Raw genomic sequence first — 40,701 nt, forward strand, 5'->3', positions numbered from 1 at the left:
TAATGCCGTGACTTTGAGCCGGTCAACCGTATCTGGTAAGACGTTATCGACGATGGTGGCCTTCATCGCGCCCTTCGTTCGGATATGTTTAGTGACCGCCCGCGTATCAATATCCATAATGCCAGGAATCGCATTCTGTTTTAGATAATCGTCCAACGACTGAGCATTACGCCAATTACTGGCTCGTCGGGCAACTTCGTGAACAACAACGCCCTTACAAGTTGGCTTGATTGACTCATGGTCATCCCGATTAATGCCGTAATTTCCAATCAAAGGATACGTAAACATCAAGATTTCGCCATTATAAGACTGGTCTGTGATCGACTCTTGATAACCACTCATGCCGGTATTAAAGACTAATTCACCAACCGTGGCCGTTGTCGCACCAAACCCCGTGCCGGGGTAAATCGTACCATCTTCAAGTACTAAGTATCGTTTCATGCTTGCGTTCCCTTTCCATATGCCAACTTACCGTCAACTAGTGTCATTAAGACGTTGCCATAAACGGGCCAACCGATAAACGGGGAATTGTGCCCCTTCGATAACATGGTGGCCGCTTCGATTTCATATTGATGATCTAAATCAATAATGGTTAGATCAGCCGGTGCCCCCACTACCAACCGGCCGGCTGTATTTAAGCCAAATAGTTCAGCCGGACGCGTGCTCATCAGTTCAATTAAACGACCGAGCGTCAGTAACCGGGTCTTGACCAGCGCCGTATATAGCGTGGCAAAGGCAGTCTCAATCCCAGTAATCCCGAAGGCTGCCGTCTTCATGCTGCCCTGTTTTTCGGCATCAGTATGCGGCGCATGGTCCGTCGCAATCATGTCGATCGTGCCATCCAACAATCCCGCAACTAACGCTGCGCGATCCTTGGCTGAACGCAACGGTGGATTCATCTTTAACATCGGGTTATCCATCGTAATATCTTCATCACAAAGGAGTAAATGATGGGGCGATACTTCACAAGTCACGTTGATGCCAGCTGCTTTCGCATTGCGAATCACGCGTAAACTTTCCGCCGTTGAGACGTGACAAACATGGTAGTGAACCCCACTCGCTTCCGCCAACATGACATCACGAGCCACTTGGGACGCTTCTGAAACATTATTGATACCAGGCAATCCTAGCCGATCAGCAACGGGCCCCGCGTTCATCACGCCATGATGATAAAGCGAATCATCCTCAACGTGTGCCGCTAATGGCAACCCAACTTTAGCAGCACCTTGCATGGCTGCAAACATGGTTCCGGCCGTTTGAACACCGGAACCATCGTTACTGACGGCAAAGGCCCCCGCAGCTTTGATGCCGGCAAAGTCAACGAGCTGTTCACTAGTCCGCCCAGTCGTAATGCTGGCATATTGTGCGACGTGAACATGTGCTTCCTGCTGATTACGCGCCACCATCGTCGCGACCCGCTTAGGTGTATCGGGTACCGGATCCACATTAGGCATTGCTCCGACCGTTGTGAAACCGCCATGCGCCGCGGCTAACGTTCCGGTCGCAATCGTTTCCTTCGCTGTTTGACCAGGATCGCGTAAATGGACGTGTACGTCGACAAATCCCGGACTAACAAAGTGCTGATCGGCACAAATGACGTGATCCGCCGGTCCAAACTGATCGTGCAGTTGATGCCCGATCGCCTTAATTCGGCCCTCGGCAATCAGGATATCCGTTGTTTGTAACTGCCCTGCTTGCCACACTTGAGCATTCTTAATTAATGTTGTCATGCGTTAAACCTCCACTTGAGTTGCTGAAATTAATCCTTGATGAGCGAGGACGCTCGCCACCATTGCCATCCGAATATAAACACCATTCGTCATCTGCTGAAAAATTCGTGATTGCGGCGCTTCAACTAAGTCACTCGCTAGCTCAACACCTCGATTAACGGGGGCCGGATGCATGATAATCGCATGCTTGGGCATTCGTGCGGCGCGCTCAGCTGTTAAACCATACTGTTGATGATAGGCAGACGCATCGAAGGTCTGATTGTTCACTTGCGATAATCGTTCGTGTTGGACACGTAATAACATCATGACGTCCATCGTTGCGACTAACTGGTCCATCGTCTGATATTCGCCGTATGCTTCAAAGTCACGGCCATACCATTCTTTGGGGCCGCCAAAGTAAACCTGGGCTCCTAGTTGCGTCAGTAACGCCATATTGGAACGGGCCACACGTGAATGGGCCAAGTCACCCACAATAGCTATCTTTAAACCATCAAAATGACCAAATTCTTCATAAATAGTTAGCATATCCAACAACGATTGTGACGGATGTTGCCCACTACCATCACCAGCATTGATCAAACTCATGTCAAACCCGGCGTCGAGAAGTGGTTGATAATAACGATCGCGTGGATGCCGAACCACTGCCAAGTTGACGCCAATGGCTTCAATCGTTTTCAAAGTATCCAGCAAGCTTTCGCCCTTAGTCACGGAACTAGTCTTTGGGTCAAACGAAATCACCTGTAATCCTAATCGTCGTTCGGCCATCTCAAAACTTGTATGTGTGCGGGTGCTATTCTCAAAAAATAAGTTCATCGCAAACGTTGGCTGTGACAGTTGTACCGTTTTCCCATTCTTGAAAGCTTGGGCCAACTTCAAGTAGGCCATCACGTCCTGATTACTAAATTGTTCAACACTAACTAGGTTTTGACTCGTTTTCATGGCTATTGCCGTCTCCTTTGTATATAAAAAAAGTCTAGCTTCCGCAAAAATGTTTGCAAAGAGGCTAGACTCCGATTAAGTGGTCACGCATGACCAAACCGTTTCGTTCCTCTCTGGAAACAATTAAATGGTTTTATTCAATTAAATCATTCTTCTAATTTTTCAATACTAATTCCATCATGTCCGTCGTGTTCTTCAAGGGCGACACTGACTTGTTCATCCAAGGCCGTTGGAATATTTTTACCAATAAAATCAGGCCGGATCGGTAATTCACGATGTCCACGATCGACTAAGACCGCTAACGAAATCTTTGCGGGACGTCCATGGTCCATCAAGGCATCTAGCGCAGCCCGAACTGTTCGGCCTGTAAATAAGACATCATCGACCAAGATAACGTGTTTGCCATTGATATCAACCGGAATATCAGCACCATTTAGCTTCGCTTGACCGGCAACATCAACCGCATGATGATCATCCCGATATAACGTGATATCTAACGAACCAACTGGCACGTCAACGCCTTCCAACTGTTTCAATCGTTGCGCTAACCGTTGGGCCAAAAAAATCCCACGAGTCTTGATACCGATAAATACCAGGTTACCAACACCCTTATTCTGCTCAATAATCTCATAAGTGATCCGCGTCAGCGCGCGGCGCATGGTCATTGCATCAACGACTTCTCGTGCCATTAGTTTGTCAGCTCCATTTCTGTAATTTCACCTTAATCCACGGGGTAAAAAAAGAGTCACCCTGTTTTCCTGCGAAAAGCGTGGGAGACCCTACATGACCGTTCCCCTTGTTAGCCTCACAGGACTAAGTTAAAGGTGCTTGTTTAATTGGACTAAGTGTAACGAACTCCACCACAACTGTCAAGGACTAATCAACTTAAGTCGCGTTAATTATCTGACGACTTTGGTCATTTGCCCTTTATGTTGACAAGCATCATTGAGGAACCTGGCGAGTTCAATAGATTTCCAATCGTGACACGTGATCGTCTTATTCCGGCCTCTAAGAATAAATGATGAGCGGTCGCCTAATATTAGTACCATTGGTCGTTGAATCCGTTGATATTAGAACTTCAATTAAAGCTGGGAGACCATCAATTCACTTTAATGACTGTTTCAATCTTAACGTGCTAATTTAGCAACAAATGGTCTATCAAAATATCATTATATGCGAAATCTACCCTTTATGAGCAACAACAAACTCAGCAAAAGTTAAGTCCACCCATCACTTGAACACCACCTCGACTGAAAGGCGTTGCTGACAATACTCAGCACTGGAAGCCGGTGAAGTTCAGACGGGTTGAAACTGAAGATTATCTCAACGGCAACGTTGAGGGGTGAACTTTCACTTAGCTAACTGGAAGTCTCAACCCGAGCGAACCCCGTTTCTGTATGTCGGCATCCAACGCCCTAACCAGGTGAATTTACACTAAACAAAACTTTCTTCAGCAGTCCTGCGCCGGCTACTCCTGCGCTTAAATGAGGATAAACCTTTCCAATACTTAAATTCCTTAACCCATAACACTGGTTCGACGCTTCATTTGTTTTTAATCTGTTTTTCATTTAATTATAGTCAAACTGCCAAATTATCGGTATACTACTTGTTAAAGATAACTAATTTTAGGGGGACTTACCATGCGTTTACAAACACTATTACAAACACCATCAATGCAACATATGCGGGTAATTGCGGGTGAACGCGGTCTCAAACGCGAAATTAGTAATATCGGAATGATCGAGTCACCTGACATTGCTGACTACCTTGCTAATGGTCAGTTTTTAATTACGAACGGCTATCCCTTCGTCAATACAACCACCGACCCACTAACTTTGATCAAGGCGATGCACAATGCCAACTGTGCTGGTCTCGGATTTAAGGATCATCGTTACGTTGACCATTTACCAAAAAAAGTGATTGAATTAGCGAACGAACTCGCTTTTCCAATCATTATTACGCCCGGTGATGAGTTGATTTCTGAAACCATGCGCAAAATGCTGAGCATCATCTTAAAGTCACAAACTAATGAGCTCAGTCGCATCGTCAAGGCAAACCAAACACTAGCGGATTTGTTGCTCAAAGACCCAACGAACACCACGGTCTTGAATAAATGTAGCGAGCTAATTCATCATCCTCTCTTCTTAATGGATAGTCATTTTCGGGTGGTCAGTGCTTCCCAAGATTTACCGATGACCCGCAATACCTTGACTGATTTTTTACGCAATCAAACCGATATCGACTATTTCAACCTCAATACCCGCGTCATTCTCCCTTACCAAGCAAATGACCTGACCATCATGCCACTATTTTCGGCTTATAAGGAAAATAAGGCCTTTGTAGGCGTCGTCGACTTGGACCCGGCCAACTCAACTGATCAGATGCTGACGCAAGTCGTCTTAAACACCTTGAGTTTCGTCAATGGTCGGGTGGACATGTTAAATGAATCCGCATTCCGCAACCAAAGTGGTTTCTACTTAAATGTAATGGATGGCGGTATTTCAAACGACCTCGTGAATAAGACTCTGAAAGCCCGCAATATTGATCCGAGTACGAAGTTCCACTGCGCCACCATTCTAGTCACGACTAATCACCAGGCCCTCTTAAGTAACCATCTCTTGGAACAGGTTCAGCAACTGACACTGTGGTTTATTAAAGAATACCAAGCATCCGTCATTGTTTTTTCATTAAAGCAGCAATTGGTCTTATTAATCAATGACCAACAAAATGCCCAGCACTTCCTGACCGCCCTCGTTCAATTTATTCAGCCAAAGTTGGACAGACAGGCGCGTTTGATTGCTGGCTACAGTTATTCGACTCTACCACTAACCGAACTCGCAACAACCTATAATGAAGCGGCAGAAGCCTTGGCACTCAGCAAAAACAGTCCCCACGCAGTCACGATCTATCGGCCCAAGTACGTCAAGGAACTAATTTCACTGATCCCACAAAATGAAGCGCGATCGTTTGTCGAACGGGTCTTAGGTGGACTCGTCAGTGGTGTCAGTGCGAATGAACAACTTAATCTACTCACAACCCTGTATGGCTATTTTTATTACCATCAAAACATTGCCGAAGTGGCCGGCCACCTAGATATTCACCGCAATACGGTGATTTACCGCCTTAAAAAGATCGAAAAAATGCTAACGTTGAACTTGGACGATCCTGAACAGACCCAAACACTAGAAATGGCAGTGCTACTTTGGCATAATCAACAATCACAAAAGTGAACGTTTTCATTTTCATCTTCCAAAAAAAATATCGTTTTCACGAACATTAATTTATTCGGCTACATTTGTATTCGGTTTTCATCTGTGCTAGAATAAGTCTCATTCAAATAAGTGGTAATTGCCTATATAATGTCATGATATGGTTGACGAGTTTCTACCCAACCCCGTAAAGGTTGGACTATAAGCAAACGAGGTCATCCCGTTTGCCGGGGTGACTTTTTTTATAGGCAAATCAGCTTAATCGAGAGAGGAAGATTGATTTGAAGGAAGTATCCGCAGCACCTAAAATTACCAATGTTAAGGCGGCCATTTTAGGGTTTCAACATCTGTTAGCTATGTATTCGGGTGATGTGCTCGTGCCATTATTGATTGGCGCGGCCTTGCATTTCAGCCAAGAACAATTAACTTACCTAGTCTCAATCGACATTTTCATGTGTGGGATCGCAACGTTCCTACAATTAAAACGTACACCACTAACAGGAATCGGGCTTCCCGTCGTGCTTGGCTGTGCCGTTCAAGCCGTCAATCCGTTGATTCAAATCGGTAAAACATATGGGCTGGGGACCATGTATGGCTCAATCATTGGTGCTGGTATTTTTATTTTTCTGATTGCCGGCTTATTTTCAAAGATCAAGAACCTCTTTCCACCAGTCGTTACGGGATCGCTAATCACAATTATTGGATTCACGCTGATTCCGGTCGCCTTCCAAAATCTTGGTGGCGGCGACACCAGTGCCAAGGATTTCGGTAACTTGCAAGCACTTGGCATTGGTTTTCTCACCATCGCAATTATTTTATTAATTAGCGTGTTTGCACGTGGCTTCATGAAATCCGTTTCGATTCTGATTGGTATTTTAGTTGGGACTTTGATTGCCGGGGCAATGGGGATGGTTTCTTTAAAACCCGTCGCTGAAGCTAGCTGGTTCCATTTACCGACCCTCTTTTACTTTGGGACCCCGCACTTTGAATGGTCATCCATTTTGACCATGATCCTCGTCTCCTTAACAACGATGGTTGAATCGACCGGGGTCTTCTTTGCCCTTGGCGACATTACCGGTCGTAAAATTGAAGGCGACGATTTAAAACGTGGTTACCGGGCAGAAGGAATTGCCGTCATCCTCGGTGGCTTGTTCAGTACCTTCCCCTATTCAACGTTTTCTGAAAATGTCGGCGTCGTTCAATTATCTGGTGTCAAGACGCGAAAGCCAATTTACTTTTCCGCTGCGTTCTTAGTTGTATTGGGCCTACTGCCTAAGATTGGTGCGCTAGCGACGATTATCCCCGACCCAGTACTTGGTGGCGCCATGGTCGTCATGTTCGGGATCGTTGGCATTCAAGGGATTCGAATGTTAGCTCAAGTCGATTTCCGCAATAACAATAATTTACTCGTGGCAGCCGTTTCGATTGGTCTTGGTTTGGGCGTCACGGTGCAAACCAATATCTTCCAATTCTTACCTGGTGCACTTCAAATCATGTTGAGCAACGGGGTGGTCGTTGGTAGTGTAGCCGCAGTTGGCCTTAACTTACTCTTCAACCGCCACGCAGCCGAAAACACGGTTGATGATGAATCAGTCGGTCTCAATGAAACAGAACAACCTTAATTATGACGCTTAAAAGCAGCGGTTCACAGTCCTAATCTGGCAGTGAACCGCTGTTTTTTTGTTCTGCTACTTAATAGCCGCTCTCATTCTATTGATTGCTTTATACTGCCATTTTTTGCTGAATGTCAACCGTCGTACCGGTGAAGACTTTTTTTAAAGTAACTTTCTTTCGACTTGGCATAAAACTTGCCCATGCTGCCGAAGAGTCATCTAAACCTGGTCCATTCCAAAAACAAGCCATCGTGAGGCAATAAACTGATTAATCCCCTGTTACCCTAAAAATCAGTATGTTATACTAGACAATTGTTGAATTGTTAGTTTTTTATTAATTTTAGGAGTGGGTCATTATTCTAGAACAATTATTTCATTTGCGTGAAAACCGCACTTCAGTCCGCCGCGAGTTGATTGGTGGTCTGACGACCTTTTTAGCCATGTCATATATTTTAGCCGTAAATCCCGAACTATTGGGAAGTACTGGTATGAGTAAGACCGCCGTCTTCACCGCAACGATTTTAGCGGCCATTGTTGGTTGTCTCTTGATGGGGCTAGTTGCCAACTTTCCCGTAGCATTAGCACCGGGGATGGGGCTGAATGCCTTCTTTACTTATACAGTTGTCCAGGAATGGCACATTCCCTGGCAAACCGCTTTGGCGGGAGTCTTTGTTGCCGGAATTCTTTTCATCCTACTAACGCTCTCCAAGTTACGCGATAAACTGATCAACTTGATTCCAAGTGCGCTAAAATACGCCGTATCTGCCGGAATTGGCTTGTTCATTGCTTTTTCAGGACTACAAACCTCTGGGATTATCGTTGCGAATAAGTCCAACGCGGTCGCCCTGGGTAACTTGCACAGTCCCACCGTTTTGTTGGCGATTTTCGGGATTATCGTCGGCATCATGCTAGTCACCGCTAATGTAACTGGTGGTATTTTCTGGGGCATGTTCATCACCGCCGCAGTCGGAATGATCTTCGGTATTATTCCCCTACCAACTGGGATTATCAGTGGGGTTCCGAGCGTTCAACCGATTTTTGGTCAAGCTGTGACACACCTTGGTAATATTAATTCGTTTCAAATGATCATTGTCATCCTGACGTTCTTCATCATTGGCCTTTTCGATACGTCGGGAACCTTGGTTGGGGTGGCAACCGAAGCCGGCATGGTGGACAAAGAATCCGGCGAAGTCAAAGGCGTTGGTAAAGCGCTCTTTAGTGGTGCACTCGCCACAACTTTAGGAGCAGTCTTTGGCACGTCACCGACGACGGCTTATGTTGAATCGACTTCCGGCGTTGCCGTGGGGGCCCGTACTGGGTTATCTTCCGTCTTCGTTGCCCTCTTGTTTGCCATCGCCGCCTTTTTCTCTCCAATTTTGACGGTGATTACGTCCGCGGTGACCGCTTCAGCCCTGATTATCGTTGGTATTTTAATGTTATCAAACGTTCAATATATTGATTGGACCAAGTTTGAAATCGCCGTCCCAGCCTTTTTCACCATGATTATGATGCTACTAACTTACAGTATCTCAGAAGGTTTGGCCGTTGGCTTTATCTTCTACCCAATCACCATGACGGTCAAAGGCCGTTGGCGTGAAGTAAACGCCCTCATGTGGACGATGATGGTCGTCTTCATTCTCTACTTTGCATTTGTCGCTTAGAACTGATGGTTCGCTAAGCAATGATGGCAGTCTAAAACACCCCTGAGTCGTTTAACTCAGGGGTGTTTTTTAGTAGGCACGGCTGCATCTAACGCCTACTAGTGTTTAAGAACTTGTTGATTATGGTAATCTTCAGCGTAGACTTGGGCAAAGTCAGCAAGTTTAACATCGCCTAATCGAGGTTGATGTACTCGATAATCCGCGTAAAAATCGTGGTCACGCTGGTAAGCGACCGTTTTAACATATTCCCGTGCAAATGCGACCGGGGTTCCGGCAGTCACTAAATGATCTTGCATGACCTCATCAGGCACTTGTGAAACGCGCAAATCCGGCATTTTAAGAGCCTGTGACAGTACGGAAGCAACTTCCAAATAAGTTTTCTCATCACTCGCAACATATGTCACCGTTTGCCCCGGTGTCGGTTCGGTCAGCGCCTTAATCAGTACAGTTGTAACGTCGACCGGCGCAACCCACACGTTCTTAACAGCCAAATTGGCATTTGTGTAGATTCGATGACTCTTTTTAACGGTTGGCACACTGCTCAGTAAATTATAGTACATTGCCGTTGGGCGGATAAACGTTAAGTCCACGTCTGGTAAAGCGGTTGTTAACGTTTGTTCGATAATATGATACATGTAAAGTGCACCGACTTCTGGTCCCAAGTCGGCCCCCACGCTACTCAGATTCACCACTCGTTTTACGCCGGCTGCCTTGATCGCAGCGGCATAGATGTCCGCTTGTCGTTTGGCAGCGGTATAAAGATCATCACTCGCCGCTATACCAGTTACCATGAGGTATACCACGTCAGCGCCCATGAACGTCTTGGTCAAAAACGCTTCGTCATCAAGTCGACCAATGGCAGGGGTTGCGCGAAAAACCTTTATCAAACTACTGCGAATTGCTTGATGACTGATGACCGTCACTTCATGACCAGCATGGGTCAGCTTAGGTACCAAGGTCTGGTTAATACGACCGATTGAACCCGTTAAAACAATTTTCATTTTATGATAACCCTCTTCTATACTTATTAAAATATCCGTCAAAGTCATTATCGATTATAAGCGACCACTAAAATCCCGTCAATCACTGGTGGTTTAGTTGGCTAAACAGTGTTGATGTGCGGTTGCGCGATTCGTTCATAAGACAGGACTGATTAACGCTAATCAAAAATTATTTCTATTTATCAAGAGATAATTTTTGTTGAAACTGTGCAAAATTAGGCCTATAATGTCAAAATGTTTGACACTGTCAACTACGACGGTTAGTCGCCTTTCCTGTTACCATAAGTTTTTCTTACGGAGATTATATTAGATGAGTCTAGCACAATTAGAAATAGGATTACTGTGGTTGACAGGCTCAATTGCGGTCATCTTCATCCTGACGATTGGTACTTACTATTGGTACTCCCGCAAACGTTCCAACAATTACCTTGAAAATGATGATTTTAATCTACGCTACTTTATTCAAAAACAAGTCGATTTTCGTGGCCGCACTACCGGCTATGAATGTCTCCTGCGTCAACAAAATACTGATGGTTCGTGGTCATTACCACCACAACTTGACTCACTTCCACTTCAGCGGGTGATCTTCCTGCTTGAAGATACCTTTAAGGCGCTACCTGATGAAGCGATTACGTTATCAATCAATTTAGAATACGAACAAATCATCAGTCCCGAATTCCGTTATTTTGTTCGCTGGGCAATTGCGAACATCGAACCGATGCACTTGGCAATTGAGTACACACCTCAATACCAACCACGTCGTATCAATAAACGCCTATTTCGGCGGCGAATTCGTGAAGCCCGCGGTTACGGCATGCAGTTTGGAATCGATAACGTCGGTGCAAGTCTAGCCAATCTTAAAAACATTCAGTGGCTTTTAAAAGATATCGACACGCTCAAATGCTCAATGCGCTCATTTCGCAAGGAAGACCCATCCGTCTGGCTGGACCTGAACCTCCAATTCTGGAATCAGCTCTCTAAGGAAAACAATATTGATCTAATTCTAATGGGAATCGAAAATGAGGCCGATGAACAGCTCGCCGAGCAACTGCAAATCAGCATTCGCCAAGGCTACTTATTCGGCCATCCAATCAATCCCCAGCAATCAACCACAAAGGAGAACCACGATGCCTAAACCAACCACTGATGATGTTAATCGGCAACAACTATACTCTGATGCGTACTTTGACACTGGCCATTGGGGACTCAAGATTCGCCAAACGATCGTTGGTATCGTGGGTTGGATCGCAGTGATTGTGCCCATCACCGTGACAGTCCTTTCCATTTGGTCAAGTTATAATCCACACATTCCGCGTTTCTGGCACTACCATGAAGGTCTTTTCGAATTTAAGTTCATCGGTATCTTACTGGCCTTTTGCTTTGCACTCGCATCCCTTTTTGCAGTGACCATGACCATTATACAGAATCGTAAGCGTGAACGTGTCGTTGAACAGTGGCCAACCTTTAATCCCATTAATCAGAAAAAACGGCAGCAACTGCTCGCTCAGTTCATGGCGGACCGTTTCGGCAATGCCGAATTTCGTGAACATACCCGCCACTACCGGGTCAAGCCAGAACAAAATCTCGATACTAATCAGATTCAGCAACTTTATCAACAAAATAATTTAGACGATATTAACGATTAACCAGGGGGCGCCATGACAAATATTTTTATTGACCACATATTCGCCGCAACCTTATTTAAATCGGTAATCAACATCGCACTCCTGATTTTATGCCTCTACCCCATCGTTGGCTCTTTTTTCTGGTTCGCCGGCGCGCTATCCTACCGCTTTATCAAGACCAATAAGCGTGATGATGACTGGCAGTACATTCCGGCTGAACAGCAACCAATGATTACCATCATGATCCCGGCGCACAACGAAGAAGTCATGATTGAAGAAACCATCGAAGAAGTCATGATTGAAGAAACCATCATATACTTATTTACCCAGCTCAATTATACGAACTACGAGGTCCTAGTCATGAACGATGGTTCGACTGACAAGACGGCCACCATTATTCAACGGTTGCAGTCCGTCTATCCACGGCTACGAACCGTTGAAATTGAGAAAAACAAGGGCAAGGCCCACGCCTTCAATATTGGCATGTACTTTGCCCAGGGTGAGTATATTCTCAGCAACGACGCTGATACGATTCCAGAAAAGGACGCCCTGATGAAGTATATGAATTTCTTCATCCATGACCGCGATATGAATACATCCGCCGTCACCGCCAATATGGATGTTCAAAATCGAACGTCGCTTTTAGGTAAATCTCAAACCGTTGAATTCTCTAGTATCGTCGGTGTTATCAAGCGGAGTCAAACTTCCATCAACGACTCTATGTACGCGTATAGCGGGGCAAATACCCTCTACCGCAAACAATTTCTAATTGACGTTGGTGGCTTTCGACAAAATCGCGCGACGGAAGATATCAGTATTGCCTGGGATCACCAAATGGTGGGCGCCGTCCCGCGGTTTGCCCCTAACATCGTCTTCCATATGAACGTCCCCACCACAATCCGAGACCTTTATCATCAACGCAAACGTTGGGCACAGGGTGGCACGGAAGTGTGGTTAACGAACATTAAGAAATTCATTTTCCACCCAATCGTTCATCGCTATCAACTATCAATGTTCGTCGATTCGACGTTGTCAATCATCTGGTCCTTTTTCTTCGTCATCACTTCCTTGATGTTTTTGATTCTGATGGGTTACTTCCTGATAACCGGCAATTTTGAACGAGTCTACCACGGCTTGATGTTGTCATTTGTCTTTGTTAGTTTTGAACTATTGGCCGGGTTCATGCAACTGTTAGCGGCACTCCTGTTGGACCATCATGGTGCGAAACTAAAGTACTGGTTCTTCGCCCCACTCTACATGTTATTTTACTGGATGATCAATCCTATCACCGTCGTTGCAACGTTTATTCCTGCACTCAAAACCATTCTGGGCTTTGGCTCCGGAACGTGGGTCAGCCCGAAGCGACAGTCATTGCAGGGTAAAAAGTAAAACGGTGTCGCTATTAACGCTTTCAATAATCGATAACGGGTCTACTGGTGCGAGAACTTGCAACCAGCCCAACCAAAAACGTGCACTTACCTGAGTGATAACTGACTCAGGTAAGTGCACGTTTTAATATTAATCCCTTTTGATCGTTTTCTTAGCTATGCAAACGGAGCTGCCCAGGCCACCCTGTGACTAGCTACGCTGAGTAACAGGTCCCATGTGTCACGTGCCACTGAACACAGAGATCGGCAGGTAAATCACGAACGGCCTCACGACTTACCTGTGTGCCAAGTTCAGTAATTGATCGCCCTTGCTGACTGCCGAGGCCCTGGCGATTCAGCTGAATCGTCCGCGCACCAACTCGATACAAGTCACTCATGATCTGGTGGTAGGCTGCGGCCAAGTCATGCACCATTTCCGTATCTGATTGATAGACTCGATTAAGTGCGCGCGCATTATCGGACCGTTTGAGTTCTGCCAAGCACAGCTCGGGAGCGGGCAAGATTTGTTTATCCACAGTTCCACCACTGATTTGATTGCGCATGAATTCAAAATGCGCAACGGCAGGATGGTTGAAGCCACTGATTTTACCGGTCAACGCGAGCGCCGGTACCGAACCTATCCCGGATTGGGTGATGCCTTGTAGCCCCCAGAAAAAGTTAAAGTGCCACCAATTTAGATTATGCGGCTTATCAACCGGTTTCCGAATATGATGCATAAAAGCAGCGTCCTCCATCCGTTTAAGTCCCGCCGCATTAATATTCAGCGTTGTTGTGCCCCGATGCAACCCTTTTTGAGACCGCATTACCATTTGCCAACCATGTACACGGTGCCTAACCATCATCATCAATGTGCCAAATTCCATGCCCGTTTAGCCTCCAAATTAATTGCATTCTGCCAATATAAAAATCGTCCCCTACTGCTTAAAAAGGACGATTTCAACGTTTGGGTCAGCCTTTAACTGCCAACACCAACCATTATTCTTTTATGACGAATTTAAGTAATGTTTCCAGCATAGAATGGTGCTCACCGAATGTCAAGCGCTAATCGTGGGACGCTGTCATCCCCTTAACGCCAATATCAGTTCGGTACACTAGATCACCGACTCTGAGTTGGTCGATTTGTTGATAAACAGCCCGCTGTGCTGCGACCAAGCTCGGGGCACTTGCGGTAACCATCATCACCCGGCCACCCGCACTGACTAATTGATCCGGGGTACCCGCAACGCTAGCATAATCCGCACCAGCAACCGTCGGAACCGGTACACCGGCTTCAGTTGGTCCCGGATAACCGGGAGCAGCTAGTACGACGCCAAGATAAGTTGCCGTCGTTTGCCACTGCGCGTGTGGTTGCCGATGTTGCAGTAAGTCGACGATGACTTGATAAAAATCACTCTGTAGTTGTGGTAATAAGATCTGCGTTTCAGGATCACCCAGTCGCAAATTATATTCAATAACTTGAACACCGGTCGCAGTCAGGATTCCCCCAACATAGATGACCCCTTCAAAGCTTAACCCATCGGTTTTGAGACCTGCAATCGTCGGTTCAATAATTGTCGCAATCGTTTGATCGATAACCGCGGGCGTGATTTGCGGTACTGGTGAATAGGCCCCCATACCACCCGTGTTCGGTCCCCGGTCATGGTCCTGTAACCGTTTATGATCTTGGGCGGTCGGTAATAACGCATAGTGCTCACCACCAACCAAAACCATTTGGGAAAACTCAAAGCCAGCAACGTAGTCCTCGATCAAGACCGTCGAACTAGTTTTAAAGGCCGTCTTAATCGCTGCCGCGGCTTGTTCATAACTCGTCGCAACCGTCACCCCTTTACCAGCTGCCAGCCCATCGACTTTGATAACTTGCGGCACCGCTTGTTCATGACTATAAGCTAGTGCCGAATCCAATTCATGAAATTGCCGGTAGTCGGCCGTCGGAATGTGATGGCGACTCATGAAGGCCTTCGCAAATACCTTAGAACTTTCCAACTGTGCCGCAGCTTGGTTGGGGCCAAAGATAGCCAGGCCGGCTGCTTGAAAGTAATCAACAATGCCCACGGCTAGCGGTACTTCGGGTCCGACGAAGGTCAGGGTAACCGTATTGGCCCGTGCAAAGTTGACCAACCCCGCAAAGTCCATTTCGTCAATCGCTAGTGTCCGAATACCATCCCGGATCATGCCTGGATTACCGGGTGCACAATAGACGGTACTGACTTGCGGACTTGCCATCATTGCCTTGGCAATGGCATGTTCGCGACCACCACCACCAACTACTAATACGTTTGCCATGCACGCACCCATCCTTTCATTAATGCCGGAAGTGTCGAACACCAGTGGTGACCATCGCAATACCATAACGGTCGGCCATGGCAATCGAATCCTTATCACGAATACTACCACCTGGTTGCACGATTGCACGAATGCCGTGCTGCGCAGCATATTCGACGCAATCATCCATTGGGAAGAACGCATCCGAAGCTAGGATAGCATTTTCGTAGCCAGCTTGTTGCATCGCCTTACCAATGGCAATCTTAGTTGAATCGATTCGATTCATCTGACCAGAACCGATTCCCAATGTCCGATCTGCGGTAGTTACAACGACCGCATTGCTCTTAACGTGCTTCACAACTTGTTGGCCGAAAGCGAGTGCTTTTAGCTGCGCAGGTGTCGGTTGGGTTACGGTAACTACGGTAAAATCAGCTGGCGTTTCGAAGGCCACGTCGACCTCCTGACGTAGTAAGCCCCCACCGACTGAAATCGTTTCAAACTTATCGGCCGTGTGCGTTTGCTCAAAGTCAACCGTCATCAAGCGCAGATTCTTCTTCTTGGCCAAAATAGCAAAGGCATCGTCATCAAAACTCGGGGCAATAATAATTTCCAAGAAGAGTGCGTGCATCTTCTCAGCCGTTGCGAGATCGACTGGTCGATTTAAGGCAATGATTCCCCCAAAGATTGAAATCGAATCGGCTTCATAGGCTTTGTCCCAAGCAGCCTCAATCGTCGTACCCAAGCCAACCCCACACGGATTCATATGCTTCATTGCAACTACGGCCGGCTGTTGATATTCACTGACCATCCGCAAGGCAGCATCCGCATCCTTGATGTTATTGTAAGAAAGCTCTTTCCCATGAATTTGCTTGGCACCCGTAATCGAGAAGTGCGTCGGTAAAGCATTTTCGTAAAAGGCAGCCTTTTGATGGCTATTTTCACCATAACGCAGGGCCTGCTTCTTATCATAAGTAAGGGTCAACTTTTCTGGAAATTCTTCAGTCGTTAAATATTGGGCAATCAAGGCATCATAGGCCGCAGTATGTTGAAAAACTTTGGCCGCTAACCGTTGACGGAGTGCCGGTGTGACCGCGTCCGTCTGCAAATCAGCCAGAATCTGCTCATAATCAGCAGGATCAACAATTGGCAGTACCGCGGCAAAGTTCTTAGCTGCGGAACGCAGCATCGACGGACCACCAATATCGATTTGTTCAATAGCTTCAGCTTGTGTGACGTCTGGTTGTTGAATGGTCGCTTTGAATGGGTACAGGTTAACCACGACCATGTCAATCGGTTGAATACCAGCTTCTTTTAGTTGCGCCATGTGCGCTGGCAGGTCACGTCGTGCTAATAGTCCGGCGTGAACCTTAGGATGGAGCGTTTTGACCCGACCGTCAAGCATTTCAGGAAAACCGGTCACTTCTTCGATTCCGATGACTGGAATATCAGCTGCTTCCAATGCCTTTTTGGTCCCACCCGTTGAAATCAATTCATAGTCAAGGGCAACGAGGCCCTTCGCAAAATCAGTTAATCCCTGCTTATCAGAAACACTTAACAACGCACGTTTTGTCATCTTAAATTGCTCCTTCATTAATGAGTGTCTGTAATACATCTGGATAAAATTGGTGTTCACAATCATGAATCCGGGTCGCCAGGCTGGCTAGCGTATCGTCTGGTGCAACCGGAACGACCCGCTGGGCAATAATTTGCCCGGTATCGATTCCGGCATCGATATAGTGAATGGTAACGCCCGTCTCAGTCACACCAGCGGCAAAAGCATCCTCGATGCCGTGACGACCAGGAAACTTTGGTAACAATGCTGGGTGAATATTGATGATTTTATGAGCATACGCATTCAAGAGGGTCGGACCAATAATGCGCATGTACCCGGCCAATAATACCAGTTCAATTTGCCGTGCTTGCAAGGCCGTCAAAATGATTGCTTCCGCGGCCGCTTTATTCGCATAATCATGAAAATCAACAATTAATATCGGTACGTTAGCTGCCCGGGCCTTGTCAATTACCGGCGCTGTCGGCTGATCACACACAAGTAACCCAATCACTACCGGTAATTGTCGTTCAATAATCGCTTGGTGGAGTGCAACAAAGTTGGTGCCGTTACCCGAAGCAAATACTGCAATTTTATTAGGCATGCTCAGCCTCCTCAAAAACAACGGGTGTCGTACCAGTTTGGACTGTTCCAACTCGATAATAGGACTGAGCGTTGGCCGTCAAATTAGCCGTCACAGCTGCCACTTGGTCGGAGTGAACGATCAGAACCATTCCCAAGCCCAAGTTAAAGGTCGACCGAAGATCCATAGCAGTCAGCCCACCGAGTTCGGCCAATAACGTCATAATCGGCGGTGCCGGCCATTGACCCAATTCAAGGTGCGCACTCAAGCCCGCCGGTAACGCTCTGGCGACGTTCTCAATCAAGCCACCCCCGGTAATGTGGGCGATACTCGTCACTAATTTCTGCTGTAATAATGGTTGAACTGCATCAACGTAAATGGTCGTTGGTCGTAAAAGTTCCGTTTGTAAATCATGACCAAGTTCGTCAAAAACCGTGGTCAATTGGTAGTCGTGTTGTTTGAATAAAATATCACGAACTAGACTAAACCCATTCGAGTGGAGGCCATTAGACGGCAACCCAATCAAGACGTCCCCAGCCCGAACATTTGCCGGTGATAACAGGTCCGCGCGGTTCGCAATTCCGACCGCAAAACCAGCGAGGTCGTAATGGTCCTGACCATACATATCGGGCATCTCCGCAGTCTCGCCACCAATCAACGCTGTATGGGCCTGCTGACAGCCCGCGACGACGCCAGTCAAAATGGCTTTGACCCGTTTCTGATCCGTATGTCCAAGACCTAAGTAATCTAAAAAGAACTGGGGGGTCGCGCCTTGTGCCAAAATATCATTCACACACATTGCGACCAAGTCAATTCCAATCGTGGTATGTTGATCAGCAGCGATTGCGACTAAGAGCTTAGTCCCCACACCATCCGTCCCCGCTACTAACACGGGATCGTTGGCAGTTGCATCCGGACTAAGTGGAAACGCCCCCCCAAACGCGCCTAATTGCTGATTGCCACTCATTTGTTTGACCGTCTTTAAGACGTCGTAACCAGCGTTGATATCAACGCCAGCCCGCTTATACGCATCGCTCACTTGATCACCCCTTCATGATTGGCTTGTAATTGCGCAATTTCCGCATCATACTCGGCTTGGTAATCATACAGGGCCGTTGGATAATCCCCATTAAAGTAGGCCATACATAGTCCACCATACGGTTCAGTGGTTGACAAGCCAACTGCATCAACGACGCCCTGTTCACTGAGAAAACCAAGTGAGTCCGCACCAAACGTCTGACACATCTCCGGAATCGTTTGCTGAGCCGCAATCAATTCATTAGTCGATTGAATATCGATACCGTAAAAACATGGATAGCGTAATGGTGGCGATGCAATTCGTAAATGAACTGACTTTGCACCCGCATCTTTCAATAATTTGACGATCCGCCGACTGGTGGTACCACGTACAATCGAATCATCGATTAAGACGACTCGTTTACCAGCGACAACACCTTTGACTGCTGAAAGCTTCATCCGAACCCCCTGTTCTCGCAATGCTTGGGTCGGCTGAATAAAGGTCCGTGACGAATATTGATTTTTAATTAATCCCATCTCGTAAGGCAGGCCACTCGCTTCCGCATAGCCGGTCGCCGCTGATAAAGATGAATTGGGTACCCCGACAACAATGTCGGCGTCCACGGGCTGTTCAACAGCGAGCTGAGCACCCATTCGTTTACGTGCAGAATGGACGTTGACGCCGTGAATATCAGAATCTGGACGTGCAAAGTAGATAAACTCCATTGAACAAATCGCCAACTGTGTATCAGTCGTATAATGGTCGATCGTCAAACCATGATCATCGATCGTTAACAATTCTCCCGGCTGAACATCTTGAACAAACGTCGCACCAATCGTATCAAGCGCGCAAGTTTCACTACAAACGACGTACCCGCCCGTGGGTAACTGACCGACGACTAATGGTCGTAACCCGTTAGGATCCAAAGCGGCAATCAAACAATCATTCGTTAGTAGTAAGTAAGCAAAGCCTCCGTGGACTTGACGTAAAGCATCCTTAACCTGTTCCGTTAACGTTGCTGCGGGGCTGCGTCGAATCAGATGCATTAAAATCTCACTATCAGAACTAGCATGAAAAATGGCACCATGCTGTTCCAACCGTCGCCGCAGTGTCACCGCATTCGTCAAATTGCCGTTATGTGCGAGTGCAAACTGTGAGTCGCTAAAATTAAAACTCAAGGGTTGAATGTTTTCCAATCCATGATTACCAGCCGTGGCATAACGTACATGGCCGACTGCAGCTTGACCCGTCAAACGTGCCAACCGCCGTGGGTCCCGAAAGACATCAGCCAACAACCCTAGTCCGCGTTCCGTCTGCAGTTTGCCGTGATCATTCGCCGTGATACCGGCTCCTTCTTGCCCCCGGTGTTGTAACGCATGGAGCCCAAAGTACGTTAATTGGGCGGCGTCCGGCGAGCCCCAAACCCCAAAGACGCCACATTCTTCATTCAGACTTCTTACTTCAGTAGGCATGGTAAGGCCCCTTCCCACAACTGTTTGGCGAAACTAACCTTAATATCAAACGCCTGATCAGCAGTTTGAACGTGTAGCCGATCCGTTGCAGTTGTTCGTCCTAAATAGGTCACATATGGTTCCATTAAACTTTCAAACGCGGCTTGCTGTGCTGGTGTCACCGAGATAACAAATCGTGACTGCGTTTCCGCAAAGAAGTTGGCAGCGGGCAAGTCACTGGCCAGTTCCACCCCGATATTTTGTGGAAAACATGATTCGGCAATCGTCGTAATCAAGCCACCTTCAGAAACATCGTGGGCACTAGCAACTAGTCCTTTTTGAATCGCAGTTAACAATAGACGCTGATTACGATTTTCAGTCACAAGGTCAAAATCAAACAGCTCGCCACTGATCGTTCCCGTCAACATCTTTTGCAGCTCACTACCATTGAAATCGGCTTCTGTGGTACCTAACACGTAGACTGCATCGCCAGCGTGTTTAAAATCGCTAGTCGTAATATCTTTCTGATGCTTAATTAACCCGACCATCCCAATCATTGGGGTGGGATAGATGGCTTCCCCGTTCGATTCATTGTTCAACGAGACATTGCCAGAAATCACGGGCGTATTGAATAATTGGCATGCACGAGCGATGCCCATCGCCGATTCGTCCAAATCGTAAAATTGTTCAGGTTTCTCTGGATTACCATAGTTCAAGCAATCAGTGATGCCTAAAGGTTGCCCACCGGAAGCGACAATGTTTCGAGCAGCTTCCGCAACGGCGATTTCCCCACCGACACGGGGGTTTAAGTATAAGTATCGCCCGTTAACATCGGTGGTGACCGCCAACGCCTTATCCGTATGTCGAATCCGTATGACCCCCGCATCGGAACCCGGCTTGACGACCGTATTCGTTTGGACCTGCGAGTCATACGTTCCATATAACGACGCTTTGGAAGCAATCGTTGGCTGTTGGAGCATCTTCTTCAATGTGCCAGTTGCATCAACTAGTCGTGGCATAAATTGATGATGGCTCTGATGGTTCAAGCGCGTTGGTCGTTTCTTTTCGCGTTCATAGACCGGCGCTTTGGTCGCAAGTGCATCGACGGGAACATCTGCAACTAACTTACCATGATGGAATAATTGATACTGGTGGCCGGCTGTCACTTTACCAATTGTGACAGCATCAAGACCGTACTTTTCAAAGACTTGATAAATTTCTGCTTCGGCACCAGCTTTGACACATAGTAACATCCGCTCCTGTGATTCAGAGAGCATCAGTTCAAACGGCGTCATGCCAGTTTCACGTTGTGGTACCAAGTCAAGATTCAGTGACAACCCACTGCCTGCTTTGGACGCCATTTCGGCTGAGGAGGAAACTAGGCCCGCCGCGCCCATATCTTGAATCCCGATTAAAACATCACGATGTTCATGAATAACCTCGAGACACGCCTCCATCAATAATTTTTCCATAAAGGGATCACCAACTTGAACCGCGGAACGCTGGGTTTCATTGGCGTCATTAAATTCAGCAGAGGCAAAGGACGCACCGTTAATGCCGTCACGCCCCGTTTTTGCGCCGACATAAATAACGGCGTTGCCAATTCCTGTTGCTTGGCCCTTCTGAATATCAGCTTGATCCAAGATTCCAACACACATGGCGTTCACCAACGGGTTCTTCTGATAACTCGCATCAAATACCGTATCACCACCGATTGTCGGAATTCCAATACAGTTGCCATAACCGCCAATGCCGGCGACTACTTGCGAAATCAAGTATTTCGTATGAGCATCAGTCGGTTCCCCAAAGCGAAGACTGTCCAGCAGCGCAATCGGCCGGGCCCCCATCGAAAAGATGTCCCGAATGATACCACCCACACCCGTTGCCGCACCCTCATAAGGTTCAACTGCAGACGGATGATTATGACTTTCAGCTTTAAAGACCACGGCCTGACCATCACCGATGTCGATAATACCGGCGCCTTCACCAGGCCCTTCAAGTACCTGTTCACCCTGCGTCCAAAATTTTTTCAAGACTGGTTTTGAATTCTTGTAGGAGCAATGTTCGCTCCACATGCCGGAAAACAACCCGGTTTCAGTCTCGTTAGGTAAGCGTTGAAGGACCTTATCCGTTAATAATTGATACTCAGCATCGGTTAAGCCCCAATCCCGATAGACCTTAGAATCGCGAACATCTGTAGGTGATAATGGTTGCTTTTTAAGCATGGGTGACCTCCTCTTGACTCGCAATGACCGATTGAAGAATTCCGAGACCGTCCGTGGAACCTAAGATCATCTCCACGGCCCGTTCCGGATGAGGCATCATCCCAAGCACATTTCCCGCTTCATTTGTAATGCCAGCAATATTAGCCGTGCTGCCATTTGGATTCTCGACGTATTCGAAGATGATTTGATGATTAGCACGTAATTGCGCCAAGGTGGCCTCATCACAATAATAATTGCCTTCGCCGTGGGCAATCGGTAAACTAATTTGATCTGTCGATCCGTATGCGGTGGTAAAAATCGTCTCATGATTGGCAATTCGTAATGGGCTGTCCTGACAAATAAACTTCGCTGAGCGATTGGCCTGCAATGCACCAGGTAATAATCCGGCTTCGGTCAAGACTTGAAAGCCATTGCAGATTCCGATGACTGGTTTACCAGCGTTAGCAAATGCAATAACGGCCGGCATGATGGGTGCAAAGCGGGCAATCGCACCACTCCGTAAATAATCACCGTACGAAAAGCCACCAGGTAACACCACCGCGTCATAACCTGCTAATGAGGTCGCTGTCGCCGGAATCAAATCAGCCGTAACGTGTAAAATATCGCGCAAGGCATTCACCATGTCATGATCACAATTAGAACCAGGAAAGACTGGTACGGCAAATTTCATCATTACAAAGCCTCCATCTCAGTAATTTCGTAACGATAAGTTTCCATATTAACGTTGGCTAACAAGCGATCACACATCTCGTCGATTTCAGCGGCAACTGGCCGATCATCCGCGTGAATTTTCACCTCAAAATACTTACCTAATTCAACGGCATCGACATTCGTATATCCAAGTCGGTGTAAGGCATCATGAATCGCCTCACCCTTGGGGTCTAGAATTGATTGCTTATAAGTCACATAGATTTTAACTAAGTACATGTTAGGCCTCCTCAACGGTTGCTAGCCGCGTCAATACTTCCTGATAAACACTAGTCAAGTCGCCTAGATCCTTGCGGAAGACATCCTTATCAAGCGATGCACCGGTCTTTAGGTCGACTAACCGACAACTATCTGGTGAGATTTCATCAGCCAGCAAGACTTTACCGGTGGTCGTCAACCCAAATTCGATTTTAAAATCAACGAGCTGTACCCCCATCGCCGCAAAAATTGCCGTCAAACGCTGGTTAACCTGTAAGGCCTGCCGTTTAATTTCCGCCACGATTGCCGGTGTTGCAACATTTAGCGCGTGGATTTGTGAATCATTGATAAATGGATCATCCAGCTGATCACTCTTATAGAAAAATTCCAGTACTGGTTCTGCAAATTTGGTTAAGTGTGGCACGGCAAATTTACGCTCAAAACTACCCGAAGCCGCATTCCGAACAACTGTCTCCAAGGGAATCATGGTCACGCGACGGACAAGTTGCACATAGTCTGAAGGTTGCTCAATAAAATGGTTGGCAATGCCGTGATTGGCTAAGTCTTTGAAAATCAAACTCGCGATGCGATTATTCAATCGGCCTTTCTGGTCAATGGGAACCTTCCGCTTACCATTTAGCGCTGTTGCTTGATCTAAGTATTCGACCCATAGAATTTCAGGATCATTAGTGGCATACATCGCTTTCGCTTTACCCGTGTAAAGCAAAGCTTGTTTCTCAATCGCTGCCGTCATTATTATTGTTCCCCTTTCAAATTTGCCACCGACGCTAATGCTGCGTCAATATCGTGATTTAATACGGTGACATGACCCATCTTGCGCTGGGGCTTAATGGCCGCCTTACCGTAGTCGTGAAAATGCCATTCTGGGTGTTCAACCAACTGTTGACGTGCCACTGTTAAGTCATCACCTAGCAGATTACGCATCACTGCCGGACTGGTCTGCGTAATGGCCGGAATCGGTAAGCCACAGATACTTCGAATATGGGCCTCAAACTGCGAGATGTTGCAGGCCTCAATCGTATAGTGACCAGAATTATGTGGGCGTGGTGCCAGTTCATTGACTAATAAAGTATCATCCGGTAAAACAAAGAATTCGATTCCTAGCACGCCGCGTAGTTCCAGAGATTCAGCAATCGAAACCGCAATTTTGCGGGCCGCACTATGAACACTGGGCTGAACATTAGCTGGGGCAATCGTTGTGTGTAAGATATGATGTTGATGCTGATTTTCAACTAACGGAAAAGTCGTAACAACACCAGCAGCACTACGCGTCACCATCATGGAAACTTCTGTTCGAAATTTCTGCCGCGCCTCTAGAATGCACGGCTGTGTCAATAAGGCACTAGCGGCTTTTGTCACCACTGCTGTGTCTAGATCCGTTTGTCCGTGACCATCGTAGCCACCTGCCGCCGTTTTGAGAATTGCCGGCGTACCAACACGGTTGAGGGCGTAATTTAATGACTGTAAATCCGTCACCGGTGCGAAAGATGTGACTGGGATGCCATGATCATGAAGAAATTGCTTCTCATTAAGACGATCTCCAGTAATATGCAGGAGTGCAGTGCCCTGCGGTAACTTTGCATAGGCTTGCGCAGCAATCAAAGCATTCTCATCAACGTTTTCAAACTCGTAGGTCAAGACATCACTACGGCGCGCTAGATCAAGTAAAGCCGCCTGATCATCATAAGCCGCAACAATCTGAAAATCTGCGACCTGGGCTGCCGGTGCTTTGGGTGTCGGGTCAAGGACACCTACCCGATAGCCCATCGCCTTCGCGCTAAGCGTCATCATCTGACCGAGTTGACCGCCACCAACGATTCCGATCGTTGCGGGTGGTAAGAGTGCTTCCTTAAAATTGGCGTTCACTTTGTTCAGCCTCCTGACGTTGACGAGCACGAAATTCTCCAATTGCATGTTGTACTTGTGGTTCCCGTAAACCGATAATTTGGGCGGCCATTAGCGCACCATTCTTAGCCCCCGCATCACCAATCGCCATCGTCGCCACGGGTACGCCAGCTGGCATCTGTACGATTGACAATAACGAATCAACTCCGTTCAACGTATGGGTCTTAATGGGCACCCCAATTACCGGGAGTAGTGTATTGGCAGCTAGCATCCCGGGTAAATGGGCAGCGCCCCCCGCACCCGCAATAATAACTTGAATTCCCCGTGACGCTGCTTCTTCACCATAGGATTGTAATGTCTGGGGCATTCGGTGGGCCGAAATAACGTGACGCTCATAAGAGACTCCCAGTGCCGTTAACTGTTCTGCCGCTAATTGCATGGTTGGCCAATCAGAAATTGACCCCATAATCAAACCAACTTTCGCCATCATGATCCCTCTTTCCCTGTTTTCACCATTAGTTTAGCAATCAGGCGGGACGTTGTCAACGAATTTCTTAACTTTATCTATTAATTAACGTTTTAATGTTCGTGTTAATTAAATTGATAATTAGATTAATGCTACCTCAACATGTACGAATTACCTCACTGTTTGCAGGTTTTCGGTGTCTGAAAAAGGTTATCAACTGATTTCAAGCGACTATCTTGATAATATTATTAATATTGAAATTTCCGAACAATCCGTCATCATCTAAGTTTCACCATAACAAACTTACTGCTACCATTATCAACAACTATCCGTTGAAACGGGCCATTAACTTTTGTCGGTGCGCACCAACAATTGACAGCAATGACTGGGAATCGGCGTAGGACGAGCAACTAAGCATGTTTATGCTAACTCAGACTATTTATAGCGGGGCTAAACTGACTGCCGCTGAACTTAAAAACAATCAACAACTTAATTTGCGAACGCTTTCCTAAAGGATCGGATTGAAGTGACCAAAATAACGCAAAAAAAGTCTCAAGGAAGCGATTCCTCGAGACTTTTTTAAGGTACTAATTATTTTGCTGAAGCGCCGGAAACACTATCGACATCAGGCGCTTCAGGCTTGGTTGGTGCTTCTGGTGCGGCTTCCGTATCGGCTGAAGCGCCGGAGACATCATCCACCGCTGGGGCAGCATCAGGCTTCGTTTCCTTCGCCTTCGATGAAGCTCCTGAAACGGCGTCCGTCTTAGCATCTGGATCAGGTGCTAACATCTGGCCCGTCTGCTTCAGGTAATACTTCACGATTGGTAAGAGGTCGAGCACAAACTCGTTGATACCTTTGTACTCACCCTTATCGTCATGCAAAGCTTGATAATAGTGCATCACATACTTATTAGGGATACCAGGTACCGGTAACTTGAAGAGATCAGTCTCACCGGTTCGTAGCATGTGTACCGCTCGCTTAACACCAGGTACGGCCCGCTTTGGATGACAGTCAGCTAGTGGATTACCGGCTTGAGCAGGTGTCCGTGAAGCTAACATCTTGTCGCCATCCATTTGATGGTTATAGTATAAAAATTGGTTGTTGGCATCGGCATACGTCAATTCCATTGGCATCGAGTTGAGGAACCAATTTAATTGGTTGACGGTCAGCACACCCCGATCGAGCTTAACGTAGTCGTCACCCTCAGCCGCATGGGTCTTAGCAGCCGCTTGTTCGACCCAATCAGCCGCATGCATGTTGACGCCCTTGATTGTCGTTTCAACTTCGCCCTTAGCCTCAAGGTCTTCATTCTTCCAATCATCAGCGTGTGCTTCCGCATCCATCGCGTTGACCATCTTGACAAACTTCAGAAACTTGCCTAACGTTTCTTGTAAGAACGAGACAGTCCGAGCATCCTTCAGATTGTTTTGGTCATCGAAAGCCTGCTTAACTTCGCCGAGCAAAAATTCATTACCAGGCATGACCACAGCATCAACACCCGGTGACTCTAAAATCTGGCGTAGATTCAACTGTGCCCGCGACGAACCTTGATCATAGTAAGAAGCGCCAACGATCAATACGGGTTTCCCTGACATCGGGTGAATTTTAAACGACAACCATTCGATCACGCTTTTAAGTGCAGCAGTAATTGTATGATTATGTTCAGGTGTCGCAATAATGACCCCGTCCGCCTGCATGATCTTTCGTTTCAAATATTGAACGGCTTCACCTTCTGTTTGATCATCACTCTGATTAAACATTGGTACATCTTGAATATCCAAAATTTCAATATCAACCATGTCACTAAAATGATTAGCAATAAACTTTAACAGTAACCGATTATAAGACTTATCTTCAATTGAACCCGCAATTCCAACTAATTTCATCGTCGTCGCCCTCTCTATAATTTTTCCCAATCCATTTCACGAACTTCTTCATACGTCGTCGCGTTGGCATTCTTTAATTTTTTCGTGATTTCGACAAAGACTTGGAAATCCTTGAACAACCCATCGAGCTTCGTCGCTTTCTGTTGGTCCGTTAAATTTCCCTGGTCATCAAAGGCTTGCAATGAATGACCAAGCATAAATTCTGAACTTGGCATGATCCGCGCCCGTAATTCTGGTGAATCCAAAACTTGCCGCAGATGTGCTTGAGCCCGTGATGTGCCGAGTGCCCCGTATGAGGCCCCAATAATCATGACGGGTTTGTCCACGAAGGGCTGGATATGGAATGATAACCATTCGAGAGCATTCAGTAATGCCGCGGGAGCCGAATGATCATACTCTGGTGTACTAATAATCACACCATCAGCTTGTTCGATCTTATCCGCCATTGCTTGCGCCTGTGCCGGAATTTCATGATTTTCGGGCTTATTGAAGATTGGTAGACCCTTGATTTCCATTAATTCAATCTCTGCTTGATCCGCATAGTGGGACTGCATATATTGCAACAACTTACGGTTGGTCGACTCATCTGAATTGGTTCCAACCATCGCGATAAATTTGTGCATTGAGAACAACTCCTTCTATGATCAAATAGTCAAATATTATATAATTTCTTAGTCAATAACTATATTGTAGTGGATTTCACTAAAGAAAGCAAAACAATTTTAAGCGCTTTCAGTTTTGTTATGCAAACAACTGAACTCACTGATATTAGGCTTATCCGTGCAATCAAGTAAATTCAGTATCCGCGCAACGTTGCCGTAATTATATCTGCTTAACAAATTTTTTCACAAAGCTACGACGCTACGATCAAATCAATCAAATCCGCCGGGGCAATTCGACCAAAGTAATGGGTTAAGTCCAACGGTGCTAGCGCCGTCATAATCGCCTGCCGTTCATATTTCACACCAGTCAACCGTGCAACGACGGGAGCAATCGGTTCTGCACCGAAGAAATCGCCATAAATCGTAACTGCTTCGATGCGCCCTGCCACCACGTTTAACTGAAACTCGACGGTCCCAGCATCAAAATGCCGGCGCTGCTTAACTGTAAACGCTGGTGACTGACCGTAAATCCAATCCCAGTTGGTAAAATATTGTTGGTTCAGTGCTGCTACCCCTGCCAGTGCCGTTTCATCTAACTGATACGTCTTAGCTTGACTCAAATCAGCCACGCCCAGGATTTCACGGGCCAACGTATCGCGAAATTCCTCAATCGTCAAGTGCTGATAAGCCGGCGCCATGTACGGTTTCAAGTTCGTGACTCGACTTCGGACCGACTTGATACCCTTAGAGGCCAACTTATCGGTCGGCACCGTAAGAGCTTTCGCAATTTGCGTCTGGTCGACATCATACATCAGCGTTCCATGGGAGAACATCCGGCCATTCTCAACGTGCATGGCATTTCCTGAGAACTTCTTGCCATCAATCAATAAATCATTGCGGCCACTCATCGTCGCACCAGTGGCCCCCATCGCGTGTAAAGCCTTTAGAACTGGTGCTGTGAACCGCTTAAAGTTACCAAAACCGTCCCCGTCGTCCTTAGTAATAAAACTAAAACTGACATTTCCAAGGTCATCATAAACCGCTCCACCACCAGAAGTTCGCCGCGTCAATGTAATGTGGTGTGCGTCAACATAGTCCTGGTTAATCTCTGCCTTGACATTTTGGTAACGGCCAACAATGATGCAGGGGGCGTTAATGTAAAAGTATAGAATCGGTTCCGTCAAATCGGCATGTTCCATCAAGTAAGTCTCAATGGCAAGATTCGTGCGAATATCATGGCTGGAGCTTGCAAGATAGCGCATCGTCACACTTCCTATTCTAAATAAATCCGTTGCAAATCATTGATTTCATTGTTAGTTAATTTAAGCTCAGTGTGTAAATAGTGGTTTAAATTACCCGATTGTCGTTTAATTTCGGTCATAGCGGCGTCCAAATAAGCCGCATCAACTGACCAGAGGGCCCGAATACTTTCGACCGTTGCATCTGATGCGCCCTGAGCACGTGCTTCGGCCATCGCACCATTGATCCGGCCAATCGAAGCCTGATTAGTTAAGAGATAATCCTGCTTGATCGTTTCAAAATCGACTCCGAGTGCGGTTAACAGGTATACCGCCCCCATTCCGGTCCGATCTTTTCCCGCAGTGCAGTGAAATAGTAACGTCGAATCGGGTTGATCATTTGCAAGTAGATTATCAAAGAACCGGCGATACTCGTCCTTGGCATGTTGCTCGTCGGCCACCATCTGATAGACCTTTAGCATGTGCTTGAATCCACTATCTGGATGCTTCTCCAAGTTAGCCGTCATCTTGTCAGTACCGTCAGAATTCCGCGTTTCGTCCACATTGAACACTGGTGCGTACACGTACTTAGCATTGGCAGGAATTCGATCTGGCGCATCTAAGACTTCTTGTGGTGAACGAAAGTCAATATCGTAGCGGACGCCATAATCATCCAGCAAAGCTTGGCCGGCTGACGTTAATTGATCAAGCCCACCAGTCCGAATGACCTTATGCCACTTGATTTTTCGACCGTCTTTAGTCGAGTAACCACCGAGTTCACGGAAATTAATGCCACCTGGTACAGTTAATACACGTTGATTTGTCATTTTTGAAACCACCTATCTGTTAACTTTTCATTTTCTATTCTAACATTATCGGTCAGTTTAACGGTGCCCCAATCACCGAATCAGTCGCTTTATTTCCAAGATAATTCGTTAGCACCATCGACACCAACCGACATCAACGCGTGCTATAATGTAAGTTACATAGCCAGCGACGGCCCGTCAAATCCAGAACACGTTTGCTGACAAACAGCATCACAACCTTGGACCGATTAGCCATAAATTTCCATACTGGCACTAAATAAAAAATATTCACTGAATAATATAACGGAGGATCTTTCGATGACATTTGATTATGCACACCAAACTGATTGGCCCATGACTAGTGGTCAACATCAGTCACCAATCGATATTCAAACACAACACGTTCAGTCTTCACAGCTATCCGCCATCAACTGGCGAGGCTTGTACCAAGCCAAAACGATTACGGGCGAAGCGACGACTTTGAAGGCTAGTGGAATTGGTGCCGCTTATTTGAACGACCGCGACTTTGCCTTTCAACAGATTCACTTTCATACGCCGGCAGAACACTTAATCGATGGGCAAGCCGCACCAATCGAATGGCATCTCGTTCATCAAAGTGCTACCGGCCAGCTCGCCGTCGTCGCCGTTTTTGGACGGATTGGCAAGCCTAATTCTAGTTTACAAGGCTTACTTGACCAGTTCACAGCCCAAACGAGCCATGAACTGACAACACCGGTCAACTTAACTGAGCTCCTCCCAGATACCGGGACGGTCTATCACTACTTGGGCTCATTGACGACGCCGCCACTAAGTGAAACCGTTGAATGGTATGTCTGTGCCGATACTGTCATGATTGGTGAACAACAATTAGCTGCTTATCAGCAATTATTTGCCGCTAATAACCGCAAGATTCAACCGTTAAACGATCGGCCAATCATTGCCGAACGTTTCTAAATAATTTTAATGGGGTGAGCTGATGCCTAAGAAAGTAATCTGGGGCTTGATTGCAAGTGGCCTATTTCTTTTATTGATCGTCGGTCTCGGACTGACAACACAAATCCATCAAGATAAAGTCAGTCACGTGATTACTGCGCAAAAACGGCCATTGATCATGATTGGAGGTAGTAGCAGCACGCGGACTGACTTTGATGACATCGTCCGTTCACTTAATGAGCAACAGCACCATCCGCTCATCACCCTGACTGTTAAGGCGAACCAAAAATTGGCGTTTAAAGAAAAACGCGTCGAGAACACCAACCTTAACGATGCCCTCATCGTGATCTTTTTCGAAGATAGCACGGACTCAACAGAGAACATTATGACCCAAACGAACGGCTTAGCCAAAGCTATTCGTTATTTGCAACGTCACCAACATCTCACCACGGCCAACGCACTCGGTTATTCAAATGGTGGCCTGATCTGGAGTCGCTATCTAGCAGGTTTGAGCTCGTCCAAACCATTAGCAGTCCACGATTTGATGTTGATTGGCACCCCATTCTTGGGTACTGATGCTGCACATCCTGATAAGACGCTCTATACATCACTTCTTGATCACAAGAACCAATTCAAGAAATTGCATGCGGTCATCAACATTGCCGGTGACACTGGCGAGGGTAACGACGATATCGTACCGCTCAGCAGTGTGAACGCTGGTGGCAACTTATTTATGAACAATGTTACCCGCTACACCGCCATGACTGTTAACCAAAAATCAATTAGTCACGGTGACCTGCTTCACGAAGCATATGTTGCCCGGCTCATTCGTCAAAATCTGATCAATCAATAATATTTTTAGCTTTAGCTGATAAAAAACTGAGCCACCCTTCATGATGATGAAGGGTGGCTCAGTTTTTTTATGATTGATTGTCCGCTATGACTACTGGCGATCAAACTATCCAACAATTTAGTGTCACGAGTAGCCCACACACGGGTTGCACAGGGCTCAAAGGGGCGCCACGTCGATTATGAATTGGCAGTCGCTACAAATCGAGCTAGCTCATCGGTCGCCATACCGGCACTGACACCCACCAGTAACTTAATCCGGGCTTTTTGTCCATTCAATCCCTGACAAAAAATCACACCCATTTGTTTCAATTGAACACCGCCACCTTCATAAGCATAGACATCCTGAGCGATACCGTTGAAGCACCGGGAAACCAGTACAACCGGAATCTGCATGTCTAATAATTTTTGCACAGCTGGTAACGTCGCCGGTGGCAAATTCCCCGCTCCCAATGCTTCAATGACTACGCCATGAGTCGTGGGTTGTGCAATGGCGTCAAATAGTTCTGGTCCCATCCCGGCATATGCTTTGATCAGAAAAACATTATCCGTGACCGTTTGAATCGGGCAAACCGTTGATCGTAGTAATGATTCAAAAAAGACAATGCCTTTATTAGCGACTAACCCAATCGGGCCAAAAGTCGGTGTTCTAAAAGTGGCCACGTTGGTCGTATGCGTCTTAGTGACGTAGCGGGCCGAGTGGATTTCATCATTCATAACCACTAAAACACCTTTTTCGGCCGCATCCGGTGTACTAGCCGTTTGAATCGCCGTTTCGAGATTATGCAGACCATCCGACCCAATCTCATTGGCGGACCGCATTGCGCCGGTAATCACAACGGGGAGCTCATTCGGTAAAGTAAGATCTAGAAAATACGCCGTTTCTTCTAGCGTATCCGTACCGTGAGTCACAACCACCCCATCGACCCCTTCGTGTGCGGCCTTATCGATCCGTTGCTTTAACTGCAACATCCGTGCCGGGGTGATGTGCGGCGACGGCACGTTAAAGACGTCCTCAGTCTCTAACTCAATATCCGTGCCAAATGAACTCTGATAATTGTCTAAAGGATTTTCATCTCCGGGGGTCACATTGCCGGATTCATCGGCCGACATCGCAATGGTGCCACCAGTGTGTAATACCAAAATCTTCTTCAAGAATACTCCTCCTCATCTTTTCACGTGCCTACGCACATCTAACAGTAAAATTATTTTAGGCTTGCCATCGCCTAATTGCAATCCACCCTCACTGGTTCTTCATGACAACTTCCTTAGATTCTCATACAAGTGATATCAACTAAAAAAACTAGCAACCATTCAAACAATTTACAAAACCTAGCAACCAGATCAGTACGTTTTATTAGCCTACATAGTGCTAGTCACTCAATTAGTTCACTTATCAACTAGTTCGTTAATCGGTTCGTCGGTTAGTTACCCCTTCAGGACGAAGTCACTAACCTCAGTGCACCTTATTACTCAATTTCAGTCTCAGGGCTAACCGATTGACTACTCGCTAGACGTTGATAAATCAGCGTTTGACGTCCCAATGACTATCAAGCGAGAAAATAATGATTGACACTCGCGTTAGTTGCCTTTATAGTTAGTTGCATAAGTAATTAACCAAATAACAAACCAACTAACTTAAGAGAGGTATTTAAAATGACAACCACACCAATCATGACCGTCAGCGACCTGCACAAAACGTATGGTAAGGCGGGCAGCAAACAATACGAAGCGTTAAAAGGCATTAATTTCAATGTGCAACCAGGGGAATTTGTCGGAATCATGGGCGCATCTGGTTCAGGGAAAACCACCTTGCTCAATATGCTGGCCACACTGGACCAACCAACTAGCGGTGAAGTGACTATTCATCAACAACCGATTACACATCTGAAAGGCAATCAACTTGCTGATTTCCGGGCCAAAGAGATTGGGTTTATCTTCCAAGATTTCAACTTATTAGAAACTATGACTGCTTACGAGAATATCGCCCTACCATTGTCGCTGCAAAATACGCCAGTCAAAAAGATCAAACCAGCTGTCGAAAAAGTCGCACACCAATTGGGAATTGAAGAATTCCTATCAAACTATCCTAATGAATTATCTGGTGGTCAAAAGCAACGTGTGGCAGCCGCACGAGCCTTAATCAATGACCCCGCTATTCTATTTGGTGATGAACCAACTGGTGCCCTTGATTCTAAGTCAGCGCGTGAATTACTCGACCTGTTCACCAAAATCAACCAAGAACGGGCTGTCTCTATCTTGCTGGTGACCCATGACCCATTTTCAGCTAGCTTCTGTCAACGAATCTTATTCATCAAAGATGGCCGGATTGGGCAAGAACTTAAACGTGGGGATTTAAGCCGCAGTGATTTTTATCAACAAGTCCTCGACAACCTAGGGACGTTTGAACAGTAAGCCGAAACAGTAAAAGGAGTCCTTTAAACTATGTTAACTAAACTTGCCATGACCGGCTTCAAACACCGTTGGCGCGACTACCTCGTTCTCTTTTCAGGACTGATCATGTCTAGCGCAATCTTCTATATGTTTGAAGCACTGGCCACTAACCAAGATTTCTTAAAACAAAATACGAGTATTAGTATGGTCGGCCTCATCTTCCAATTTGGTTCCGTACTACTCACAATCATCACATTAGTCTACATTGGCTATGCTAACTCATTCTTATTAAGTATGCGTAAGCGAGACTACGGGCTCTTCATGCTCGTTGGTGCACGCAAAAGTAAGATTGGTCAATTAATTTGGCTGGAAACACTACTTGTCGGTATCACTGCAACCATTGTCGGCATTCTTGTGGGAACAGCCTTAACTGTCGGCGTAAGCCAGATTCTGATTAACAGTCTAGGCCTGACGCTTCACCATTTTACAGCCTGGTACACGCCAGCTGCCATTGCGACACTGTTACTCTACGTTGGATTGTTCTTAATTGCCGGTTTATTCAACCTGCTATCCCTGACCAAGACACCAGCCTTGAAATTACTACACAGTAATGATCAACCTAACCGGCCACAACTAAAACCAGCCCGTCAACTCATCGAAATTGTCGTCGGTGTCATTTCAATTGCAATTGGTTACTGGTCAATGGCTAACCTGAAAATTTTGCAACTGATGGGAATTGGAATTGCGCTCGTCACAATTGTTCTTGGAACTTATCTGCTGTTTAACGCTATTTTTGTCTGGTTAATGGTCGCACTCAAACGATTCTCATTTGCCCAACGTGGTTTGAATGGCTTCACCTTATCACAGCTAAGCTTTAGAATTCGTAATTACACTAAGATGCTGTCAATTGTCGCAATGCTATTCGCACTAGCTCTCGGCGCAATTACAGTTGGAATGGGCTTTCACAGTCAAATTCCATCAATGGCTAATATTAATAACGCTTATGATATGGGACTGGTCAACGCTAGTACCGCTGAAAAAGCACAAATTGCAGCGATGAAGCCCAAGACAACGGCGACCTATCATTTCAAAGCAACCAAGAAAGTCGTTTATTTCCAAGCTGCTGAATTCAATCGGCAACCATTCACGACTATTCATACTCGCAATAAGAATCAACTGACTTTTAATACCGTTCATAATAATGCGGCTAAATTACAAAAATCAGAAGATAATTATCAACTGATGCAGCTTCAGAGTGGTGTCATGGCAACCGCAACACCCGTATTTTTATCAAAAACGGCGTACGCGAAACTTGCCCAGCCTGAACAGCGACTAACTGTGTTTACTACCAACAACGTTATCGAACATCGCGTTGCATTGAACAAACTGGCCAAACATCACTTTCACACTACCAGCCCTGAACAATTTGGAGGTCGCTATGCGATGTATCTAATGGTTAACGGCATGTACTCCGGGCTGGAATTTATGGGTATGTTCCTCGGAATCGCCTTTCTTGCAATGCTAGCTAGTTGCCTGATGTTCAAGATTCTGTCTGGTGCCGATGCTGATCAACACCGTTACAAGATGCTCGATAAAGTTGGAACCACTAGACGCCAGCTCAACGGTGCCATTAACAAAGAAATTGCTGTGCTCTTTATTCTTCCTGGAATCGTTGGTATTGTACACGTCTTGTTTGGGTTACAAATGTTCAAAATCATAATGGTTACCTCACCATATACCGGAATTTGGTTACCATTCTTGATTTTTGCCGGTCTCTACCTACTTTACTATCTCATTACGATCACCATCTATCGGCGAATCGTTTTACAATAACCTTTCGGAGGAGGGAAAAATCATGGTATACTTTGGATTAGTCGCTTTATTAATCGTTATTACACCATTACACCGTTACGTGCTCGCAAGTCGTCGTCAATTCTGGTTAGGGGTGCTCATGCCGCTTCTGTGGCTGAGCGTTAACTTCGGTTTAGCCACCCAGATTATCTTTGAACATCAAGACATTCTACTGGCCGTACTGGGCACCCTCCTCCTACTCTCTAGTTGGATTGCTGCCCGGATCGATCGTACCGAACGACAACTGCACCAGCCGCAACAAAAGGCCACAACGAAATAGGGCAATCACTGCAATGAGGTGAATAAAATGCAGTTCAACTTTAATAGCACGGAACCAATCTACTTGCAGGTTGCCGACCAAATTGAAGAAGCTATCTTTACGGAAACCTTCGCTGAAGGTGAACAAATTCCTTCGACAACCGAGATTTCTAAAGAATTTCATATTAATCCTGCGACCGTGCTTAAGGGCATGAATATTCTAGTTGATGCCCAATTGATTGAAAAACGGCGTGGGGTCGGGATGTTTGTCATCGCCGGTGCACAACAACGAATCGTTGAAAAGCGCCGGGATCAGTTCTACACCGACTACGTTAAAAAACTAGTCGCTGAAGCACAAAAGCTCCACATTACGCAAGATGAATTAGCTAAATTAATTGAACGGGGGTTTTCCGAATCATGAGTATTCAAGTTCAGGCTGTCCAGCAGGCCTTTCGCGGTCAAACCGTCCTGGATAATCTTAACCTAACGATCAAGCCAAACACGATTTACGGTTTGCTAGGCCGCAATGGTGCTGGTAAAAGTACCTTGCTGAACATTATCAGCAATCGTATCTTTGCTGACAGCGGAACGGTCACCATGGACAACGAATCCATGTGTGATAACGACCGCACGTTAGGAAAGGTTTACTTGATGAGTGAAGTTAACCTCTATTCTGAGCGTTCCCGGGTCAAACAACTGTTTAAAACCACCGCACTACTCTATGGTGATTTTAATGACACTTATGCTAAAAAACTAGCACAAACCTTTGGCCTCGATTTAAACGCGCGATTTGGCAAGTTATCGACGGGTTACCGAACAATTTTTAAACTGATTATTGCGTTATGTGTGCCGGCTGAATACATCTTTTTAGATGAACCAGTCCTCGGCCTGGATGCTAATCACCGCGAAATTTTCTATCAAGAACTGATTGAAACCTATAGTGACCATCCCCGCACATTCGTGATTTCGACTCATCTCATTGAAGAAATTACGAACTTGATTGAACATGTCTTTGTGCTGGACCATCATCATATTATTGTTGATGGTGATGTCACCGACATCCTAGGACAATCTTACGCGGTAACTGGCCCACAAACTGATGTCAGCACTTATACGGATGGTTTAAATATTATCGGCAAGGATCATCTTGGCGGAATCACGGCCCACTACGTTTACGGGCCATTAGATAACGACCGACCAATTCCTGATACGGTCACGGTCGAGCATCTGGACCTACAAAAACTATTTGTTAACCTGACTAATACCAAGGAGGAGGCCGCCGCTCATGTCAATTAAGGTTCGCAACACCACCCGTTATTTATTAACGGAACAATTGAAAATGACGGGGTGGTCGGTACTCGCTTGTGCGGTGGCCTTCGGCATATTACCACTGTTCTTCGCATTCATCAGTGACAATATTAGTCAATACTCGCCACTGAGCAACTTCGCCAATCTCAGTCTTAGCGCCCTATTTTTCATGATAATCTTCATCACTGGGGCACTCACTTATGACTACTTTAAGCTTTTTATTCAAAGCGGGATTTCCCGACAAACCTACTTTCAAGCTCGAGTATTCGCATTACTCATGCTTAGTGGTTTGCTTGTCATCATCAATGCCATTTATTACTACGGTATTCATGCTCCGTATTTACACTGGAGCACCAACACCGCGTTGATGAGAACGGGCTATTCGCTGTATAGCCATGCGCTGGGAAATCAGGTCTGGCTAAACATTTTAGCTAGCTTATGCTTTAACTGGATTTTCTACATTGGCGTTGGCCTTACCGGCATCGCTTGTGGGACCTTACTCGCGTTATTTGGTAAATGGGCCAAAACGATTTTAATCATTGGCACTCCCATCATTGGCATGCTTATTATTTGGATAATGGTCATCATTATGACTCGCAATCAATCGAACTATAATTACACGGGGCTTGAAAACTTCTTGAAATTTATTATTGGTTATCCCAGCCGCGGTGAAGCGACAACTGGTTACTTTAACCCAACCATGCCATTCATCACAATGCTGGTAGGTTGCGGTATCATCGGTGGTCTCGCTTATCTGTTCAACCGTAAGTTAAGAATCAGAAATTAAGCTGATAATCTAAAAAATGAAGCAGGTCGTGAAGTTATTGACTTCACGACCTGCTTCATTTTTTAATGGTTAATACAAACGTCACACCATTCGAGAAGTGGTTTTCCCACTAACGCTACTTTTCAACCTGCGTATTTTGCAAATCCGTCTTAACCACGATTACATCAGTCAACGCATTACGCTGCACATACGTTGTAACCGAGCCTTCCAGCACGCGTTCAACGGCATTTAACCCGGTTGCCCCCATCATGATCAAGTCATTATGATGATCCTTGACGAAGTCCTGTGAAATAATTGGTTTCGGACTTCCCATTCGAATGTGGAAGGCAATGTCCGTAAAGCCATCCTTTTTGACTTGATCAACCGTTTCTTTTAAATAAGCTTCAGAATCCTGAACCAATTGATACGTAATATCACCATCCGCCAAACCAGCTAAATTATACCCAAACTGACCGGGATCAATGACTGCTAACACGTCGATATGTGCCTCATTACGTTTAGCGACTGCAACTGCTTTATCAAGCGCAATCTCAGCTTGTTGTGAGCCATCGAGGGGAACTAAAATATTCGAATATTCTTGTACCATTGACGTCACACCCTTTCCATCTGTTAATTCTATTTTACCATTTATCAGCGTTGGTTGCGTTATCATTTATATAAACTAACTACCAGTTATGCACAGCAGCTCGCCGGCTAGCAGTGTCGGGTTTACATAATATTTACAACAACGACATCTGATATTTACAGTTACCCCTTACAATTGGAGTTAATCCACTTGGGGGTGAATAGTATGCTTTCTTTAGGTATTCGACCAGGCCTAATCGCCAGCCATACAATTGTAATCAACGATGCCCTTTCATATCAAATCAGGTTAAGCAAATTGCCTCTCGGACCCGATGTCTATCGGCTAGACATCCGTGCAACCACTACACTGGGCCGCTTGACCGTGTCCCACGCACGTTACCATAACTTTGCCACGGCCCAGCAAGCCTTTAATCATCAGCGCCACCAACTTGAATCGCACTAAAAATATCCAACACGTAGCCATTTAATTATGATAGGATGGTACCTAGTAATAATCAGCTAAAGTGAGGGTATTCATCTGTGGGACAACTTATCAAACAACTCTGGCAACGCTATCAAAGCGTCCTTTCCTATTTAATCTTTGGGGGCTTAACCACCCTAATTAATATTATTGTTTTTGGAATTTTCAACCAATTCTGGCCCTACTGGATAGCCAATACGATTGCCTGGCTCATCTCAGTGCTATTCGCCTATATCACGAATAAAATTTGGGTATTTGACTCACAAACACCTACTTTCCGCGCTGTTTTAATTGAAATGACATCATTCTTCGGATTCCGCCTACTCAGTTACTTTATTGACCAGGGGATTATGGTTGTCGGTATTTCGGTTCTGCACGGAAACGACCTTATCGTCAAATTAATTGATCAAATTATTGTGGTATTACTCAATTGGTTCTTCAGTAAACTATTTATTTTCAAGGATCGTGGTCATTAAAGCGAACCAACTTAAACATCAAAACAAGCGTCGTAGGAATGTCCGAAAATTCCTGCGACGCTTATTTTATTCATAATAATTACCGACCCATCTTTTTTCTGATACTTAACTTAGCTACTATTTTTAGCAACCATATTTTTCACCCAAACTGGCGTTGCACCGTATGTAACGTCGCTAACTTTGTGACCACATCATCAATATTGACCCCATCCCAATTATAAAAAATATATTGGCGACCACAGCGCATCTTAATCACCAAATGACGTGCTGATGAAGCATAACCATTGCGAACTTCGGCCTGATCCGTCGTCAATGCATAGTATTGAATGTCATCCGTATTTAAAGCTAACTCTCCAATTCGTATCATGACTTGTTGACTGACCTCAGTCGGCGGTCGAACTGACAAACAAGTCCCATCATGGTGCTGATACCGTAACTCTACCGCAACTAAACCGGCCGCGGTTAGCTGCGGTCGAAAATAAAACTCCGCGCCAATATGCAACGCACTTGACGGCCAAACTGCGGTTAGCCGAAATTTAAAATGCCGGCCATGAAAATCAGTCAGGATGCCTTGGTCGTAATCTGGTTGCATTACCGTAATATGCCCAATCATGACGATTCACTCCCTTCACTTAGTTATTGATAATGTATCACGCTTCACAAGCATAGTTGTGTTTAAAACCCATAATCAGTCGTTTTTACCATTTTTTATTAAAATAGGGCAAATTACAAGTTTAATCCGAACAAGCCCGGAATCTTTCAATGGCAGTCTGTT

The 40,701-nt window shown here is 46.0% G+C and carries 40 protein-coding genes and 1 riboswitch (1 of these 41 running past the window's edge); of the genes, 16 read left to right on the plus strand and 24 right to left on the minus strand.

What is annotated here, in order from left to right; translation table 11 throughout:
- From MMY95_RS00525 to pyrR, 4 genes are all read right to left on the minus strand, one after another.
- Positions 1–441 carry the beginning of a carbamoyl phosphate synthase small subunit gene (locus MMY95_RS00525; protein ID WP_003645878.1) on the minus strand. 654 nt of this gene lie to the left of the window's left edge, so only the first 441 of its 1,095 coding nucleotides appear in the window; its start codon is at positions 439–441; its stop codon lies beyond the left edge, outside the window.
- Complete coding sequence (locus MMY95_RS00530; protein ID WP_003645877.1) at positions 438–1,730, minus strand: dihydroorotase; 1,293 nt, start codon at positions 1,728–1,730, stop codon at positions 438–440. The genes MMY95_RS00525 and MMY95_RS00530 overlap by 4 nt, the downstream gene beginning before the upstream one ends.
- Positions 1,731–1,733: 3 nt before the next feature.
- The gene (locus tag MMY95_RS00535; RefSeq protein ID WP_003645876.1) at positions 1,734–2,669 is read right to left on the minus strand and encodes an aspartate carbamoyltransferase catalytic subunit; all 936 of its coding nucleotides are present in this window, start codon (positions 2,667–2,669) and stop codon (positions 1,734–1,736) included.
- A 146-nt stretch (positions 2,670–2,815) separates the two neighbouring features.
- Positions 2,816–3,358 (minus strand): bifunctional pyr operon transcriptional regulator/uracil phosphoribosyltransferase PyrR, encoded by a 543-nt coding sequence (gene pyrR / locus MMY95_RS00540; protein ID WP_003639428.1) that lies wholly within the window; start codon positions 3,356–3,358, stop codon positions 2,816–2,818.
- Positions 3,359–4,309: 951 nt separating this feature from the next.
- On the opposite strand from pyrR, the gene MMY95_RS00545 reads away from it, so the two are divergent.
- The 3 genes from MMY95_RS00545 to MMY95_RS00555 all read left to right on the plus strand — a co-directional run bounded on the left by MMY95_RS00545 (position 4,310) and on the right by MMY95_RS00555 (position 9,152).
- Positions 4,310–5,899 carry a PucR family transcriptional regulator gene (locus MMY95_RS00545; protein ID WP_003645875.1) on the plus strand — a complete coding sequence of 530 codons (1,590 nt, stop codon included), beginning with the start codon at positions 4,310–4,312 and terminating at the stop codon, positions 5,897–5,899.
- A 102-nt stretch (positions 5,900–6,001) separates the two neighbouring features.
- Positions 6,002–6,100: riboswitch (purine riboswitch) on the plus strand.
- Positions 6,101–6,159: 59 nt separating this feature from the next.
- The gene (locus MMY95_RS00550; protein WP_003645874.1) at positions 6,160–7,500 is read left to right on the plus strand and encodes a nucleobase:cation symporter-2 family protein; all 1,341 of its coding nucleotides are present in this window, start codon (positions 6,160–6,162) and stop codon (positions 7,498–7,500) included.
- Between the two features lie 368 nt (positions 7,501–7,868).
- Positions 7,869–9,152 (plus strand): NCS2 family permease, encoded by a 1,284-nt coding sequence (locus MMY95_RS00555; protein WP_003645873.1) that lies wholly within the window; start codon positions 7,869–7,871, stop codon positions 9,150–9,152.
- Positions 9,153–9,250: 98 nt separating this feature from the next.
- Here the strand turns inward: MMY95_RS00555 and MMY95_RS00560 are convergent, their stop codons facing one another.
- Positions 9,251–10,153, minus strand: a complete 903-nt coding sequence (locus MMY95_RS00560; protein ID WP_241277450.1) for an NmrA family NAD(P)-binding protein — start codon at positions 10,151–10,153, stop codon at positions 9,251–9,253.
- A gap of 310 nt (positions 10,154–10,463) precedes the next feature.
- Between MMY95_RS00560 and MMY95_RS00565 the strand changes: the two genes are divergently transcribed.
- Genes MMY95_RS00565 through MMY95_RS00575 form a run of 3 tightly spaced genes read left to right on the plus strand, consistent with a single transcriptional unit; the run spans position 10,464 to position 13,167 of the window.
- Positions 10,464–11,288: an EAL domain-containing protein gene (locus MMY95_RS00565; protein ID WP_003642599.1), complete on the plus strand. Its 825-nt coding sequence runs from the start codon at positions 10,464–10,466 to the stop codon at positions 11,286–11,288.
- Positions 11,281–11,799 (plus strand): hypothetical protein, encoded by a 519-nt coding sequence (locus MMY95_RS00570; RefSeq protein WP_003642598.1) that lies wholly within the window; start codon positions 11,281–11,283, stop codon positions 11,797–11,799. Before MMY95_RS00565 ends, MMY95_RS00570 begins: the two co-directional genes overlap by 8 nt.
- Before the next feature lie 12 nt (positions 11,800–11,811).
- The gene (locus MMY95_RS00575) at positions 11,812–13,167 is read left to right on the plus strand and encodes a glycosyltransferase family 2 protein (RefSeq protein WP_202861130.1); all 1,356 of its coding nucleotides are present in this window, start codon (positions 11,812–11,814) and stop codon (positions 13,165–13,167) included.
- 193 nt (positions 13,168–13,360) lie between these two features.
- Here MMY95_RS00575 and MMY95_RS00580 read toward each other — a convergent pair whose 3' ends face one another.
- The 16 genes from MMY95_RS00580 to MMY95_RS00655 form a co-directional block, all read right to left on the minus strand.
- Positions 13,361–14,029, minus strand: coding sequence for a hypothetical protein (locus MMY95_RS00580; protein ID WP_016511631.1), 669 nt, complete (start codon positions 14,027–14,029; stop codon positions 13,361–13,363).
- A gap of 178 nt (positions 14,030–14,207) precedes the next feature.
- The gene (purD, locus tag MMY95_RS00585; protein WP_016511632.1) at positions 14,208–15,449 is read right to left on the minus strand and encodes a phosphoribosylamine--glycine ligase; all 1,242 of its coding nucleotides are present in this window, start codon (positions 15,447–15,449) and stop codon (positions 14,208–14,210) included.
- A gap of 19 nt (positions 15,450–15,468) precedes the next feature.
- Entirely contained in the window at positions 15,469–17,001 is a 1,533-nt protein-coding gene (purH, locus tag MMY95_RS00590) for a bifunctional phosphoribosylaminoimidazolecarboxamide formyltransferase/IMP cyclohydrolase (RefSeq protein WP_202861131.1), read from the minus strand.
- A 1-nt stretch (position 17,002) separates the two neighbouring features.
- Positions 17,003–17,581, minus strand: a complete 579-nt coding sequence (gene purN, locus MMY95_RS00595) for a phosphoribosylglycinamide formyltransferase (protein ID WP_003645867.1) — start codon at positions 17,579–17,581, stop codon at positions 17,003–17,005.
- Positions 17,574–18,599, minus strand: coding sequence for a phosphoribosylformylglycinamidine cyclo-ligase (gene purM, locus MMY95_RS00600; protein ID WP_003645866.1), 1,026 nt, complete (start codon positions 18,597–18,599; stop codon positions 17,574–17,576). The genes purN and purM overlap by 8 nt, the downstream gene beginning before the upstream one ends.
- A complete protein-coding gene (gene purF, locus MMY95_RS00605; protein ID WP_016527273.1) occupies positions 18,596–20,050 on the minus strand; it encodes an amidophosphoribosyltransferase in 1,455 nt (484 codons plus the stop codon). The genes purM and purF overlap by 4 nt, the downstream gene beginning before the upstream one ends.
- Positions 20,035–22,254 carry a phosphoribosylformylglycinamidine synthase subunit PurL gene (gene purL, locus MMY95_RS00610; RefSeq protein WP_003645864.1) on the minus strand — a complete coding sequence of 740 codons (2,220 nt, stop codon included), beginning with the start codon at positions 22,252–22,254 and terminating at the stop codon, positions 20,035–20,037. The genes purF and purL overlap by 16 nt, the downstream gene beginning before the upstream one ends.
- Positions 22,247–22,927 (minus strand): phosphoribosylformylglycinamidine synthase subunit PurQ, encoded by a 681-nt coding sequence (gene purQ / locus MMY95_RS00615; protein ID WP_241277451.1) that lies wholly within the window; start codon positions 22,925–22,927, stop codon positions 22,247–22,249. Before purQ ends, purL begins: the two co-directional genes overlap by 8 nt.
- Complete coding sequence (gene purS, locus MMY95_RS00620) at positions 22,927–23,181, minus strand: phosphoribosylformylglycinamidine synthase subunit PurS (protein ID WP_003642588.1); 255 nt, start codon at positions 23,179–23,181, stop codon at positions 22,927–22,929. The genes purQ and purS overlap by 1 nt, the downstream gene beginning before the upstream one ends.
- A gap of 1 nt (position 23,182) precedes the next feature.
- A complete protein-coding gene (gene purC, locus MMY95_RS00625) occupies positions 23,183–23,914 on the minus strand; it encodes a phosphoribosylaminoimidazolesuccinocarboxamide synthase (protein WP_003642587.1) in 732 nt (243 codons plus the stop codon).
- Between the two features lie 2 nt (positions 23,915–23,916).
- Positions 23,917–25,047, minus strand: coding sequence for a 5-(carboxyamino)imidazole ribonucleotide synthase (gene purK, locus MMY95_RS00630; RefSeq protein ID WP_015380738.1), 1,131 nt, complete (start codon positions 25,045–25,047; stop codon positions 23,917–23,919).
- The gene (purE, locus tag MMY95_RS00635) at positions 25,031–25,513 is read right to left on the minus strand and encodes a 5-(carboxyamino)imidazole ribonucleotide mutase (RefSeq protein WP_003645861.1); all 483 of its coding nucleotides are present in this window, start codon (positions 25,511–25,513) and stop codon (positions 25,031–25,033) included. Before purE ends, purK begins: the two co-directional genes overlap by 17 nt.
- A gap of 570 nt (positions 25,514–26,083) precedes the next feature.
- Positions 26,084–27,379: an NAD(P)H-dependent oxidoreductase gene (locus tag MMY95_RS00640; protein ID WP_003644728.1), complete on the minus strand. Its 1,296-nt coding sequence runs from the start codon at positions 27,377–27,379 to the stop codon at positions 26,084–26,086.
- Between the two features lie 14 nt (positions 27,380–27,393).
- The gene (locus tag MMY95_RS00645; RefSeq protein WP_003642583.1) at positions 27,394–28,002 is read right to left on the minus strand and encodes an NADPH-dependent FMN reductase; all 609 of its coding nucleotides are present in this window, start codon (positions 28,000–28,002) and stop codon (positions 27,394–27,396) included.
- A gap of 230 nt (positions 28,003–28,232) precedes the next feature.
- Entirely contained in the window at positions 28,233–29,243 is a 1,011-nt protein-coding gene (locus tag MMY95_RS00650) for a lipoate--protein ligase (RefSeq protein ID WP_003644729.1), read from the minus strand.
- A gap of 11 nt (positions 29,244–29,254) precedes the next feature.
- On the minus strand, positions 29,255–30,046 hold the full coding sequence (locus MMY95_RS00655) for a tyrosine-protein phosphatase (protein ID WP_003642581.1): 792 nt from the start codon (positions 30,044–30,046) through the stop codon (positions 29,255–29,257).
- A 297-nt stretch (positions 30,047–30,343) separates the two neighbouring features.
- On the opposite strand from MMY95_RS00655, the gene MMY95_RS00660 reads away from it, so the two are divergent.
- Together MMY95_RS00660 and MMY95_RS00665 are read left to right on the plus strand one after the other, a co-directional pair.
- Positions 30,344–30,979: a carbonic anhydrase family protein gene (locus MMY95_RS00660; RefSeq protein WP_003642580.1), complete on the plus strand. Its 636-nt coding sequence runs from the start codon at positions 30,344–30,346 to the stop codon at positions 30,977–30,979.
- A gap of 22 nt (positions 30,980–31,001) precedes the next feature.
- Positions 31,002–31,811 (plus strand): alpha/beta hydrolase, encoded by an 810-nt coding sequence (locus MMY95_RS00665; protein WP_003645860.1) that lies wholly within the window; start codon positions 31,002–31,004, stop codon positions 31,809–31,811.
- A 176-nt stretch (positions 31,812–31,987) separates the two neighbouring features.
- On the opposite strand, the gene MMY95_RS00670 is transcribed toward MMY95_RS00665, so the two are convergent.
- Entirely contained in the window at positions 31,988–32,962 is a 975-nt protein-coding gene (locus MMY95_RS00670) for an asparaginase (RefSeq protein ID WP_241277452.1), read from the minus strand.
- A 501-nt stretch (positions 32,963–33,463) separates the two neighbouring features.
- Here MMY95_RS00670 and MMY95_RS00675 point away from each other — a divergent pair.
- From MMY95_RS00675 to MMY95_RS00700, 6 genes are read left to right on the plus strand one after another with little or no spacing between them, the layout of a single operon-like run.
- Positions 33,464–34,222: an ABC transporter ATP-binding protein gene (locus MMY95_RS00675; protein ID WP_003642577.1), complete on the plus strand. Its 759-nt coding sequence runs from the start codon at positions 33,464–33,466 to the stop codon at positions 34,220–34,222.
- A gap of 30 nt (positions 34,223–34,252) precedes the next feature.
- On the plus strand, positions 34,253–36,034 hold the full coding sequence (locus MMY95_RS00680; RefSeq protein WP_003645858.1) for an ABC transporter permease: 1,782 nt from the start codon (positions 34,253–34,255) through the stop codon (positions 36,032–36,034).
- Between the two features lie 22 nt (positions 36,035–36,056).
- Positions 36,057–36,332: a hypothetical protein gene (locus tag MMY95_RS00685; RefSeq protein WP_003645857.1), complete on the plus strand. Its 276-nt coding sequence runs from the start codon at positions 36,057–36,059 to the stop codon at positions 36,330–36,332.
- 27 nt (positions 36,333–36,359) lie between these two features.
- Positions 36,360–36,731 carry a GntR family transcriptional regulator gene (locus MMY95_RS00690; RefSeq protein ID WP_003642574.1) on the plus strand — a complete coding sequence of 124 codons (372 nt, stop codon included), beginning with the start codon at positions 36,360–36,362 and terminating at the stop codon, positions 36,729–36,731.
- Positions 36,728–37,606, plus strand: coding sequence for an ABC transporter ATP-binding protein (locus tag MMY95_RS00695; RefSeq protein ID WP_003642573.1), 879 nt, complete (start codon positions 36,728–36,730; stop codon positions 37,604–37,606). The genes MMY95_RS00690 and MMY95_RS00695 overlap by 4 nt, the downstream gene beginning before the upstream one ends.
- On the plus strand, positions 37,596–38,405 hold the full coding sequence (locus MMY95_RS00700) for a hypothetical protein (protein WP_003645856.1): 810 nt from the start codon (positions 37,596–37,598) through the stop codon (positions 38,403–38,405). Before MMY95_RS00695 ends, MMY95_RS00700 begins: the two co-directional genes overlap by 11 nt.
- A gap of 115 nt (positions 38,406–38,520) precedes the next feature.
- On the opposite strand, the gene MMY95_RS00705 is transcribed toward MMY95_RS00700, so the two are convergent.
- Complete coding sequence (locus MMY95_RS00705) at positions 38,521–38,991, minus strand: universal stress protein (RefSeq protein ID WP_003644733.1); 471 nt, start codon at positions 38,989–38,991, stop codon at positions 38,521–38,523.
- 204 nt (positions 38,992–39,195) lie between these two features.
- Here MMY95_RS00705 and MMY95_RS00710 point away from each other — a divergent pair, with 204 nt between their 5' ends.
- Positions 39,196–39,432, plus strand: coding sequence for a hypothetical protein (locus tag MMY95_RS00710; RefSeq protein ID WP_003645855.1), 237 nt, complete (start codon positions 39,196–39,198; stop codon positions 39,430–39,432).
- 77 nt (positions 39,433–39,509) lie between these two features.
- The gene (locus MMY95_RS00715; RefSeq protein ID WP_003645854.1) at positions 39,510–39,926 is read left to right on the plus strand and encodes a GtrA family protein; all 417 of its coding nucleotides are present in this window, start codon (positions 39,510–39,512) and stop codon (positions 39,924–39,926) included.
- A gap of 139 nt (positions 39,927–40,065) precedes the next feature.
- On the opposite strand, the gene MMY95_RS00720 is transcribed toward MMY95_RS00715, so the two are convergent.
- The gene (locus MMY95_RS00720; RefSeq protein WP_003642567.1) at positions 40,066–40,539 is read right to left on the minus strand and encodes a hypothetical protein; all 474 of its coding nucleotides are present in this window, start codon (positions 40,537–40,539) and stop codon (positions 40,066–40,068) included.
- Positions 40,540–40,701: the final 162 nt, after the last annotated feature.

The sequence above is a fragment of the Lactiplantibacillus sp. ME-2 genome (assembly GCF_022549155.1).
In the GTDB taxonomy this organism is placed as follows: domain Bacteria; phylum Bacillota; class Bacilli; order Lactobacillales; family Lactobacillaceae; genus Lactiplantibacillus; species Lactiplantibacillus plantarum.

Coding starts and splice junctions, on each gene's coding strand:
- MMY95_RS00530 (WP_003645877.1), bottom strand. CDS start 1,730: ATGACAACATTAATTAAGAATGCTCAAGTGTGGCAAGCAGGGCAGTTA.
- MMY95_RS00535 (WP_003645876.1), bottom strand. CDS start 2,669: ATGAAAACGAGTCAAAACCTAGTTAGTGTTGAACAATTTAGTAATCAG.
- pyrR (WP_003639428.1), bottom strand. CDS start 3,358: ATGGCACGAGAAGTCGTTGATGCAATGACCATGCGCCGCGCGCTGACG.
- MMY95_RS00545 (WP_003645875.1), top strand. CDS start 4,310: ATGCGTTTACAAACACTATTACAAACACCATCAATGCAACATATGCGG.
- MMY95_RS00560 (WP_241277450.1), bottom strand. CDS start 10,153: ATGAAAATTGTTTTAACGGGTTCAATCGGTCGTATTAACCAGACCTTG.
- MMY95_RS00565 (WP_003642599.1), top strand. CDS start 10,464: ATGAGTCTAGCACAATTAGAAATAGGATTACTGTGGTTGACAGGCTCA.
- MMY95_RS00570 (WP_003642598.1), top strand. CDS start 11,281: ATGCCTAAACCAACCACTGATGATGTTAATCGGCAACAACTATACTCT.
- MMY95_RS00575 (WP_202861130.1), top strand. CDS start 11,812: ATGACAAATATTTTTATTGACCACATATTCGCCGCAACCTTATTTAAA.
- MMY95_RS00580 (WP_016511631.1), bottom strand. CDS start 14,029: ATGGAATTTGGCACATTGATGATGATGGTTAGGCACCGTGTACATGGT.
- purD (WP_016511632.1), bottom strand. CDS start 15,449: ATGGCAAACGTATTAGTAGTTGGTGGTGGTGGTCGCGAACATGCCATT.
- purH (WP_202861131.1), bottom strand. CDS start 17,001: ATGACAAAACGTGCGTTGTTAAGTGTTTCTGATAAGCAGGGATTAACT.
- purN (WP_003645867.1), bottom strand. CDS start 17,581: ATGCCTAATAAAATTGCAGTATTTGCTTCGGGTAACGGCACCAACTTT.
- purF (WP_016527273.1), bottom strand. CDS start 20,050: ATGCCTACTGAAGTAAGAAGTCTGAATGAAGAATGTGGCGTCTTTGGG.
- purL (WP_003645864.1), bottom strand. CDS start 22,254: ATGCTTAAAAAGCAACCATTATCACCTACAGATGTTCGCGATTCTAAG.
- purQ (WP_241277451.1), bottom strand. CDS start 22,927: ATGATGAAATTTGCCGTACCAGTCTTTCCTGGTTCTAATTGTGATCAT.
- purS (WP_003642588.1), bottom strand. CDS start 23,181: ATGTACTTAGTTAAAATCTATGTGACTTATAAGCAATCAATTCTAGAC.
- purC (WP_003642587.1), bottom strand. CDS start 23,914: ATGACGGCAGCGATTGAGAAACAAGCTTTGCTTTACACGGGTAAAGCG.
- purE (WP_003645861.1), bottom strand. CDS start 25,513: ATGGCGAAAGTTGGTTTGATTATGGGGTCAATTTCTGATTGGCCAACC.
- MMY95_RS00640 (WP_003644728.1), bottom strand. CDS start 27,379: ATGAAATTAGTTGGAATTGCGGGTTCAATTGAAGATAAGTCTTATAAT.
- MMY95_RS00645 (WP_003642583.1), bottom strand. CDS start 28,002: ATGCACAAATTTATCGCGATGGTTGGAACCAATTCAGATGAGTCGACC.
- MMY95_RS00650 (WP_003644729.1), bottom strand. CDS start 29,243: ATGCGCTATCTTGCAAGCTCCAGCCATGATATTCGCACGAATCTTGCC.
- MMY95_RS00655 (WP_003642581.1), bottom strand. CDS start 30,046: ATGACAAATCAACGTGTATTAACTGTACCAGGTGGCATTAATTTCCGT.
- MMY95_RS00660 (WP_003642580.1), top strand. CDS start 30,344: ATGACATTTGATTATGCACACCAAACTGATTGGCCCATGACTAGTGGT.
- MMY95_RS00665 (WP_003645860.1), top strand. CDS start 31,002: ATGCCTAAGAAAGTAATCTGGGGCTTGATTGCAAGTGGCCTATTTCTT.
- MMY95_RS00675 (WP_003642577.1), top strand. CDS start 33,464: ATGACAACCACACCAATCATGACCGTCAGCGACCTGCACAAAACGTAT.
- MMY95_RS00680 (WP_003645858.1), top strand. CDS start 34,253: ATGTTAACTAAACTTGCCATGACCGGCTTCAAACACCGTTGGCGCGAC.
- MMY95_RS00685 (WP_003645857.1), top strand. CDS start 36,057: ATGGTATACTTTGGATTAGTCGCTTTATTAATCGTTATTACACCATTA.
- MMY95_RS00690 (WP_003642574.1), top strand. CDS start 36,360: ATGCAGTTCAACTTTAATAGCACGGAACCAATCTACTTGCAGGTTGCC.
- MMY95_RS00695 (WP_003642573.1), top strand. CDS start 36,728: ATGAGTATTCAAGTTCAGGCTGTCCAGCAGGCCTTTCGCGGTCAAACC.
- MMY95_RS00700 (WP_003645856.1), top strand. CDS start 37,596: ATGTCAATTAAGGTTCGCAACACCACCCGTTATTTATTAACGGAACAA.
- MMY95_RS00705 (WP_003644733.1), bottom strand. CDS start 38,991: ATGGTACAAGAATATTCGAATATTTTAGTTCCCCTCGATGGCTCACAA.
- MMY95_RS00710 (WP_003645855.1), top strand. CDS start 39,196: ATGCTTTCTTTAGGTATTCGACCAGGCCTAATCGCCAGCCATACAATT.
- MMY95_RS00720 (WP_003642567.1), bottom strand. CDS start 40,539: ATGATTGGGCATATTACGGTAATGCAACCAGATTACGACCAAGGCATC.